Origin of the sequence: Paenibacillus nanchangensis (assembly GCF_046543445.1) — a bacterium.
GTDB lineage: Bacteria > Bacillota > Bacilli > Paenibacillales > Paenibacillaceae > Paenibacillus_AQ > Paenibacillus_AQ nanchangensis.
Genome location: NZ_JBHOFD010000029.1, coordinates 1 through 57,671, shown reverse-complemented (window position 1 = coordinate 57,671; position 57,671 = coordinate 1). Strand labels below are relative to the sequence as shown.

Below are 57,671 nucleotides of genomic sequence, written 5' to 3'. Positions count from 1 at the left end.
GGTAATCCGCGATGCGTAATCCTGGATTTCCCTGCTGCTGCCTGTTTCAAGCCCCTCCTGCACAAAGGGGATAAGCGCAATCGTGCGGGCGATGGTCAGCGCCTTGTTCTCCAAATTTTCCCGAGTCTGCGGGATGATCCGGCTGCTGAAGAACACATACAATCCAAGCAGCACCAGCCCAATGATGGCCGTAATCATAACCGTGACCGTAGTCCGTACTCCCCATTTGATCTTCCGCTTACGCAAACCTCCGCCTCCCGCGATTGCCCGATTATCCCCCCGTCTTCCCCGCCTGCGCGGGACGCCGGAACAGGCGGCGCATGAACAGCCAGCCGGCCAGCGGAGCCGCCCCCAGGGCCAGCATCAGCAGTGTGACCGTTCGCGGCGTGTGGCTGAGGGATAATACCCCGATATAGATGAGTATCCCTGTCAGCCGGCCAAGCGTAAGCCCAAGCTCCCGCACCACCACAAGCTCCACCCGTTTCTCGACGCTTTCTTCGGTCCGGCCCATCAGGTCGAAGCTGCCGGCGACCATCGGAAGCATATACAGCGGGATAAACAGTGAGGTTCCGATGCCCATGATCAGCAGCGGCACATACCCGTTAAACCACAATAACGGCACGATGACCAGAACGAGCAGGACCGCTCCTGCCAGCATCCCCGCAGACCGGTATTTCGCTTTAAACCACTTGCCCGCCGCCCAATAGCTCACCAGCGAAACCGCCGAGGTGATTAGCGTGTACTGGGCCAGACGGCTCTCTTCCTTGGCGTAGATGTACACCAGCAGACCGATCAGAAATGAAAAGACGCCTTCCCGCAACCCCTGAAAATAAAGGCCAAGGGAAACCTGGCGCCACAATCCGCCCGGAGTGCGCAGCCTTTTCCATGGCTCGGTCCAGCTGTAAGAGCCTTCCGTTTTCCGTTTTTTCAGAAAAAAACTAAGCACCGCTGCCGCGGCATACACGCCGAGCGACAGCATAAACACCATCCGGTAGCCCCGCTCCCCGTGCAGACGGGTAATCAGGAGTCCGGACAGCCACGGCCCCGCCATCCCGGTAAGAGAACCCAGCAGGCCGACCCAACCGTTGAAACGGTCGCGGTTCGCCGCATCCGTTATCTCGAAATACACGATGTTGAAAGCGATCCAGAACAATCCAAGCGCCGCGCCGAGCAGCAGCCCGAGCGGCCAGATGTAATAGACGGCCCGGTTGCCGGCCAGCAGAACAAGCGAATAAAACAGCCCCGATACCGCGATGCCCAGCCGGAGCACGTTCATTTTGTTGTGTTCCTTTACCCATTTGCCAGCCAACCAAAAGACAAGACCCAGCGTGATTTGCTGGGCCACCGTAAACCAGCCGATCATGGCGTAATCCTGCCGGCTTTTCCATAAATAGACGTTCAGAAACGTTCCGGATAACGCGCCGGACAATACAAACAGCCCGTTAACCGCCAGGAGCAAAATCGCCTGCCCCTTCAAGGGCGCTTTCATAAGGCCCACCTCCCGCATCAAGCATGTCTTCTGTTAACATGCCCGGCCGGAGGGAATCTCATGAACGATCAGCCTTTCCGCGTCCCGCCGCTCAAATTTCGCACAAAGGCCATCCGGGAGGTTTCGGAGAGGCTGTGCTGAACCTGGAAGCAGGAAGGACACACATACACATTCAGCATAAACGGCGCTTCCAGCACCGGCAGCTTGCCGTCTTCCGCCAGCCTTGGCTCAAACGAGGAGCCTTCCACCGCCCGGACGCCGGAGAGCAGCATATATTCGTGGCACTGCGGGCATTCCGGCGCTTCCGTCTGCTGGTCAAGCAGCTCGCTTGTCCGCTGTTCGTACTGCTTCAAATCATATTTTTCCCGGTATTCATCAAGCGTGCGGTAAACCGGCACCACATGCTCCCGGTCCTCATCGTCCCACAGTCCGCTGTCATCGTCCGGCTCCTCCTCCGGCTCGTCCTCCAGCTCCAGATCATCCGGACCGATGCTTACGGTGCGGTAGCCTTTTAATTCGTTGTCGCAGTGCGGGCAGGTGTCCTCCGGCCCGATTTCTTCATCCCATACGATTTCCGTATGGCACCATGGACAAACCGTTGTTTCCAAATCCATTCTCTCCTTATTACGCCTAATTCAGCGTCAAATAGATGATGCCTGCGGCCAAAAACAGGACCGAGCAGGCGAATAGCACACGCACAAGTATTTTCATGACACAGGTCCCCCGCTTAGATGATCGCCGAGCCGATGACATAGGACAGCGAGACCGACAGCAGCAGCGCAATCAGTCCCACCGCCCGGTTGTCGGCGGCAATCTCCTCATCGATCGAGAAGACGGGCGTCATAAATTCGAACAGGAAGTAAGCGCACAGCAGCAGGACAAAGCCGATCACCGCCCACAGCATCGTTTGATAAATGCTTTCACCCGAGCTGATGCTGAACCGGAGAATATTGCAGATGCCGAAGATTTTTCCGCCTGTCGCCATCGCGGCCGCCACATTGCCCCTGCGGATTTCGTCCCAGCAGTTGTATTTAGTCACGAGCTCGAATATCGACAGGAAGATGACGAGCCCCAACACCGCCACCGTGAAGTAACCGAGCAGCGAACCGATCGGATGGCTCAGCAGCGAATCGATAACCTCTTGCATTGTTCCCCCTCTTTCCGCGGGCAGCCGTTTATTTCAATTCGGCCACGGTTACCCCCGCTCCCCCTTCATTGTAATTCCCGAGCCGGTAGCTCTTTACATGGCGGTGCTTACGCAGGTAATCCTGGATGCCCGACCGCAGGACGCCGGTGCCTTTGCCGTGAATGATATAAATCTGGCCCAGGTTGCCCAAGAATGCCTCATCAATAAAACGGTCCGTCTCGATCAGCGCTTCCTCCAGGTTCGCGCCCCGCAGGTCCAGCTCGCTGCGCACGTTCTCGTCCCGGGTCCGCTTGACCGTCGTGGCCTGGCGGATCGGCTGCGCCGCAGCAGGTTTGGCTGCCGCAAGCAGTTCAAGATCGTCCAGCCGTACTTTCATCTTCATGATGCCAAGCTGAACGACGGCCTCTTTGGCGCCGGACAGCTCGACGACATGCCCCCGCTGGTTGAGGCTGAAGACGTTCACCTCGTCTCCCGGCTGAATGCTGCGCGGCGGCTTCGCCCCCGATTTGGCCGGCTTTTTGCTGCGGGCTTGCGGCTGGGCTTCGTCCAGCTTACGTCTGGCTTCGATCAGCTTATGCTCTTTGACCGACGCGCCTTCCTCCATGGCGAGCTTCCGCAGATCCGCAATAATCTGCTCCGCTTCCTTGCGCGCCTTGTCTACGATGCCAGCGGCATCCTGTTCCGCTTTGTCCAGCCATTTGTCCCGCTGGCTCTCCAGCTTCTCCAGCTCGCGGCGGTGTTTCGCGCGGAGCTCCTCCACTTCGCGCCGGAGATCTTCGGCCCGTTCGCGCTCGTTCTCCGCGGTCAGGCGGTTCTCCTCCAGCGAAGCGATCATATGCTCGACACGCATATCTTCTTCCGTTACTTCGCCGCGCGCGTGTTCCAGAATCGGAGCAGGCAGGCCGAGCCGTTCCGCGATCGCAAACGCGTTGCTTCGTCCCGGTACGCCGATCAGCAGCCGGTACGTCGGGCTGAGGCTCTGCACGTCAAACTCCATGCTGGCGTTGATGACGCCTTTGCGTTCGTAGGCATAAGCCTTCAGCTCGCTGTAGTGCGTCGTTGCCACCATCCGGCAGCCTTGGCGGTGAATATGCTCCAGGATGGCAATCGCCAGCGCCGAACCCTCGGCCGGGTCGGTTCCCGCGCCGACTTCATCCAGCAGAATCAGGCTTTTTGGAGTCATCCGCTTCAAAATGGAAATAATATTCGTCATATGGCTCGAAAAGGTACTGAGGCTCTGCTCAATGCTCTGTTCGTCGCCAATATCCGCGTAGATTGCATCGAATACGCACATCTGGCTGCCTTCCTCCGCCGGAATAAACAATCCCGACATTGCCATGAGACTGAGCAGGCCAACCGTCTTCAGCGTGACCGTCTTACCGCCCGTATTGGGACCGGTGACGATAATCGTGCTGTAATCGTTGCCGAGCTCCGCATCAAGCGGCACGACATGCTCCGCCGGAATCAGCGGATGGCGTCCTTTCCGCAGCTTCAGATAACCCCGGTCGTTCATGCGCGGCCGGACTGCCTTCAGTTCACGCGCCAAGCGGGCTTTTGCAAAAATAAAGTCGAGCTGGCCCAACACATCGACGTCATAAGTCATTTCTTCGGCTACCTCGCCGACTCTTGCGGTCAGCTTCTGGAGAATAACCTCTATCTCGCGTTCTTCCCGCAGCCGGGTCTCGCGCAGCTTGTTATTCATGGCTACAATCGATTCGGGCTCAATAAACAGCGTCGCTCCCGAACCGGACTGGTCATGCACAATCCCGCCGAAATGGGAACGGTATTCCGCCTTAACCGGAATTACGAACCGGTCGCCGCGGATCGTGACGAGCTGGTCCTGCAGCATTTTCGCAACCGAAGAGGAACGGATCATGCTGTCCAGCTTCTCCCGGATTCTGGCTTCGCCGCCCCGCAGCTCCCTGCGGATTGTTGCCAGCTCGGGGCTCGCGGAATCCAGCACCTCCGCGTCCTCGCCGATACAGGCACGGATGGCGTCTTCCAGCGGCTTCTGCTCCGACAAGAGATCGCTTAAGGCAAACAGCATCTCGATCGCTTCTTCTTCATGCAGCGCGGCAAGGAAACGTTTGATCCGGCGCGAGCCATGGATTGTATTGCCGACCGCAAGCAGGTCATGCGTCCCGAGCGTCCCGCCGATCCGGGCGCGTTTGAGCGCCGGTTCAATGTCGGTGATGCCTCCAAACGACGGAATGCCCTTAAGCCGGTCTACATTCGCCGCTTCCTCCGTCGCCTGCAGCAGGCGCTTCACCGTCTCGAAATCGCCCGAAGGCCGCAGCTCGTCTGCGGTCTCCCGTCCCATCGGGGTTTGCGTATATTTAATTAATTTATCTATAATCTTGCGGTATTCAAGCGTATGCAAAATCTTGTCGTCCAATTACAGTCACAGCTCCCTTCTAGTTCTTCTTATTATACCGAAAACAGGCGATTTCCGCCATTTGGCCCCGCCTGATCTCTCCAGCAGCCGTATAGGGCCGCAGCGGGGAAATCCGCTTCTTTTGGCTGCGCCGTTGTCTTGGCTAACCTTACCGACATAACGCCCGTCCGCCCGGCGCACAATAGAAGGTGCGCATCCCATTACCGCATTTCGAAGGAGGAAGGGCATGAGAATATTGGGTATCGTCGGCCGTTTTCTGGTTTCGGCGCTTATGCTCCTGGCGGTCGGCTGGGCTGTTCCAAATTTCAGCGTCGGCGGATTCGGCAGCGCGTTGCTGCTCGCTCTTGTCATTGCTTTAATCGGCTGGATCATCGAATCCATCGCCGGAACAAGGATCACCCCTTTCGGAAGGGGCATCGTCGGCTTTTTGACCAGCGCGACGGTGATCTGGGTGTCGCAGTTTGTAGTTGACGGCATCAAAGTCACCATCCTGGGCGCATTATTGGCCGCGCTGGTGATCGGCATTATCGATTTATTCCTGCCCGGCGCCGCCCCGTTTGATGCCGGCAAAACCGCAAGCTCCCGGTAACGGCAAACCCCCTAACCCCGAGTTATCCGGAGAAGGGGGTCTGCTTTCCGCCCGATCGGGCGGCTTCTTCGTGGAGCATCACTTTATTTTTGCCGGTCCGTTTAGCCTGATACAGGGCGTCATCCGCCTGGCGGAAAAGCGTCTCTTTCCCGGCACCCTGCTCATAACGGCATACACCTATGCTTGCAGTAATGCTCTGTCCTCCGGCATACGGGTGCTCCATACGGGCGATGCCCTGCCTTAATTCCTCCATCAGCACGTAAGATTCGCCAAGGGATTTGTCCGTAAATATAATTGCAAATTCCTCGCCCCCGTATCTTGCCGCAAAATCGTTTAGTCCGATCCGGGCGCTTAGCTCGGCAGCAACTTCTTTTAAGACGAGATCCCCCACCCAATGACCATAAGTATCGTTAACCTGCTTGAAGTTATCGATGTCCAGCAGCGCAAGCTGCAGTCTCAGCCCGTTGGTTTCGCACTGCTCCAGCAGCGTGTCGAGGTATTCGTGAAAGGTCTTATGGTTGTAGAGACCGGTAAGCGCATCAATTTTCAGCAGTTTGTCGGCGATTGCCCGCTCTACCAGCAGGCTCTGCTCGGACTGGGACAGCTGTTCCACGTAATCCCTAGCCTCCCGCGCCCGCACAATAATCCCGACGCCCATCACGCCAAAGACGGCAAAAATGAGCTCAACCAAAACAAATTCCGCCAGCGGCTTTTGCAGTACGGGACGTTCCAGTCCAAAATAAACAACAGCGTAAAACACTATACTGAACAGGCTTAGCCCAAACAGCAGCCGCCGGTCAAAATAAATGAGGGACAGCATAATCGGCATCATCAGCGCCAGCTGTGCTCCGTCCACAAACGGCTCAACGATAAAATAAACCAGATAGGACACGATAAAGCCGCAGCCGGCGACGGCTTGCTTGTGATAAACCCAGCTGGTGCGCAGCCACATTTCGGCGGCGGCCATGAAGATCAGGATCAGCAGATTGCAGGCGGCAAACAACTCATTTTTGCCTAACACCGCAGCGGAAGCATTCGGCTGAACCCCAAGCGATAAAAAAAGCAGCTGGCCGACAATCAAGATACATACGACCGCCCAGAACCCGTTAAGAATCCGGCGGTGCCAGATTTCGCTGTTCAAATCGTTCCCAATCAAGTTGACAATCCCCTACTTTTTGCCCGAATGTACTCCCTGCTGCAACCCCTCTATTATAATTCTATTTCGGCTTTTTGCACCAACTAATTAAGCATTGCGCGGATTTGTCAAGGAAACATTTTATATTCACCAAAATTTCAAAATTTAGCAAACCACAAACGGGCCAACTGGGGTATGCTTGGCATTGATCCCTGCGGGAGATTTTGCAAACGCTGACAAAGGAGAGTTGACGTATGCGCAAACTGATGATCGCAGCCGCCGGAAGCTTGATGCTGCTGCTTGCGGCCTGCGGTTCAAATGCCGGCCAGAACCAGGAAAACGCGGCTGAAGCGAATATTACGGCCGATGAGGAGCTGGTGATTAAGGCCAGCAACTATGAATTCGACCAGGAGGAATACCACCTGAAAAAGGGGGTGCCGGTCAAAATCGTGTTTGAGAACGAAAGCGGCAACCACGGCATCCTGGTCCCCGAGCTGAATCTGCAGCTGGATGCCAAAAAAAATACCAAAGTCATTGTTCCCGAAGAAGCGGGAACGTTCGAGGTGACCTGCTCCATTTTCTGCGGATCGGGACACGGCGCAATGAGCGCCAATATTGTGGTGGAGTAACATAATTCCGCCAATAAAAAGACGGGGCTGGTCTAAGTGACCCCGTCAAGTAGATAGCAAAGAAGAGGCTAATTTTATGCGGTGATTGCTTTCCGGTGCTCAGGCGATCGCTTACCGGCACTTAACCGGTGAGAGGTCGCCAGTTTTTTCTGGCCTAAACCGATTACTGGTCTTGTTTTGTACGATTTTTCACACAAACAACCTTACAGGCGTAAACTACTTTTGAGTTAGACGAATTTTTTATGAAAAGAGGCTGTCCCGTCATAATGACTTTCGGGACAGCCTCTCTGTTTATCATTCAAAAACTTCCAAGTTGGCCCAGCGGCCGACACCACGTTAGCTTCAGTACAGCGTTCTGGCTTCCAAAATGCGCTCTGACTTCCATAGTCGTTTCTGACTTCCATAGTCGTTCTGGCTTCCGAAGTGCATGCTGACTTTCGCTGCAACTGGCTACCCAATCCGGCTTCTGGGCACTATGCGTATTTCAACAGCCCCGCCTAGCTGTCCTGTTCAATCAGCTGAATCCACTCGTTGTATTCTACCTGCAGCTTGGCATATTCCGACTGCAGCTTCTGATGCTCTTCGTTCAGCCGGGCAAGCTCTTCCTGGCGCAGTCCGTATTCGGCCTGCAGCAGCCGCAGCTGCCCCTGCGCAAGCTCATAGCCCTCGCCGATTTCATCCAGCTGGCGGACCGCTTCGCCGCGCTCTTTCTCCAGCGTCTGTCGCAGCGCTTCGCCGGCTTCGGCTTCCTGCTGCCAGATCTCGATCTCCTCACGCAGCTGCGCTTCCGCCTCGCTCCACGCACGCTGCCGCTCCGCCAGCTCCTCGAACCGCTGCTGCCAATCCTCGGAGCTCCGGCGCGCTTCTTCCAGCTCGCTCCGGTGCGCTTCCGCCGCAGCCGCCGCTTCCCGGCCGGCCCGCTCCAGCTCGGCGAGCCGCGCTTCGGCCTCGCGGCCCGCCGCCGCAAGCGCCTCGGCCTGCCCGCGCAGCCGCTTCGCATCCGCATCCGACTCCTCCAGCAGCGCCTCCAGCGCGCCGTTCTCCTCGCGCAGGCTTTCGGCCAGCTCGCGCAGCTCGGCTTCGTGCCGCTCCAGCTCGGCAGCGCGCTGCTTGGCTTGCTCCGCGCGCTCCTCCGCCTCGCGGACCCGGCCGCGCAGCGACTCTGCCTGCTGCAGCGCTTCCTCATGCCGCGCCGCCAGACCGGCCTGCTCCTCACGCAGTGCAGCGAGCGCCTCTTCGGCCTGCGCCGCCTGCTGCAGCAGCGCCTCGTTCTCGCGCTCCGCCTCGCGGACCCGGCCGCGCAGCGACTCCGCCTGCTGCAGCGCTTCCTCATTCTGCGCCGTCAGACCAGCCTGCTCCTCGCGCAGTGCAGCGAGCGCCTCTTCGGCCTGTACAGTCTGCTGCAGCAGTACCTCGTTCTCGCGCTCCGCCTCGCGGACCCGTTCGCGCAGCGTCTCCGCCTGCTGCAGCGCTTCCTCATGCTGCGCCGTCAGACCAGCCTGCTCCTCGCGCAGTGCAGCGAGCGCCTCTTCGGCCTGCACCGTCTGCTGCAGCAGCGCCTCGTTCTCGCGCTCCGCCTCGCGGACCCGTTCGCGCAGCGTCTCCGCCTGCTGCAGCGCTTCCTCATGCTGCGCCGTCAGACCAGCCTGCTCCTCGCGCAGCCCGGCGAGCACTTCCTCGGCCTGCGCCGCCTGCTGCTGCAGCTGCTCGTTCTCGCGCTCCGCCTCGACCCGGAAGCCGTGCTCGCGCTCGAAGCGGCCTTCGGCGTCCTCCAGCTCGGCGCGCAGCGTCTGCAGCTCGTCCTCGAGCGCCCGCAGCCGCTCTTCGCCGTCAAGCAGCGATGTCTCGAGCTCTCCGAGCTCCTCGAGGCGCTGCTCGGCTAGCGTGCGCCAACGGGCCGCTTCTTCCGCCGCCCGAGCCTGCTCCCGCTGCAGGCGTTCGCGCTCGTCCTCCAGCGCGGCTACCCGCTTCGCGAGCTCGGCCGTGTCGCTCTCCGCCTGGCTGTGGAGCGACCGCAGCGTCTCCAGCTCGCCGGTCAGCAGCTCCGCGTGTGCAGAAGCGGACTCCAGCTCTTCGCGCAGTCCGGCTTCACGCGCCAGCGCTTCTTCGTACTGCGCCGCCAGCTGGACGCCGCTTTCGCGTTCGCTTTTGATGCCCGCTTCCATCGCGCGCAGCCGCGACTGCAGCTGGCCAGTGGTCCCGCGAAGCTCTGCAATCGTCTTCTCGAAGTCCTGGACCGCCTGCTTGTGGCGCTGCTCTTGGGCGCCGAGGGACTTGCGCAGCTCCTTGTTCTTCAGCTGCTCGCCAAGCGCCGCATCGCGCTCGCGGGCCAGCTCCGCGGTGAGCTGCTGCCGCACCGTCTCCAGTTCGCCGGTCAACGTGCTTCGCGCCGCTTCCAGCTCCTGCGTCAGCGCGGACCGCGTCTCTTCGGCCTCCTGGGTCAGCACCGACTTGGTGCTGTCCAGCTCGGCCAGCAGACGTTCCCGCTCCGCCCGGTGCTCCAGCTCCAGCTGTTCCCGCAAGTTCGCCGCTTCCTGCGCGTGGGCCGCCTGCAGCTCTCTGACGCGCTCCTGATGCACCGTCTCCAGCTGCTCCAGCTCCTGCCGGCTCTGCTCGCGCTGTTTCGAGAGCTCGCGGTCCCGCTCGGCCTGCAGCTCAAGCAGCTCCTGCTTCAGCCCCGCAAGCTCCTCTTCCAGCTGCCGCCGGAGCGCATCCGCCGCTTCCTGTTCCGTCCGAAGCCGCTCCAAATGCGTTTTGCCGGCAAGCTCGGCTTCTTCCGTCAGCCGCTTGCGCTCCGCCTCGACTTCTTCAAGCAGGCGCCGCCGTTCCTCATCCGCGGCGGCCTTGATGCTCTCGATCCGCTCCTCTGCTTCGCGGGCCCGGCGCTCCTCGTCTTCCTGCCATTCGCGCTGCGCGTCCAGCAGCCGCGCCACTTCGGAGCGCAGCTCGCTGCGCTCGCCAGTCAGCATATTCAGCTCGTTTTTCAAATCCTGAGCCTGGATCGCCTGCTCCGCCATATGAACGGCGGCAAGCACCGCAATGCGGGGTGTATCCAGTCTGGTGTGGGATTTCGAAATCGCTCGCATATGCTCGTCGACATAGCGGGCTACTTGTTTCATATATTCAGGGCTGCTTCCCATCAGCCGATAGGAAGTGCCATATATCTCCACGGCGACACGTGTCCGGTCCATAGCCACAGTTGTGCCCTCCTTTGTGTGTGTGCGGATTCTAAGCTGTGCCGGCTTGCCCGGGAAGCCGCGCTATTAAAGTCATGCTGCAGCTGAAAAGGCTGGCCGCTTCCGGAAGGTTCGGAAAAAAGCCACAGCGAATCGATCCATACAGAATGGATTCGCTGCGGCTTTACGTAATTCCTGCTACTTTCTCAATTCCGCGCCAAAAGTTTGTTCCAGCGCTGAAAGGACTTCCCCATGGGGAACTGCGACTTCCTCATCGGTTAGCGTATGCTCCGGATGGCGGTAAAGCAGGGCAATCGCCACGCTTTTTTTGCCTTCCGCCAGCTTGCCTCCCGTGAAGACGTCAAAAACGCGGGCGGATTGGAGCAGCTCGCCGCCGGCCTGGCGGATGGTCTCCAGCAGCTTGCCGGCCGGAACCGCGGAATCGACAACAAGCGCGATATCGCGTTCCATCCCGGGGAAACGCGGCAGCTCGCTGTACTGAATCCGGCTCTCCACACGGTCATAAAGCGGCTGAAGCGCAATTTCGGCGGCATACGTGTCAACAAGATCGTACTCACGCTGCAGCTCCGGATGGATTTGTCCCAGCGTGCCCAGTTTTACGCGTCCGTCCGTTCCGGTCAGATAGACGGATGCCGAACGTCCCGGGTGGAAGCCTGCCGGGCTGTCCGCTGCGTACTCCACAGACTCTTCCAGGCCGAAATGGCCAAACAGGGATTCAAGCGCCCCTTTCAGATCAAAGAAGTCGACCGGCTGAGCCGCCACATTCCACTGTTTGCTCCGGCTCGAACCGCTCAGCAGCAGGCCCAGCACAGGCTGTTCGTCTGGCTGGCGTGTCAGCGTGTCTTCCTCCGTGGAGAAGATGCCGCCGATCTCGAACAGGGCCAGATCGCTCTGCCGCCGGTTCGTGTTATAGCGCGCGATCTCTAGCAGCTGAGGCAGCAGACTCGTGCGCAGCACGCTGCGGTCTTCGCTCATCGGCATCGCCAGCTTGACCGCTTTGCCCGCTCCGGTCAGCGCCGGGAACAACGTGCTCTGTTCCGGCTGAATGAACGAATACCCCAACACCTCCTGGTAGCCTCCGTCCGCCAGCAGGCGGCGCAGCTCCCGGCGGATCCGCTGCGGCCGGGTCAAAGCCCCAGGTGTTGTCGGTCCTTCAATCAGCGTGGTCGGAATGTGGTCGTAGCCGTAAAGACGGGCCACCTCTTCAAACAGATCCACATCGTAAGTAATATCGCCGCGTCTGGACGGTACCCGGACTTCAATCATCCCTTCGCCGGCCGTCGCACAGTCGAAACGCAGGCGGGCAAACAAGGTTTTGACCTCCAGCATCGACAGCTCGGTGCCGAGATGCCGGTTCATTTTCTCCAAAGACAGCAGCAGCGTCTTCTCTTCCACTTCAGGGCTGCCCGCCTGCACAACGCCTTCACGTACAACACCTTCCGCATACCGTGCAATCAAAGCCGCGGCGCGGTCCAGCGCCGGCAGCACCCGGGCAGGATCAACTTCCTTCTCGAAACGCAGCGACGCTTCCGAACGCAGGCCCAGCTTGCGGGATGTTTTGCGGACGGTTCCTCCGTCAAACCGCGCCGATTCCAGCACCAGGTTCACCGTATCCGCTGTGACCTCAGAGTCCAGGCCGCCCATTACCCCGGCGAGCGCGACAGGTTTCACGGCATCGGCGATGACCAGCATACTGGTCTCCAGCTTCCGATCCTGCCCGTCAAGCGTCGTCAGCGATTCGCCTTCGCGGGCGAAACGGACTTTCAGCATACCGCCTTCCAGCTTGCCCGGATCAAACGCATGCAGCGGCTGGCCGTATTCCAGCATGACGTAATTGGTAATGTCCACGATGTTGTTGATCGGCCGCACGCCTGCGGCAATCAACCGGTTCTGCAGCCACAGCGGCGAAGGTCCTGGCTTCACGCCTTCGATAACCCGGGCCGCGTAGTGTCCGCAAGCCCCGGCTGACTCAATTTCCACGGCAAGCGTATCCGCCGCAGGCCCGCCCGACTCAAGAAGCTCCGGCTCCGGCAGCGTAAGATCTCGGGCGAGAATCGCACCAACCTCGTAGGCGGCGCCGATCATGCTGAGACAGTCGGAACGGTTGGGCGTCAAGTCAAACTCCAGCACCTCGTCGTTTAGTCCAAGCAGTTCGGTGATATCGCGTCCGATCCCGGTTCCTTCCGGAAGGACCAGAATGCCTTCCTGCTGCTCCTTCGGCAGCAGCTTGTCGTTGATTCCCAGTTCCTTGGCCGAACAGATCATGCCTTGGGAAACCACGCCGCGCAGCTTGGCTTTTTTAATAGTAATCCCTGGAAGCACCGCTCCAACCAGCGCGACCGGTACTATCTGCCCGGCATCCACGTTTTTGGCGCCGCAGACGATCTGCAGATCTTCACCTGTACCTGCGTCCACCGTACACACATTCAGCTTGTCGGCATCCGGGTGTTTTTCCTTTGCTTTGACGTAGCCGGTCACCACGCCTTTGACGCCTTTGTTCAGGCGTTCCACACCGTCGATCTCGATCCCGGCGGCCGTAATCTGCTCGGCCAGTGTTTCCGGGGAGACCCCTTCCAGCGAGATATAGTCGTTCAACCATCCGGTTGATACTTTCATTGTCCGCTCACTTCCCTTTTATCGTTCTATTCATTTGATCTGTCCCGCGCCCGAAAACATCTAAGTTTCCGGCTCGTTCAGCATGCCGCTGTCCTAACGCGGAAACCGCAGGCGGGCCTGCAGGGCAGACGATTAGATTCCTCTGAACTGCTTGACGAACGCCATATCGTTGCTGTAAAAAAGCCGGATGTCGTCAACGCCGTATTTCAGCATCGCGATCCGCTCCACGCCCACGCCAAACGCAAAGCCGCTGACCTGCTCGGGATCGTAGCCGCTCATTTCCAGCACTCTCGGATGCACCATGCCGGCCCCAAGAATTTCCAGCCAGCCCGATTGCTTGCACAGGCGGCAGCCTTGGCCGCCGCACTTGAAGCAGCTTACATCCACTTCGACGCTTGGTTCAGTGAACGGGAAAAAGCTCGGGCGAAGCCGGATTTTGGTGTCCGGTCCAAACATTTCTTTTACGAACTGCTCCAGCGTGCCCTTTAGGTCACTCATGCGGATGTTCCGGCCGATTACGAGGCCTTCGATCTGATGGAACTGGAACGAATGCGTCGCATCGTCGTCGTCACGCCGGAACACTTTGCCCGGACAGATAATTTTGACAGGGGTTTCCCCTTTCATCGCTTCCATGGTCCGCACCTGTACAGGCGAAGTCTGGGTGCGCATCAGCAAATCTTCAGTCAAATAAAACGAATCCTGCATATCGCGGGCCGGATGGTTTTTGGGCAGATTGAGCGCTTCAAAGTTGTAGTAGTCGGTTTCGACTTCCGGACCTTCGGCCACCCGGTACCCCATGCCGATAAAAATATCCTCCACTTCCTGGATGACCCGGCTCAGCGGATGAATTCCGCCTTGCGCCAGCCTGCGGCCGGGCAGCGTTACATCCACGCGCTCCGCGGCGAGCTTGCGTTCGGTCTCCTGCTGCTGGAACGCCTCCTGCTTGGATGTGATAATCTCTTCGATTGCTCCGCGCACCAGATTGGCCACCTGGCCGATCACCGGACGTTCTTCGGCGCTAAGGCCGCCCATTCCGCGCAGCACCTCTGTTAGCTCGCCTTTTTTACCCAGGTACTTGACCCGGAGGTCGTTCAGCGTCTGCGGATCGGTTACCTCCTGCAGCCTGGCGAGCGCTTCGACTTTTAATGCTTCCAACTTTTCCTTCATGGCCTTGTACAGCCCCCTTCAATCATTCCTTCTCGTTTTAGACACACAAAAAAAGCCTTCTCTCCCTCGTAAGGGACGAAAAGACCGCGGTACCACCCTTGTTAAACGGAGACCGGCGGCGGGATACTCCCTGCCTTCGGCAATCAACCGTTTCACTCGATGCAGGGATAACGGCCTGCGGCCGGTGTTCCCTACTCTCTTCCCGCTGGCTCGCAGCAAAAAGAATTCAGGAAACGGCTCCGGAGCGAACTTCGGCACTCCCGGCTTCCCAGAAACGCTCTCAATCTCCGGCGTCTCCTCCCTGTGGACCAGGCGGTGCGTACTCTTCTCCATCATAGCGGATCATTCAGTGAAGTTAAATTGTCCCGTGACGGGATATCTATTCATTATAAAGGCGGGATTGCCTTTTGACAAGCGGGCGGACCGTCTAACTGGCGGAGAAAGCGGAAGTTTGAAAAGCGGGTATCGTTCGGGAAAAAGGTGGGTATATAGTACTCAAGCATATCTTGTCGTCAAATTTGCGCAAAATTTGTCGAATAATGGAATTAATACATAAAACATAGGTTTATAGTCAGGTTTTAGAATAAAGAGTTTCCCGCCATGTTCCCGGCCCAACCGGGAAACACAGCAAAGCAGTACATAAAGTAGAACAGAAAGCATAGGCCGGGGTTACCGTATCGTTTCCGCCTTCGAGAGGCAGAAACCGCAGGCCGCGGTTTGCGGATGGCAGGGAGAGATGAGATTGCCGGAATGGAAAGAAATTCAAAAAGAGCGCCGGCTGGCCGCCTTGTTCGCCGGAGTTATGCTGCTCTTGATCGGTATGAGCGCCGCGTCGCTGATTTATCTGAATCATACGTTTGACCGTCTCTCCGATTCGCTTTATCATCAGGTGTACAAAAATACGGAGAACTTATTAAGCGCGGACAGAGATTTATATCAGGCTTCCCTGGCGCTGCTTCAGGCGGCAAACCCGGAATACCCGCCGGATGTACGGGCGGCGGCCAGCGGCGTGTTCCGCGATAACATTGCGCAGGCCCGCGAGCGGGTCGGGAGCGCAGCTCGCGGTCTTCCTTCCGCCACCGGGCAACCGGCAGGGCTTGGCGGGTCAGGGAAGCTGCCGGAAGAGCTTGCTGCGGAGCTGCAGGGATTCGGAGAAGACTTTCGTGTCTATGCGGCGATGGGTGAACAGGCTTTGGCTTCTTTTCCGGATGAGGAGTTTTTCACTCCAGACGGAGCTTCGGCGCTGCTGAATGCGCAGCTTGAACGCACAAGAGGGTACCTCGACCGCGGTGAACAGCTGCTGGACAGTTATGCGCAGCGGATTACCCAAATGTTCCACGACCGGAAAAGCGGAATGTTTGCGATCTATACGCTGCTGCTCTGCTTGCTGATGCTTGTGATCCTGTACTTGGGCCGCAGATTGATTCTTTTACACAAGGAGATGCGCGACAGTCAGTCGATGTACCAGCTGATTGGCAAGTCCATGTCCGACTTTATTCTGCTGACCGACGGGGAAGGACGGATCGGGTACGCCTCTCCCTCTCATGCTTCTGTACTTGGTTACATCCCCGATAAAGGCGATCTGCTAACCAACTATATCCGCGAGCCGGAGCTGTCCTGGGCAAAGCTGAAAGCCGCGGTTCAAAGCGCCTCCCGCCTCTCCGAGCTGCGCATGCGGGCCGAAACGGGACGATGGGTTTGGCTTGAAACCAAGGTGACGCCGATAACCGGCAGCCGGTCTTTTCCCGTGCGTTACATGTTTGTTTCCCGGGAAATAACCGAACGTAAGCAGCATGAGGAGCGGCTGCATAAGCTGGCTTTTTACGACCATCTGACATCTATACCGAACCGGGCCCATTTTAAAATGTATATGGAAAGTTTGACCTCCAATCCTGATAGCGGACGGACACCGCTTGCGCTGGCCCTGCTGGACTGCGACCGGTTCAAACAGCTGAACGATACGCTTGGCCATCTGGCCGGTGACGATTTTCTTCAGCAGCTGTCCAGGGAACTGCAGCAGGCGGTACAGGGCACCGGGCAAGCCTTCCGGCTCGGGGGAGACGAGTTTGCGGTGGTTCTCCACCGCAGATCGGCGCCGGAATCGCTTGAGCAGTCGCTGTCCAAGCTGCTCCGCTTATTTCATAAGACCTGGTCCGTGGACGGAGCCAGCTTTCATACTTCGGCCAGCATCGGCGTTGCGCTGTATCCCAAGCATGGCGTAACGATGAACGAACTGCTGAAGGCGGCGGATTTGGCGATGTACCGTTCCAAAAGCCGGGGCGGCAACGAAGCCTGCCTGTACGACGAATCGATGCGGGAGGCGGAGAATACGGACAAAAAAAGCGGCGGCTGACGAGCCTTCTCCCTCTACAGGCGCCGGTTCTGCAAGGTGTTTGAGCGCTAACTGCAGCTGACGCTTTGGGCAGCGGGAAAAACACTGAACAACGTACGGAGCTGCCAAGCCACCCGTCATCTCCTTATATAAAAACGTTCCGGCCCATCTAATGGACCGGAACGTTTTTTTGCAAGGCCTAAGCCTGTGTAAGAAATACAGAAACCAATCAGCTGGTAAGCGGCAGATGTTCGGCCTGTACCGAAGCACCGTCACTCAGGACATCCCGGATCAGCACCTTGACGGTCTGCCCGGTTCCGCCCAGCTCTACCAGCCGGTCCCCGCTTCCATCCTTGGCTTCCCAATCGTTGAGCCTCAGTACATAGCCGATCGAGTCGGACGCCGGGCTGACTTCAATCCGGGCCACCGCCCGGCCGTCCTCCACATACCGGAAATCCGCCTGTCCGTCCTGCACGCCGGTTCCCCACACCCACAAATTCCAGCCTTGATAACGGCCGTCTCTGCGTTCGTAATGAACTTCAACCACACGATTAGGCGGTCCCGGGTCTTCCTGAACATCGTACAGCACCATCATTGAAAGTCCTTCGACCCTGACCTCTCCCTGCTCGGTACGGAATGCTTCCGTTCCCGCCCGGGTATGATCGACAACGACGTTCCAGGGCTCCTCCGACTCCGGCAGCGTAAACATGACCGGGTGGGAATTTGCGTTAAAGATGACCAGTATGGTCCGCCATGGATCCCCGCCCGCATTCCGGTGCAGCCGGTAGGCGACCACGCCGCTGTCGCAGCGGAGAAAATCAAGCGAGCGTTCGATCTGCTCGCGTCCGCGCAGGCGAAATGCCGGATGCGTTGTGCGCAGATGAATCAGTCCCCGGTAATAATCGTAGACTGGCCGATACAGCGTCTTGTTCTCCCAGCGGATACTGTTCACCGCGTCGCCGCTGCGGTAGCTGTTGTGATCGCCGTATTTGCTGCGCAGCAGCTCGTCACCCGCGTGCAGGAACGGGGTCCCTTGGGAAGTGAGCACAAGCCCGTTCGCCAGCAGCGTCCGCCGGACCGTCTCGCCGGCAAGCGGGTCAGCGGCATCCACCGTCAAATAGGGGCGGCTGTTCAAAACCGCTTCCTCAGCCGTCCGGCCGTCCGTTGGAACCCCGTCGCGGAATTCGGCAAACCCTGCCTCCTCCCGCAGGCCCTGTGTAACCAGCACTTTATCCCATAGATTTAGATTGTCGTGAGCGGTGACGTAATTGACCGTTTCGGCAGGCGATTCGGCAAAATCATGAACCGAACCCATAATTCCCGCGGCGACTGCGCCTTCCCGGCCCGGTTCGCCCGTGGCGAACCCCCGGCCCCAGCCGTCGCTGTCCCCCTTGACGGCGCTGCGGAAATTATCGTTGAAGACGGCGTAGCCCTTGCCGCGCTGCGTCCCTTTCAGCGTCTTCTGCACAAGGGGGGAGTCGCCTCCGGTCCACGGCTCGCCGTAGAACAGCAGATTCGGATTTACTTCGAGCCGCAGCTCCTCCACCACCTCGCGCATCGTCACCGTATCAATCAGCCCCATCAAATCGAAGCGGAAGCCGTCGATATGATATTCCTTCGCCCAGTAGCGGAGGGAATCCTTGATATATTTGCGGACCATCGGCCGTTCGGTGGCCAGTTCATTGCCGACACCCGAACCGTTCGACAGTGCGCCCCCAGGATAACTCCGGTAAAAATAGCCCGGGACCAGCGGCTCAAACGGCCCCTTCTCGACCGAATATGTGTGGTTGTAGACAACGTCCATCACCACTGCCAGGCCTTTGCGGTGCAGTGCCTGGACCATTTCTTTGAATTCACGGATACGGAGCGCGGGATCCGCCGGATTCATGCTGTAGGAACCCTCGGGGACATTATAATGCTGGGGGTCATAACCCCAGTTATAGGAAGCGGTTCCATCAACGCCCAGCTCGTCAACCGTCTGAAAATCCGCGACAGGCATAAGATGCACGTGCGTTACGCCCAACTCGGCCAGATGATCGATACCAAGCGCGCAGCCGTCCGGACCGGTGACCCCGGTTTCCGTAAATGCTTTGTATTTCCCCTTATATTGAAGGCCCGACGACGGGTGGGCCGAAAAATCGCGGACATGCAGTTCATAAATGACCGCATCGGCCGGATGCGCAAGCGCTGGACCGCTATCCTGCTCCCAGCCTTCTGGATCTGTGGTCCGCAGATCGACAATGGCGGTACGGACTCCGTTAGCCGATACCGCGCGGGCGTAAGGATCGGCAGCCTCCCGTTCGCTGCCGTCGGCGAACGCCGCCCGGTACATATAATATTTACCATGCAAATCACCGGCAAATCTCAGCTGCCATACGCCGCCCTGGCGGCGCTGCATCGGAAACACCCGTCCGGCGTCCGCGTTCTCCGGCCCCTTCGTACCGGATCCGTCTGTATCATACAGCACCAGGGACACGGATAATGCCGTGGGCGCCCATAAACGAAACAAGCTGCCCACAGGCGAATACAACAAGCCAAGCCTGGCTTCCATACTTATCTCAGCTGCCGCTTCGGCACTTGCCATACGTTCGATCATTTCAATCACCATCCTAGTTGGAGCGGCGGCCGGGCCGCCTGATTCTCTTTATTTCCTCTTATCTCCAATTTCGTGCGGTTCATACGTACGGGACGATCAGGTGCCTTTGTGGAGGTCCCATAGTATTCTATGTCGTAGATGCGGCACGGGTTTGGGATATTGTTATTTCTTTGACGTTTCTTTGACTTTTTCTTTGAATAGGTTTGGCGTATTCTATTGCCTGGTTCACCGGGCTTGTTTACTCTATATATCGGCATAAACGGGCAGCCAATGAAGCGGTTTGGCCTCTTCAGTGTCATTCATTGTCAGCGTGTGTAATTTTCTGTCTAATCCTGCTATTTACCGCGTTCTTAAACTGGACAGACTGTCCGTAAGAAACACATAAAAGTAACGGTTTTATCCGGCCGAAGGTTGCAGCTAGGAGGAATTTGCTTAAATAAAGAGGACACCGGGCCATTATAGACACTGCATTTGCGCCGGGCTCAGTAAAATCCTAAAGTTTCTCCTTCTTCCTTGGGAATGCGCACAATCTAGTCTTATGGCAAAAAAAAGCCGGTCCCCCGAAGGGAACCGGCTTGAAGTAGTTGGAAAAGTCAAGGAAGACGGCCCGAAATCACCTTTCTTCCGAAATGAAAGAACAGAGAATAATCAAATGCTGCGGCGTTATTAGCGCGTCGCGCTCCGAACCAGCTCCGCGACTTCTTCAGCCGTACCGAGTCCAAGCGCTTGTTGCGCCAGATTCTTCATCTCGGCGGCGGACAGCTTCGAAATCTGGCTGCGCGCCGGCAGAATCGAAGTGGCGCTCATGCTGAATTCGTCAAGGCCAAGACCCAGCAGCAGCGGAATCGCCGTAGCGTCCCCGGCCATCTCGCCGCACATACCGGCCCATTTGCCCTCTGCATGCGCCGCGTCGATCACGTTTTTGATCAGGCGGAGAATGGCAGGGTTATAAGGCTGGTAGAGATAGGAAACCCGTTCGTTCATGCGGTCGGCAGCCATCGTATATTGAATCAGATCGTTGGTGCCAATGCTGAAGAAATCGACTTCCTTGGCGAACTGGTCGGCGAGTACAGCGGTAGAAGGAATTTCAACCATGATGCCGAGCTGAATGTTGTCCGATACCTGGATGCCTTCTGCCAGCAGTTTGCCTTTCTCTTCGAGCAGCAGCGCCCGCGCGGAACGGAATTCATCCAGCGTAGCAATCATCGGGAACATAATCCGCAGGTCGCCGTGTACGCTTGCCCGGAGCAGCGCGCGCAGCTGGGTGCGGAAAATATCCTGCCGGTCCAGACAAAGCCGGACGGCGCGGAAGCCCAGGAACGGGTTCATTTCCTTCGGCAGATCAAGATACGGCAGCTCCTTGTCGCCGCCGATATCCAGCGTGCGGACGACGACCGGCTTGCCAGCCATTTTTTCCAGAACGGTGCGGTAAGCGTTGTACTGGACATCCTCGGAAGGCAGCTTATCACGGCCCATATAGAGGAATTCAGTCCGGTACAATCCGACGCCTTCACCGCCGTTATCAAGCACGCCAGCCACATCGTTTGGTGTGCCGATATTGGCCGCAAGCTCCACATGCTTGCCGTCCGCCGATACCGTAGGCAGATCGCGCAGTTTTTTCCACTCCGCCACCTGCTTGCTGTACGCTTCCTGCTTCTGCGCATATTCCACAGTTACGGCTTCGTCCGGATTGATCAGCACTTCCCCGCTCAGACCGTCCACGATCACCAGATCGCCGGCTTTGACTTGGGACATGACGCTTTTTGTGCCGACAACAGCCGGAATTTCCAGCGAACGGGCCATAATCGCCGAGTGCGAGGTGCGGCCGCCGATGTTAGTTGTAAAGCCTTTGACATACTGGCGGTTCAGCTGAGCCGTATCCGATGGCGTCAAATCTTCAGCGATAACAATCACTTCTTCGCTGATCTCAGCCGGACTGATGTAATGAATGCCAAGCAGATGGTTCAGCACCCGCTTTGTTACGTCGCGCATATCCGCAGCCCGCTCCTGGAGATAGGCGCTCTTCATGTTCTCGAACATCTCCACGAACTGGGCGGACACTTCATTCAGCGCAAAGTCAGCGTTCACCGATTCCTGGCGGATTTTATCCGTGACCGGGCTGATCAGCTCAGGATCATCCAGAATCAGCAGATGTGATTCGAAAATCTCCGCTTTTTTTTCACCGAGTTCGGCAAGCGTCCGGGCTTTAATGGCCTGAAGTTCGCTTCTGGATTTGTCTAGCGCGTCGTTCAGCTTGGCAATTTCAGCTTCCGGATCGGCGATTTGCCGCTTGGAAATGGAATAGTCAGGATGTTCCAGGATGAAGGCCCGGGCGACTGCGATGCCAGCGGAGGCCGCGATTCCTGAAATCTTATTCATGAACTTCTCCCAGCCCTTCCGAAACCATAACCTCCTGAAGAGCGTTCAGCGCAGCTTCTTCTTCGTCGCCTTCCGTAATCAAAGTCAGCGTATCGCCAGCTTCAAGACCCAAAGACAGGACGCCCAGGATCGATTTCAGCGTTACCTTTTTGCCTTTTGCTTCCGCAAATGCTTCGGTTCCTTTAAATTTTGTAGCCGTATTTACCAGGGCAGTTGCCGGACGTGCGTGAATTCCATCCTCGTCGATGATTCTGAATGTTTTTTGCATTAGTATCCAACTCGCTTTCTGTATAAAGTTTATTATGATGAAAAGGAAACGGCGGTTCTATCTCCATTATACCGAAGCCGCCGCCCCTTTTACACTTGAGAGCAGGTCAGCGCAGCATAGGTCTTGCTGCGCCGGGATAAACAGGTTTACCGGGGCACTAACCTTACTGGATGGAGATGATGTCTTTGTCTCCGATCGACACCTTGCCCGGCTTCTTCAGCGTAACCGAAGAGCCTTCCGGCAGGTTCGAGAAGATCACCGGCGAAATCACCGAAGGCGCATTGGCCTTGACGTACTCCAGATCCACTTCCATAATCGGCTGTCCGGCGGCAACCAGGTCGCCTTCCTGTACCAGCACATTAAAGCCTTGGCCTTTCAGCTTCACCGTGTTGACGCCGATATGCACGAGCACTTCCTTGCCGCCGTCGGACATAATGCCGATGGCGTGCTTGCTCGGGAAGACATTGAACACCTTGCCGTAAACAGGCGATGCGATCTTGCCGTCGCTTGACAGGAACGCAAATCCGTCTCCGGTCATTTTTTGCGAAAAGACCTGGTCCGGAACTTCGGTGATGTCCATCAGCTCTCCATTAACCGGCGAGACGATATCCTCAGGAATAATCGCTTCCCCTTCCTGGCCCGCCTGCTGTTCGGCTTCAGGCACCGGCGCGGCTGCAGCTGTCGGTGTGCGGCCGCTCATTACGTCCTGGATTTGGGTTTTGATCGTATCCGAACGGGTACCGAAGATCGCCTGTACGTTGTTGCCGACCTCGAGCACGCCCGAAGCGCCGAGCTTTTTCAGCCGGTTTTTGTCGACGTTCGCTTTGTCCTTCACCTCAACCCGCAGGCGGGTGATACAAGCGTCGAGATGGACGATGTTTTCGCTGCCGCCCAGTGCGCCGAGAATATTGCGCGGCAGATCGTCGCCTGTCTTCGAGACGGCGGCGGTGTTCTTCGTCTCCTCCGCGTCGTCCGTCTCCTCCTCGCGTCCCGGCGTCTTCAGGTTGAACTTCCGGATGACGAACCGGAAACCGAAGTAGTAGATCACCGCGATGACCAGACCGACCGGGATCACCAGCCACCAGGCGGTGCGGTTCGGAATGATGCCGAACAGCACGTAGTCGATAAAGCCGCCGGAGAAGGTCATGCCGATTTTGACGTTCAAAATATGCATGGTCATAAACGACAGACCCGCAAATACCGCGTGGACCGCAAACAGCAGCGGCGCCACAAACAGGAACGAAAATTCGAGCGGCTCGGTAATCCCCGTCAGGAACGAGGTGAGCGCCGCGGAAATCATCAAGCTGCCGACCACTTTTTTATGCTGAGGCTTGGCTTCGTGGTAAATGGCCAAGGCTGCGGCCGGCAGGCCGAACATCATAAACGGATACTTACCGGTTGTAAACGTACCGGCAGTGAACTCCACGCCGTCGCGCAGCTGCTGCATGAAGATACGCTGATCGCCGCGGACCAGTTCGCCCGCCTGGCTGACATAGCTGCCGAACTCGTACCAGAACGGCGAGTAGAAAATATGGTGCAGCCCGAACGGAATCAGCGAGCGTTCGATCAGACCGAAGATAAACGCTGCCAGCGTTTTGTTCGTGTCGATCATGCTCTGCGAGACGTAGTTCAGTCCGTGCTGGATCGGCGGCCAGACCAAGGTGAGCAGCAGGCCGAGCAGCAGGGACGTAACGGCTGTCATAATCGGGACAAACCGCTTGCCCGCAAAAAAACCTAAGTACGACGGAAGCTCAATTTTGAAAAACCGGTTATACATGGACGCCGCGAGTACCCCGACAAGAATACCGCCGAACACGCCGGTCTGCAGGGTCGGAATCCCCAATATGCTGGCATAGGAATAATCTCCCCATGACAGCACATAGTCATTAACGCCAACCACAGTCCCCATCGTCACATTCATGACCAGGTAACCAATAATCGCCGCCAGACCCGCAACCCCTTCCCCGCCGGCAAGTCCGATGGCGACCCCGACCGCAAACAGGAGCGGCAGATTCGCAAACACGATATCCCCCGAGTTCATCAGAACGTTGGCGATCGCCTGAACGACCCCATTTTCAAGTGCGGGCACATATTGCAGAAAATCCTCGTTAACCAGCATGTTGCCTATGCCGAGCAGCAGCCCTGCCGCCGGCAAAATCGCCACCGGCAGCATCAGCGCCTTGCCTACCCGCTGCAGGACGCCGAACAGCTTTTTGAACATCGAATTCACTTCCTTTTAGTTAAAGGTATGGTGCCTACAGCTGCCAAACAGAAAGCAAAAAAGGCATGAGCAATACAGCACGCCGGTTCTCCCCTAACTCTAAAGTTAGATTACCCCAAGAGGGGGGAAGAAAACCAAAATACTGTAATTCACTCATGCCTGATCGAATCAGTTACACGTTTATATTCTGTTCGGTAAATAACGTAGCCTATTGTAGCATCGTTTGCGGAGAGCTGCAAGCCCTTTTTTCACACAAAATCGGCTGATTTAGACCTGAATTGGAGGCAGACAAGGGGAACGGAGCTGGCACTGCGGCCAATTTGGGACTTTCGGTTGCTGTTATTCCTGTCTATTAGCAAGAATGCCGCTTGCTCAAGCTTTAACCCGCTCCAATCGCGTGATCGTCTTCCTTCCGCTGGGCCAGCCGCTGCAGATGGACGGTCAAATAACTGATCTCCGCCGGATACACCGGAATCCGCAGCCGGTTCTCCATCACCTTCGTCAGCTTCCAAGCAAGCGAATACATCTCGGGGTATTCCCGTTTCATCAAGCCGTCCAGCGAGGAGGTCTCCTGTACCGTCTCCCCTCTGCGCAGCCGTTCAAGCAGGAACCTAAGATGCGTAACAAGCCGCGAATAATCCAGCGATTGCCGGGGAATGCGGTAGTCCAGGCTGTCCTCGACAAGGTTGACCAGGTCGCCGATCAGCTCCGAATTCTGCTTCACCTCAGTGATATGCCGGTTGCTGAGCGCGCTGTGAATGTGGAGGGCAACAAATCCGACTTCGTCTGGAGGAAGCTTCGTTCCCATCGTCTGATTGATCCGGCTAATCGCATTCTCCGCCATCCGGAACTCTTCGGGATACATTTCCTTGGTTTCGAATAAAAATGGATTGAGGATAGATAAGTCCTGTTCATACCTCCGGATGGCAAAAGCGATATGATCGGTCAGCGCAATATGAATATGTTCGTTGACGGTCTGCCGGCTGTCCTGAATAATCTGCAGTACGATCTCCTGAACGACCTCAATCAGCTTCTCATCCACCTGCGGGACAAGCTGCTTATACTGCTCCTGTTCTTCCTGGCTGCGCAAAATAAACATTTTTTCGACGGACGATAACTGGATCCGGTCGTTTGATTTACGGTTAAAGCCAATTCCCTTGCCGATCACAACTACTTCGGCGTACTGGGGGTGCTTGGCGATGATGACATTATTGTTCAGCACCTTCGATACGGTTATGCTGCTCACCTTGTGGACACCTCTTCTATATCAACGAATCCCAAGGCAACACCAGTCACCTGCGGGGCGGTATTACGTAATTATACTTGCGCGTTCTGCTGCCAGCAACCCTGTGAACACTGTTTTTTGATGTGATTGCTGACGCAGCATGTTCCGCCTACCAGGATTCTTCGTAAAAAAACGCTCTATACCGCTGCCCGGGACGGCAGCAGTATGGAGCGAATAGCTATAGAGCAAATAAACCAATCATTCCTTGATTATCAGTCCTGCGGTGCTTTTGGCGACGGTGATGAAGGCGATGGCGATGGCTTCGGCTGGATCGGCTCCGCCGTAACCGCCGCTTCCGTTCTCGCCGCTGCAGCCGGGGACTCGGCTACGCGGGCTGGCAGACCAACTCCCCCGGTTGATTTATGGGTCAGGTTCTTGATCAACCCTTCCACATCAATACCGGATACGCTCTTCAGCATTTCGGGTGCGGTGGCCATCAGCTGGGTAACGTAATTGCTGACGCGCGCCGCGCCTTCTCCGTTGCCCGTATCGACCACGGTGAGCTTGTCGATCGACGCAAGCGGGGCCGCAACCTTGCCGGCCAGCTCCGGCAGCATTTTTACGATGATATCGAGCACGGCCGCTTCGCCGAACTTCTGGAACGCTTCGGCCAGCTTCTCCTTCGCTTCGGCTTCGGCGAGACCGCGCAGCCGGATAACCTCGGCGTCGGCGGTACCTTTGGCCCGCTCCGCGTCGGCCAGCGCCTGGCCTTCCAGCCGCTTCTGCTCCGCCGTCGCCCGGGCCTGCGTCTCGATGCTGTACTGCAGCGCGTCCGCTTCGCGCATTCTGCGCGCCTTATCGGCTTCGGCCGCCTGTTCCACGGCGTATCGGTCCGCTTCCGCTTTTTTCTTCACTTCCGCATCATACTGCTTCTCGCGGACCTGGATTTCCTTCTCCTGAATGTCGATCTCTTTCATCTTGCGGACGAGTTCGACCTTCATCTGCTCCTCGACCACCGTCTGCTTCGCCCGGGCCTCCTGAATGTGGTACGCCTGGTCGGCTTCCGCTTTCGCCGTATCCTGGTCCCGTTTGAACGCGGCAACTTTCAGCTGGTTGTCTCTCGACGCCTCGGCGATATTCGTATCGCGCAGCAGCTCGGCCTTCTGGCCCTGCTCTTCGGCATTCGCCTTCTGGATCCGCGCATCCCGGACCGCTTCGGCTTCCGCGATCTCCGCGTCCCGCTTCACGGCTGCGATCCGCGGTTTGCCCAGCGCATCCAGATAACCGTGTTTATCGCGTACGTCCTTGATCGTAAACGAGACGATCTGCAGTCCCATCTTCTTCAGATCACGGGCCGCAACGCCTTGGACCTCCTGCGCGAAGCGGTCCCGGTTGCGGTACACTTCCTCTACGGTCATCGTCCCCAGGATCGCCCGCAGATGGCCTTCCAGCACTTCCTGCGCTTCGCTCTTCAGCGACTCGATCGGCTTGCCCATGAACTGCTCGGCGGCCGTCGCAACATCCTCAATAGAGCTGCCGACCTTGATGATCGCCACCCCGTCGGCGATAACCGGCACCCCTTGCTCGGTATACACCTCCGGAGTCGTTACATCGAGTTTATGGGAGAGTAACGACATATACTCCGCTTTTTGAAAAATCGGCAGGATGAACGCGCCCCCGCCGCGCACAATCTTGATCTTCCGTCCGGATCCGTCATCCGATATGTGACTGCTGCCGAGGAACGACCCCGTCACAATCATCGCTTCGTCGGGGCCAACCGTCTTGTACCTTGCCCAGAACGCCAGGCCCAGCACAAGCAGGACCGCCACCACAATGGCCGGGATTAGCAAATAGTCATAATCCAGTATTCCCTGCATTTATGCCTCATCTCCTTTTCTGTCGTCCAGCTCGGAAACCATGGCCACGCCTTCCTTTACTTCCACAACCACCACACGGACGCCCGCCGGAATGGGATTCCGGTCAAAGCTGGCCGCCGTGTGCAGGCTGTTGCCGGCGCCGAAGGAGATCATTACTTCCCCGTAACCTGCCGCAGGGAGCGGAACGGTTACGACGGCGATCCGGCCGGGCAGCTCCCGCATCGAGAACCCGGTGGACATTTCACTCCGGTCCATCGGCTTCACGAAACCCAAGTAGACAAGCATTGCCATAAAAGCCGCCGTTAGCAGCGACAACACCGTCACCGCTCCGTTCCCTATTTCCGTATAGCGGGTCAGCAAAAGCCCCGCTCCCCCAAACACGGTTACCCCGCCCGCGATCACAGTCGGATTAAACATATGTACGGAACTGAAATCGAACATTCCGTCGATCGCGTTCCCGATCACATCGCCGAGCAGCAGGCTGACGAGGGCGAAAATGACCCCGAGCACCAGACACCCCATGTACAGCGTCTCCATGCGCATTCCTCCGTTTCCGATGCTGACGTATTCAATTATATTTACGGATAACTCCGGTTATGGTTCCAAAATAAGGGGATTTCACGTAAATTTGCTCATAAATCGTTACTTTCGCTGTTTTTCCATCCGCACCTAACAAAAAGACTGCTTCTCTCAGCCGTTGATCCGGCCAAAAAAAGCAGTCTGTTCTGCGGCAGGAGCCAAGCTCCGCCTTACAGCGACATTTTATAAATTTCGACCACATCTTCGCGGTCAAGCTTGCGGAAATTGCCGAACGGTCCAAAGCGGACGGTTTTGTCGGCCATCACGCCGATCTGGCTGTCGTCTATGCCGTAGTCGGCCAGACGGGCAGGCGCTCCAATTGAATCCCAGAACGCGCGCAGCGCTTCGATGCCTTTCAGGCCGGCTTCCTCGTCGCTCAGTCCGGCCGCATCCACGCCAAACGCGTTGACGGCCAGCTTGCGGAACCGGGCCGGATTCGTGCCGAGGTTGTATTTCATCCACTGCGGGAACAGAATCGCCAGACCGCCGCCGTGAGGAATGTCGTATACAGCGGAGACGGCGTGCTCAATATTGTGCGTCGCCCAGTCGCCGGCGAAGCCCATGCTGACCATACCGTTCAACGCAAGTGTTCCGCAGTACATGATCGTTTCCCGGAGCTCGTAGTTCTCCAGGTCGTCGACCAGCTTCGGCGCGGTTTCCATCACGGTGCGCAACAGCGTTTCGCAAAAACCGTCCTGAACGGGCGTGTTGGTATCCTGGTGGAAATAATGCTCCAGCACGTGCGACATCATGTCCACAATGCCGTACACCGTTTGCTCGCGCGGCAGCGAGAAGGTGTGCACCGGATCAAGAATGGAAAATGCGGGAAACGCGTAGACGCTACCCCAGCCCATTTTCTCCATCGTTTTGCCGTTTGTAATTACGGAACCGCTGTTCATCTCGGAGCCGGTGGCGGCCATCGTCAGCACGGTGCCAAGCGGAATCGCGCCGGTCGGCTGTGCTTTGCGTTCCACGATATCCCACATGTCCCCGTCGTATTTGGCTCCAACCGCAATCGCTTTGGCGCAGTCAAGCACGCTGCCTCCGCCGACGGCCAGCACCAGTTCGATGCCGTGCTCACGGCACAGCTCCACCCCTTTGTGGACTGTGGACAGCCTTGGGTTCGGATCAACTCCGCCGAGTTCGGTCACCTCCGCCCCAATCGAGGACAGCAGCGATGTAACTTTATCGTACAGCCCGCTGCGCTTGATGCTTCCGCCGCCGTAGAGCAGCAGCACTTTTGTGCCGTATTTTGGAATTTCCGTCTTCAGCGCTTCCAGCGTATCTCTGCCAAAAATCAGTTTGGTCGGATTGTAAAACTCAAATGTACGCATCTATTCGGAATACCTCCCAAGTGTCATGGATATGTGCGGCTATCTTATTATAGTCCTCATGGACGCCGTCTTCAAACGGCACTGGGACAGCCGGCAAATCCCGCCTTTATCTGGCTCCGAAGGCCGCAACAAACCGGCGGAAAGCCTCCTGGCCTTCTGCCGTACGCTTATAAACGCCGGCGTGCTCCAGAATGACGGCAAATTTCAGCCCGACTTCATTCCGGACGGTCTGCACCGCAGACTCGTAGGACAGGTTCGTTCCGAAACGTGTGCACAGGTCCTGAATCCATGCAGCGTGCTGCGCCAGCGGATGAGCCGGGTCGTTTACCGACGCATCCAGATTCGTTTGATCGCCGGACAGAATCGCCGCGATTTGCTCCAGCTCCTCTTTCAGCCGGCCCGGAAGAATCGCCAGCCCCATCACTTCGATCAGGCCGATATTTTCTTTTTTGATATGGTGCATTTCGCGGTGCGGGTGGAAAATACCCTCCGGATATTCCTCGCTGGTCCGGTTGTTCCGGAGCACAAGGTCCATCTCATATCCGCCGTCCGCCGAGCGCCGGACAATCGGCGTTACCGTATTATGCGGCTGCCGCTCGCCGTTTTCTTCCGTGAAGGCCAAAATATCCGCACTCTCGTCGCTGTACGCCTTCCAGGCTTCATACAGCGCGTTGCTGCATTCCAGCAGTTCATCCGGTGATCCCGAGGTCAGGCGCAGCACCGACATCGGCCATTTGACGATCCCCAGCCGGACATTCGGATAGTCCGGATGGGCGAACGACGTCTCGATGGGCGCTTTTTGAATTGGAAACGTATGCCGTCCGCCCTGGAAGTGGTCATGCGTCAGGATGGAACCGCCAACGATCGGAAGATCCGCATTGGAGCCCAGGAAGTAATGGGGGAAACGCTCCACAAATCCAAGCAGCCGCTTCAGCGTGTCCTTCGTCAGCTTCATCGGCACATGGTCGTGATGGAAGACGATACAATGTTCGTTGTAATACACGTAAGGCGAATACTGGAACAGCCATTTCTCCCCGTTCAGCGTAAGCGGAACGGTCCGGAGATTCTGGCGGGGCGGATGGTTCAGCCGTCCGGCGTAACCCACGTTCTCACGGCAGAGCTGGCACTTCGGGTACACCGGAGGCGGGAGCAGCCGGGCCATGGCGATTTCTTTCGGATTTTTCTCCGGCTTGGAAAGATTGATCGTCATCTCAATGTCCCCGTACGAGGTCGGCTGCAGCCAGTAGACGTTTTTGGAGACACGGTCCATCCGGATATAATTCGAGTCAATGCTCAGCCGGTAAAACCGGTCCGTGGCGGCCGCGATTCCCTGCTCCGCTTCCAGCGCGGCGAACTCGGCGTTGATCTCCGAGGGGCGGGCCATCAGGTGACCCATAATTTTGGCGTTCAGCAGGTCGCGGTACGTATCCGTGTTCTCCGGAATCAGCCCGGTTTCAGATCCGTAATCGATCAAAGCATCCAGCGGCTCTTGGGGACTATCCGGTGTTTCCGCCGCAGGCTCTCCCGGTTCTCCCGCGTAAGGCTCGGTGAACCCGAATTGGTCCAGCAGCAGGTTGCGGCAGTAATCTTCGTCCGCCGGTTCGATTAACCGGCTGCGCAAAGCGAACGACACCAGCCGCTCTATGGCCAATAAAGCGCCGGTTCCGTCCGGCTGCGCTTGCTTCCCGTTCATCATGTCCATTCTCCTTCATCTGTGAAGGAGGCCCGGCCGACGAATGGCCGGGCCTCCCCGTATAATCGTACTATATTGACCGGATTATGCGCCGTAACCGTCAGGGTGGTTTACGTGCCAGTTCCAGGCGCTTTGAATGATGTCCTTCAAGTCAGCCCGGGACGGATTCCAGCCCAGTATGCTGCGGGCTCTGTCCGACGAAGCGACCAACACCGCCGGATCGCCGGCCCGGCGCTCCTGGATCGTTACCGGAATCTCACGGCCGGTCACTTCCTTGGCGGTTTCGATCACCTGCTTCACGGAGAAGCCTGTTCCGTTACCCAGATTAAAGACGCCGCTTGCGCTTCCGCTGCGCAGATAATGAACCGCGCGGACATGGGCGTCAGCCAGATCGCTGACATGGATGTAGTCGCGGATGCACGTGCCGTCTTCGGTCGGATAATCGTCGCCGAATACCGCAATCGACTCCCGCTGCTTCAAAGCGGTCTGCAGCACCAGCGGAATGAGATGGCTTTCCGGACGGTGGTCTTCGCCGATTTTGCCGCTGTCGTGGGCACCGGCGGCGTTGAAGTAGCGGAGCGCGACATAACGCATGCCAAGCACCTTGTCGAACCAGGCCATCATACGTTCCATCGTCAGCTTCGTTTCGCCGTACACATTGGCTGGCTCGGTCCGGTCGCCTTCCTCGATCGGCACTTTTTCAGGTTCTCCGTAAGTGGCCGCAGTCGAGGAGAAGACGATTTTGTCCACACCCGCTTTTTGCATCGCTTCCAGCAGGCAGAGGGTACCATAGACATTGTTGTCAAAATATTTCACAGGATCCTTCATGCTTTCGCCTACCAGGGAGCTGGCGGCAAAATGAATTACCGCGTCGATCTCATTCTCCGCAAACAGCCTGTCCAGCAGTCCCTTGTCGCGCAGGTCCCCTTCATAAAGCTTGCCGCCCAGCAGCGACTCGCGGTGCCCCGTAAGCAGATTGTCGATCACAACGACCTCTTCCCCGCGTTCAAGCAGCTCAGCTACCGTATGCGAGCCGATATAGCCCGCTCCGCCCGTTACCAAAATAGCCATGTTTACTCCACTCCTTCCCGTTCTTCAACGCCATTGCCGATAGTGCATACATAGAAGTCACCGGTCAGACCGGTCCGCCGGGTATACGCTTCGCCGACTTCTTTGATAAAACGTTCAACATCGTCTTCATGAACCAGCGACACTGTGCATCCGCCAAAACCTGCGCCGGTCATCCGGGACCCCAGAGTGCCCGGAATGCGCTGCGCCTCCTCCACCATCACGTCCAGTTCCGTACAGCTGACTTCATACAAGTCGCGCAGCGACACGTGCGAAGCGTTCATGTATTCGCCAAACCGCTTCAGGTCGCCTTGCTTCAGCACTTCCACCGAATCGAGCACCCGCTGATTTTCCTCCACCACATGCCGTGCGCGCCGGCGGACCGTCTCATCTTCGATCTTGTTCTGCAGATCGTCCAGCTGTTCCGGCTTCAGCTCCGCCAAATAGGACAGCGAAGGCAGCTCGCGTTTCAAAATAGCCAGCGCTTCGTCGCACTGCTGCCGCCGCTCGTTGTAGGCCGAATCCACCAGGCCGCGGCGTTTGTTCGTGTTGCCGATCACCAGCTTGTAGCTGCCGCCTACAAACGGGACCAGCTCATATTCCAGCGTATTGCACATCAGCAAAATCGCATGGTCTTTGCGTCCGTTCGCTACGGCAAACTGATCCATTATGCCCGAGTTGACGCCGACGTAGTGATTCTCCACCCGCTGGGACAAAAGGGCGATTTCCACCGTGTCGGTGTCTCCTCCTTCCAGCGTCAAAAATGCGTACGCCGTCACCACCTCGATGGAAGCGGAGGAGGATAAGCCCGCCCCGTTCGGGATGTCGCCATGGAACAGCAGCTCGTAGCCTTGCGTCAGGGGACGCCCCTTCTCGCGGAGCTCAGCCATGACCCCGATCGGGTAGTCCACCCATTCGCCCGTCTTGGCCTTGCCCAGATCCGCCAGGGCAACCGTTGTCTCGTAAGGCAGATTGGTCGAAGCAAACACGATTTTGTCGTCTTCTCTTGGTCTTACAATGAGCGTTGTGCCGAAATCGAGAGCAGCCGGCAGCACATAACCTCCGTTATAATCCAGGTGCTCGCCAATCAGATTGACGCGGCCCGGCGCATAGAACACGCGTGCCTTCCGCCCGCTCGTCCCGTACTTGCCGGAGAAGGTCCGGTAAACTTCCTGTATGCTCATAAATGCCACTCCATCCTTTCGCCTCCCCGCTGCCGGGGGTAGGGAACAGTTCCTTTACGCTTACATTATAATCAAATCAGACTTCGCCCGATAATGCAATCATGTGCGCAATGTATGGATAAATGTGACTTCGAACCCTATAATAATAGGGAGGGAGCCTCATGTGCGCCTTGGAAAGGAGTCCCGCATGGAACCGACCTATTCCGTTTCATCCAATCCCGTCTACTACGGGCAGCAGGAGCTGCACGTCCTGTTTGCCGGCGAAAGCCAGACCCGGCCGCTGCATCAGGCCGGTCCCAAAATCTACGATTATTATCTGCTGCACTGCGTCGAATCGGGCGCAGGCACCTTCCGGACGGAATACCAGACCTATGAGCTTGGGGAAGGCGACTGTTTTTTGATCCACCCCGGCCAGCTGGTCAGCTACCGTTCGGACGGCGAACGCCCTTGGCGCTACCGCTGGGCGGCGTTCACCGGCAGCCGGGCGGACGCTGTTGTTGCAGCCTCCGGGCTGCTGCCGGAACGGGCCGTGCTGTCCGCCGGGGAGGGAACCGGCATCCCCGGGGCGCTGGCCCGGATGAAAGAGGCGTTCGCTACAGGCAGCGATAGCGCCCATTTTACCTCCCTCGGCTGTTTGTATCTGATTCTGGGCGAAGCCGCCGACCGGCTGGGTGAACCGGAGCGGCCGAGCGGAGCCGATTCCCAGGTGAAGCGCACCGTTAAGCAGATGATCCATTACATGTCTTCCCAGCTGGCCCATCCGGTCTCCATTGAGCAAATGTGCGGAAGCCTCGGCTACAACCGCGCTTATCTCTCGCGGATTTTCAAGCAGGAGACCGGCGTGGCGCCGGTGACCTACCTGCTCAAGCTGCGGATCGACCGGTCAAGAAGGCTGCTGCGCGAACGGCCGGAGTTATCCGTCGAGCAGGTTGCCGCTTCGGTTGGACTCACGGACGCGTTATATTTTTCGCGCCAGTTCAAGCGTTTCTGCGGCCAGTCGCCCACGGCATACCGGCAGGCGACCGCCCGCTCGCAGCGGAACGCGCCGCAGCAGCCATGAGGCCGCGGTAACCGTTTGGCTGCATGCGGCAAGAGACTGCGCTAAACGGGCAGCAGGCCCAGGGCCTCCGGCAGTGACGTTGATGTCCGACCGGCATGTGATCCGGCTGACGAACGCTTCGGCTGCACATAGCGGCGAGGCATGCCGTAAGCGCTCCCTATCTGCTTGACTGCATGCGGAGATCCTGTACCTAGCGCATTAAACCCGCAGCAGGCCCTCCGTATGCCGTATGCGCTCCCTATCTGCTTGACTGCATGCGGCTGATTCTGTGCCTAGCGCATTAACTCGCAGCAGGCCCTCCGTCATGCCGTATGCGCTTCTTATCAGCGCTTCCTGATAACAACCAGGGCTGCCCAACCGCTTCAATGCCGGCAGTGGACAGCCCTGACTGTGCTTATATGATTGGGTAAGGTGTGATCTAATTTCCGGCGGGCGGCTGCAAAATCGTATCGATCCGTTCCAGCTCTTCCTGCGTAAAGTCGAGATTGGACAACGCAGCCACGTTCTCCTCAATCTGGCTGAACCGGCTGGCGCCGATCAGCGCGGACGTAACCCGTCCGCCGCGCAGCACCCAGGCCAACGCGAACTGGGCGAGACTCTGGCCGCGTGCAGCCGCCATCTGGTTGAGCGCCCGGATCTGCCGCAGCACCTCAGGTGTAATCCGGCTTTCGTTCAGCGCCGTGGAAGGTTTCGCCGCCCGTGAATCTTCCGGAACGCCGTTCAGATAGCGGCCCGTCAGCAGCCCCTGCGCCAGCGGAGTAAACGCGATGCTGCCGGCCCCGTATTCCGCAAGCACATCCTGCAGCCCCTGCTCGATCCAGCGGTCCAGCATCGAATAGCGGGGCTGATGGATCAGCAGCGGCGTTCCCAGCGATTTCAAAATGGCTGCCGCCTCCCGCGTCTGTTCCGCCGTGTAATTGGAAAGCCCGATGTAAAGCGCTTTGCCTGAGCGCACGGCATGATCCAGCGCCATCATCGTTTCTTCCAGCGGGGTATCCGGATCAGGCCGGTGCGAATAAAAAATATCGACATAATCGACCTTCAGCCGCTTTAAGCTTTGGTCCAGACTGGACAGCAGGTATTTTCTTGAACCCCAGTCGCCGTATGGACCCGGCCACATATAATAGCCGGCTTTGGTCGAGATCACCAGCTCGTCCCGGTAGGGGCGGAGGTCCCGCTCCAGCACGCGGCCAAACAGTTCTTCCGCAGAGCCGGCGGGCGGGCCGTAGTTGTTGGCGAGGTCAAAATGAGTAATGCCAAGGTCAAACGAGCGGGTAATCATGTCCCGGCCGTTTTCGTAAGTATCGATTCCGCCGAAGTTATGCCACAGTCCCAGAGAAATCGCCGGTAGCTTCAGACCTGAACGCCCGCAGCGGTTATACTTCATTGCTTCGTATCGCGCATCGCTTGCCACATACACCATGCTTGATCCCAGCCTCTCGGTTCTAGTGTGCGTATCTACCAGGGGCGGTAAAGTTATAATCATTCATTCCGTCCCCGCTATATACGCCGTAATCTCTTCCATAGAATACGCCCTCATTCCGTTCATACCAACCGGCCGGCTGCCGTTGTTAATCCAGCAGCGCCCCCACCTGGTCCATACATTCGCCAATCCGGCCTTTGATGATCAAATCGGCTTGATCGTCGTACGGCGTTGCATCTCCGTTCATCAGCACGGTCCGCTTGCCCCGGAAATACGTCACCAGATGCGCGGCCGGCTGTACGGTGAGCGAGGTGCCGCCGATCAGCAGCAGGTCTGCCGATGCGATATGCTGCACCGCATCCAGCATCACCCGCTGGTCCAGCTCCTCTTCATACAGCACCACCTCAGGCTTGATGATGCCGCCGCAGGACGTGCAGCGCGGCACTGTCTCCTCGCTCCCGATTACCGCCTCAAGCTCATAATGCCGGCCGCAGTCCATACAGCGGTTCCGGTGTACAGAGCCGTGCAGCTCCAGCACGCGCCTGCTCCCAGCACGCTGATGCAGACCGTCGATATTTTGTGTGATGACGGCCTTCAGCTTGCCTTCGGCCTCAAGCCGGGCAAGCAGGCGGTGGCAGCCGTTTGGCTCCGCTGCGGGATGCAGCATTTTGCTCCGGTAGAAATCGAAGAACACCTCAGGCGAACGGAGAAAAAAGCTCCGGCTGAGCATAACCTCCGGCGGATAAGGAAACGCATGCTCCGCGCTGTACAGCCCGGCCGCCGAACGAAAATCGGGAATGCCGCTTTCCGTCGAAGTGCCTGCTCCTCCAAAAAATACAACCGACTCGCTGTCCTTGATCCAGGAAGCCAGTGTCTGCAATGAATCCATAATGCCGCTCATCCTTTCTTACTCCGGATTAAGGAATTAGAATCAGATCGTTATAGTCGGGAACAACGATATCCGCATCGGCCAGATGTCCCGTATCCCCCGCGGCGGCCGACAATCCTACAGCCAGGCGCACGCCCGCGCCCTTGCCCATCTGCATATCGCCGTTGCTGTCGCCGATGACTACCGTCTCCTCCGGCCGAAGGCCAAGCAGGCGGCAGGCCGTCTCCGCCATCTCCGGGGCCGGTTTACCCTTGGTTACCATATCGCGCGTAACAACGGCGTGAAAACGGTCCGTAATCCCCAGCCATTCCAAATGCTCCGCTGTGGTCTCCGCGATGTCGGAGGTGACCACGGCCAGCTTCAGCCCCGCGTCCCGGCACCTGTCCAGAAAAGGCAGCAGCCCGGCAATCGGCCGCGCCTCACGTCTTCGGCGCACCTCATTCATCGCTTCTTTGCCCAGATGCATAACGTGGGCGACGGCTTCATTCCACGGCATTCCCGCCGCATACAGCTGCCAGGCGAGAATGCCGTGGGTTTCTTCCACCGTTGCCATCGGCAGCGGCCCGTTTGGGTCATATCCGGTGACCGCGCCGGATGCGTCATGCCTGGTGCCAAGCAGCTTGGGGGAAATCCCGCCAAGTCCCGCGCCGATCAGCTGCAACTGATCCTCCATGCCCCGGAGTACGATCTCCGCCCAGACCCCCCACATGGACATGAGATCCATGAGTGTCCCGTCCTTGTCGAACAGAATTCCGCTGCAGGGAACGGTTATCTGTCCGGCCCGCAGTACAGCCATCCCGGCCACCTCCGATCCATATAAACGTTATGTATCCTTTATCCGTCCTTGATATTCAGCTCCGGCGGTTGAGTGTCTGCTCCATCTTGCCTGTTCCGTCTCGCCCTACTGCAAATTCCCCATCCAGTCCAGCAGCGTCCGGACGGTAATGTCCCGCTGGCGCGTTTCGGGAATCCGGGCTTCCCCGTCCCCTTTTTGCGGGCCATAGCTGCCGAATTGGGCGTGATTTCCTCCCTCAATCGTGTAATACACCGTATTATCCGGCAAATAATTCCGCCCTTCCCGGTAAGCTTCTCTATCGATAACGGAATCCTCCGTTCCGAGCACCGACAATACCGACAGTGTCGTCTTTCTCAGACTGCCTTTGGCATCCGGATAAGAAGCGAGAAAAAAAACACCCTTCAAGCGGTCCGCATGCTCCGAAGCATAACGGGAAGCCATCACACCGCCCAGCGAATGCCCGCCGATCACAAACGACTGGTTTGGATGCACGCGCAAAATGTCTTCCGCAGCGGACGGGTCAATCACCGCCAGATTCAGCGGCATTCGCGCAATGTAGACCGGGTATCCCGCGTCAGCCAGCTGTCTGGCGAGCGGCGCATAAGCTTCGCTCTCCACCAGCGCGCCGGGATACAAAATCATTCCCGGTCCGGCAGCCGCGGCGGGTTCAAACGAAATCCAGTTATCGTTTGTCTCTACGGATATGCCGCCGGAAGAGACCAGGGCGGACTCAGCAGCCCCTTCCGGCGGGTAAGGCTTTAAATAATTCCAGAGGAACAGCGCCCCTCCTGTCAATAGTGCTGCAAGGACGACAGCCGCTATTCGTTTTACCCGCTTGTTTCTCAACTCTGTCACTCCCACCATGCGGTTTCCGGGTTCTTTTGTTCCAGCGGAAACCGCCCGGCAAAATCCGGCAGAACCACTAACAAAATTATAGAGGAATCATGGTTTGAAGTCTAATCAAAACGATGACAGGTTCTTCCGGCCTCTCTTCATTACATTGCCACAATTCCGGGCTTTGGGAACGCGCAAAAGTGACTTTTTTCACAATATATCTGCCGCAAACTTAGTATTTTAAAATTAAAATAAACGACGATGCCGGAGGAGAACCATGCCGATCGACAACCCGATTGAGAAACGTGGAGAGACGTTTTTTTTGAACCTTCGCTTCCTCTTGATTTTGACCGTCTTTGTCAGCAATGCTATGGAACCCTTAATTCGCGAAATGGCCGTCCTTCAACATTTGTATGTCTGGATTTTCAGCTTCCATATGCCTTTGTTCGTGCTGGTCACCGGTTATTTCGCCCGTTCCAATCTTGCGGGGGCGGCCGGACGGAAAGTGCTGATGCAGATCGGACTGCAGTATGTTATTTTTCAGAGCTTGTATTCGGCCCTCGATTCGCTGCTTTTTCATGTAGAAGACATCCACCGCTCTTTTTTTGCCCCTTATTTACTGCTTTGGTTTCTGGCCAGCCATCTCTTTTGGCGGCTTCTGATGCTTGCCATGCGGCATTGGTCCCCGGCCCGGCAGATCGCTGTGTCCGTTCTGGCCGGTGTCCTGGTCGGCTATCTGCAGCTTGACGGCGTCTGGTTCAGCATCAGCCGAACCTTTGTTTATCTTCCCTACTTCGTTATCGGTTATCATTTATCGTTTGGCACACTGGCCCGCTTTTATTCCCTTCGCATCAAACGGGCGGCGCTCGCTGTCTCGGCTGCATTGTTTGCGGCGCTGGCCGCCTTTGGGGGCGCCATCCCGTTCGGCTGGCTGCTGGGCAGCATGACCTACGCCGAACTTGGAGCCGGGCAGTGGTACGCCGGTTTGTACCGTCTTGGGATGTATGCCCTCCAGATCGCGGCATCGGCCGCTTTTCTGGGCTGGGTCCCGTTTGCGGAAACCCGGCTGACCGATTGGGGACGGCGCACGCTGTACGTGTTCCTGCTGCACGGATTAATCGTCCGGTTTGCGGTATTCTCCGGCGTGTATGAACAGATTACTGGACCGGCCGGGGCCGGGCTGGTTATCCTGTGCGCGGTTCTGCTGACGATAGCGCTGGCCCAGCCTGCCGTCAAGCGTTGGCTTCATCCGATTGTGGAGCCGTCCGTGTCCTGGATGATTACGCTGCAGCGTGCAGCCCTCCGCCGTACACTCTGACGAATGAGTCCGAATAAAAGAAGGAGCTGCCCCAGAAGTGATTTACGTAAAAAAGACAGCTTCCAAGTTACACGAGTAGCCAATAAAGAAAGCCGCACCGTAGAGGGGAAAGTGGAGCTTCCTCGTACAGTCCGGCTACTTTATTGGCGTTACCATCGGATTGTAACATTTAAAGAGTGATGATTCAGCAGAGCGGTCTCAAGCGCATAAAAGACAATCACTCCGATCGCTGCAACACGGAGCTGATTTGTACAAAAAATCGTACCAAACCCTGCGATTGAGTCTCGCGTTTAGGCCGCTGCTGACCCACCGTGTCAATTATTCACACTAGGCTGGTCTAGATCTCACCTTACGGCCTGTTTAGATACGTAAGTGCAGACTCCCCATGAAATGAGCCAAGGTATTACGGAGCAAGGGCTGTCCCCCGTCACACTGCAACTTTATGGGACAGCCCTGTTTGCGCTCCGTCCTGTGCTTCAATTTTCGTCCTGCTCCAGCGTGTACTTCACCCGCATAATTATATGCTGGTCATAATCACCAAAGTGGCGGCCAAACAGGTTAAGCCCGCCCTGATGAACCGCATCAGGCTTAATGCCGATCCGCATCCGCAATTTGGGGCTTAGCTCCAGCTGCAGATCCTTCAGGGTGACACCCGACACCTTTTCCATATCAAGCGTTGTCTTTTCATGATCCACACGCCACGTCTTCAGGAACCCGTATTGCGTTGAGCCGTCCCACCACCAGTTTGGATTCAGCTTGCCGCGCCGGTCACCAAAATCCCCTGGGCTGGTCCACATGCCGATTTCTGTATTATTGACCCAGACGGAAATATTCGACGGCCAGTCCTGATCATAATTTGGCGCTTCGGAACAGATCTCCATTGACAGCTCCAGTGATTCAATCTTCGCCCCGGCAGGCAGATCCAAAGGCAGCAGATATTCGAGATATCCCTTGCGCAGCCAGATCAGCTGGGCATTGATATGCTTCGGGTGATAAAAGCTCGCCGGCTCATCTTCCTTAATAATCAGCCCTTCGCTGTTGGCCATTCCGCAGGTTGGGGATACTTCGCAATCGCTATAATGCCCTATCGGTATCTCAACTTCATAGACATGCGCTTCTCCGGTGGGCACAGTTTTTCTCAGATTGAGTTCAATATGGATATCATCATAATTCCTGCTGCAGACTTTCATCGCCCCGCGGGAGGCGGGGAGCAGCTCGGTATGGATCAGCTCTGCCGCTTCCAGCACTTTGACATTGCTGGCTACAGTCGAAACCGGAAGCTTCAGCTTCTCGGCGATCTCAATAATATTCAGGTTCCTGGAGTTTAAGAGCCGTAGAATATCCACCCTGGAACGGGTAGATAAGGCATGGGTCACTGTGACCAGTTTGTCCGGGTCGTTAAAGCTTAGTTCCAGCACGGGTTCAGTTCTCCTTATTCCTGTTATATTACACTAATACTACTTCGTAATGAATGGAAAAACAATTACATCCCAGGCTTGATATCGATGAAATCAATCTCCCCAAAGCCGTCGCCTTTGACAAACCGGATCGTGTTTGCTCCCGCCTTCAATTGAATCCGGGCAGTGGACAGCCCCCAATTCTCCCAGCCCTTATGGGTAATATAAAAAGGCTTGGCTGCTCCGGAATTGATGCTGAGCTGAAAATTGCTCCATTCCCCGCCGGCCGTTCCGTTCGCCGTCCGGGCAAGCAGAACATATTCTCCTTCCTCCGGAGCCTGGACCGTAAATTCGGCATAGCTGTCCGGAGTATCGATATGCCCCGCCTTGCGTCCTCCCGAACCGTTTGGGCTGGATAAGGCGGCAGCTTCGCCGCCGAACACAGCATGTTCGCCTTCATACCGGAAACGGGGAGCTTCACCCGAAGGAAGCGGGATCGGCAGGTCAGGACTGACCGGCACACCGAGTTTCGGAGTTCTGTCACTGTTCCAGGTGAACGGCTGTGCCCGCACCTCGCGGTTCCACCCGGCCCCTTGGTATTTGGCGGTATGGTAGATCATCCAGTCCTCTGTCCCGTCAGGCGACTGGGTAAATGAATGGTGTCCCGGTCCAAACATTCCATTCCCCGAACTGAATATAGGCTGGCTGCGTTTCGTCCATGAAGCGGGATCCATCAGATTGCTCCCCGTCTCCGCTGTAATCAGACCTAAACAATAATCGTCGGTCCAGCTGCCGCTCGCGGAATAAACCAGGTTGATGAGGCCGTCCCGGATCATGACCTGCGGGCCTTCATTCACATGCGGGGAATGATTGGTTTCCCAGCTGTGAACCGGTCTCGCAATTTCCACACGTCCGGAGTCGATACTCCATGGATTGCTCATATGGGCGATGTATAGATTTTGCCGGACATTCATGTCGCCTTCCCAGCCTGACCAGATAAAATACAGCTCGCCATTCACCTGCAGCACAGTGCCGTCTATCGCCCATTTGTCCGTAGGATCGGTAATCTGTCCTTTGAACTGCCAGGTTCCCTCCGTCGGGTCCGCTGCGGTATTCTCCATCACATACATCCGGTGGTTCACATTGTCCCCGTCATCCATTGCGTAATAGAGATACCAAGCTTCGTTAATATAATGCAGTTCGGGTGCCCATATCCCGCTGCCGCCTGTTTGAATGACTTTCGGCCGGGCCGCATCAATCGTTGTCAGCTGGGGCGACTTCCAGATGGTCACGTTAACTCCGGTTGTTTTGATAAAATAGTAGAAGCCGTCTGTATGCTTATAAACCCACGGGTCGGCTCCATCCTGCGTGATGATGTTGTAAAAATTATTATGGCTGGAACCAGCATAGGTCTCATTACATGCCGGGAACACCGCGAGTGCACACAAAGCGATCAGCCAGCTTCGCCGGAAATTCCTCATACCTCTCACCTTCCCCCGGTGATGTTAACAGCAGCGCTACTCCTCAATGGCCGCCTTCCGCGAATTGATCCGGCGGATGACTTCCGGGTCGAACTTAGGCTGCCGGTCATAGGTATACAGCCCGTTTACTTCCTGCTCCACGTCGTACAGCTGGGTATAGCAGAAGCCAAACATCATCGGATGATCCAGAAGCACATTAGTGAGCCCCTCATAACGTTCAATAAAAGCTTGTTCGGAAACCGGCCTGTCCCCGTAACCCCATGACTTCTCATCCTGCTGCTGCGGATTCCACCAGATTCCGCCATACTCACTGATGAAATAAGGCTGACCTCCATACGTCTGCCGTTCAGGAAAAGTATTAAACACCTCGCCGCCGTCCTTCATCGGTTCATATCTGTTCCGGAAGGTCTCCGGGTTCTGGTCGTAATCATGCAGGTCAAAAATATCCGTCGCCACGTGGAAGTTGCCGCTGGTATCAATTACGGGCCGCGTAGGGTCTATCCGTTTGGTTACATCATATATAAGCTGCAGCACGGCGTTGTCCTGCTTCACACCATCCCGGTCCCAGGTCTCGTTGAACGGACACCAGCCGATCAGCGCGGGATGATTATAATCCCGCTCCATGCCTTCCAGCCATTCAGGAAGGAACCGGGCAACCGCTTCGGTAGTGGTTATATCCAGCCCCCAGTTGGCATGCTCTCCCCATACAAGATAACCTAACTGGTCCGCCCAATACAGAAACCGCGGCTCAAACATTTTCTCGTGAAGTCTCGCCCCGTTAAAGCCGAGGCCCATAGAAATTTCGATATCCCGGCGCAGCGCCTCGTCGCTTGGAGCGGTGTAGATGCCATCCGGATAAAAACCCTGATCCAGCACCAGCCGCTGAAAAACAGATTTGCCGTTGATCCGGAACGCCATACCGTCCAGCCGGACCGTCCGAAGTCCAAAATATGAACGGACACTGTCGGTCTGAACGCCCTGTCTGCTCAGGGTTAACTTCAAATCATACAACCTTGCGTTGCCAACTTCCCACAGATGAACTTCACTTAGCGGAAGGGTCAATTTAACATTGGGTCCCTCAACAAGCACGCTAACCTCTCCGGCATCAGCGCCGGCGTACAGCGCAGAAGCAGTGAGCGTGCTCCCGGCCGCATCTCCGCGCACTTTGATTTCGAGATGCACACAGGCGTTGTCTGGATCGGCTACGGCCTTCATGTTTGACAGATAAGTGTCCGCTACCTGCTCAAGCCATACCGTCTGCCAAATCCCGGTGGTGCGTGTGTAGTCACAGCCGTGGGAATAAAACCGTTCACTCTGCTTGCCGCGCGGCTGGCGTCCTGACCGGACATCATCCTCTGCATATACGGTGATCACATTAGGTCCGCTTACAAGCTGGGCAGTAATATCAAAACAAAACGGGGCGTATCCACCGCGGTGCGAGCCTATGGATACTCCGTTGACCCATACCTCTGCCATGTAATCAACCGCCCCGAAGTGCAGCAGCGTTTTGCCTGCCGTCCAGTTCTTCGGAAGAACAAATTCCCGTTTATACCAGACGGCTGCCATAAAGTCTGTATATCCTACGCCGGACAGTCTGCTTTCCGGGCAAAAGGGTACGGTAATTGTTCCCGAGAGCTCATGAGCGCTGCCCCAGTATCCGCGGTCTTTTCCGCTTTTGCCATGATCAATTTCAAATTTCCACTCGCCGTTGAGATTCATCCACTCCGGCCGGACCCAGTCGGGACGGGGATATTCAGGACGGGGAATGCTTGAAGGTTGTGCCATGGTACAGCTCCTTTTTTTTATAAAATGGAACCTGATATGATTTCATTTTCATTTCTTATTCATCATAATGCTGCGGATCGCTTCAAGCGGTGCTTTGGGTGTCCGGTCGTAAGTCAGCAGCCCGTTGATCTCCTGCTCCACATCGGTCAGCTGGGTGTAGCAGTAGCCCTGGATCACCGGTGAAGTGAACATCGGGCCAACTACAGCTTTGAGTTTGGCCAGAAAATCCTCTTCGTTCTCCGCCCCCGAATACCCCCAGCCTTCCCACTCGCTTTTCTTGAACGCAATCCCGCCAAACTCCGAGATAAGAATCGGCTGGCCCTGATAGGAAGCTCCGCCGACAAAAAGGCTGCGGTTCGCCGGCATTGCGCTGACAGTCGATTGCGCCGAGGCGTATCGGGTTTCCAGCACTTCCTGACGGCTCTCATAATCATGAATGGTTACCAGATCTGTGGTCATATGCTCCCAGCCGTCGTTATACACAACCGGCCTCATTTCATCCAGCGATCTCGTTAAATGATACATCGCCAAGCCATGCTGCTGCTGCCGTGTATCGATCTGCACATTAGGCACGCCCCAGCTCTCATTCAGCGGCACCCAGGTAATGATGCTGGGATGGTTATAGTCGCGTTCTATAATCTCCAGCCACTCTTGCGTAAACCGGCGGACGTAAACCTCGGAATAATCATAAGCATTGGCCGCTTCGCTCCATACCGCCAGGCCAAGCTTGTCGCACCAGTACAGGAACCGCGGGTCTTCCGTCTTCTGATGCTTTCGTACGCCGTTAAAGCCCATTTCCTTGGTCAGCTCTATATCATGTCTCAGGGCTTCATCCGATGGCGCAGTCAAAATCCCGTCAGGAAAGTACCCCTGATCCAGCACCAGCCTTTGGTAATACGGTCGGTTATTCAGGCACAGCCTGCCATCCTTTATCGAGACCTTGCGCATGCCGAAGTAACCGGCGGCTTCATCCAGCAGGTGCTCCTCGCGGAACAGCCGGAACCGGATATCATACAAATTGGGATGTTCAGGGCTCCACAGACGCCCAAGTCCATGATCCGTAAAATCGCCCAGTCCGATGGTCCGGTGCTGCTCCGCGCTTTTTACCGTATATTGATCTTCTGCAACCACTTCACCGCTGTAAGTCACAGTCACACGTAAAACAAGAGGATCTTCTGCCTTAAATCCGCTAACTAATGTCCGGAGCCGGATTTCATTCCGGTCAATGTCCGGTGTCATCCTCACCTTCTTCAGATGTACAGCGGACAGCGGCTCCAGCCACACACTTTGCCAGATTCCGGTCGTACGGGTATAAAAAATAGCTTCAGACTGCTCAAGCCAATACTGCTTGCCCCTCGGCAGCGTGACATCCCGGCTGAAATCCTCGGCCCGCAGCATAATCACATTGCTTCCCTCGACCAGCGAAGGCGTGATATCCGCCTGGAACGGCGTATGCCCGCCGGTATGCACCGCCACAAGCTGCCCGTTCACCCAAACCTTCGCTTCGTAATCCACAGCGCCGAAATGAAGTATAATCCGCTGCCCGCTCCAATGCTCCGGAACCTCAAAGCTTCTTCTATACCACACCACATCGTGAAAAGAAGGATCTTCAATCCCGCTCAGCCTGCTTTGGAACGCAAAGGGCACCTGGATCGTCCGGTTTAATGCAGCAGGGTGATCCGCAAGAAACCATTGTTCGTCTTCACCGGCGTCTTCATCATCAAAACCAAATTCCCACGCTCCATTTAAGCTGAGCCACTCCTTGCGGACAAAATCGGGCCTAGGGTATTCCGGACGCGGAACGGGTGTGCTGCCTGCTTCTTTCAACATGATTCCTTCACTCCTATGAGTTGATTTCTAGTCTGTCAGCCTTTAATTGAACCTACATAGACACCTTTGACGAAGTATTTTTGCAGGAACGGATACACCATTAATATAGGAAGCGTCGAAACAACGATCGCACAGTATTTGACCAATTCCCGGAAAGCCGTCTGGCTCTGGGCGCTGTCAATGACCACCCCGCCGGCACTGCCGATGGAGGTGGCTGTAGCGTCATTGGCGACTAAGATTTCCTTCATTAACAGCTGCAGCGGGAACAGCTCTCTGTCCTTCAGCAGCACCATCGCATTAAACCAGGAGTTCCAGTTGCCGACGAGGTAATACAGGAAAATCACAGCCAGTGTAGCTTTGGAGAGAGGTAAAATCACCTTCGTCAAAATCTGAGCCTGGCTTGCACCGTCAATGGTAGCCGCTTCTTCCAGTTCCTGCGGGATCGCCTGAAAGCTGGTCCGGAGGATAATAATGTTCCAGGTGCTCAGCGCCGTCGGCAGGATCATGGCCCACAGATTGTTGTACAGCCCGATGTCCTTCATTAATAAGAACCACGGGATCAGTCCCCCGCCAAAAAACATCGTGACCGTAATCAGAATCATAATGAAATTTTTAAAATACAGATCCCTTCTGGATAACACATAAGCTCCCAGTACAGTCATAATCATATTGACCAATGTGCCGAGCCCTACATATATAATGGTATTTTTGTATCCGTTCAGCAGGCTGTTATCCTTGAATACCAGCTTGTATCCATCAAGTGTAAATCCAAGCGGCTTCAGCATAATGCCTTTATGGGCCATTAAGGAGCTGGGGTCGCTGACGGAAGCAAACAGGATATGCAGGATCGGATAAAAGCAGACCAGGGTTAACGCGGTCAGCAGCGTATACAGCATGAAATCGAATACTCTGTCGTAGACGGATTTACGCTTGCGGATCCGTTTGACTGCAGGCTGCAGGGTTTCTGTCATGGCTGTCCCTCTTTTCTTACCATAAGCTGGCCTCGGATTTGCGTTTGGCAATCTGGTTCGTCATCCAAAGCAGACCAAAGTTTACGACGGAGCTGACCAATCCGACAGCCGTGGAATAACTGAGGCTGGCTTCCCGCAAACCGCGGCGGTAGACATAAGAAGCGATAACGTCGGCCGTATCGTAGATCAGCGGATTGTAGAGCAAAATGATTTTTTCGTAACCGGAGGACATCAGCCCGCCAATCGCAAAAATAAACAAAATAATAATCACCGGACTGATTTGAGGCAGGGTAATATGCCACATCTTTTTAATCCGCCCTACCCCGTCGATATCGGCAGCTTCATATAAAGAAGTATCAATGGAGCTCATTGCCGCCAGATAGATAATGCTGTCCCAGCCAATGCTCTGCCAGATGCCGGAGAACGTATAGATCGGTCTGAACAAATCCGGGTATCCGAGCAGGGATGAATACTCTTTTCCGGTAATGAACTGAACCAGCTGTGTAACGACACCTTCATCGGCGACAAAAATATGAATGATTCCGCATACAACCACCAGTGAGATAAAGTGAGGCATGTAGGTGATGGTCTGTACGGTCTTTTTGAACTTAGTGCTGCGAATTTCATTCAGCATCAAAGCAAGGATGATAGGTGCCGTGAAGCCAAAAACGATCCCCCAGACATTCAGAAGCAGCGTGTTCTTCACAACTCTCCAGAAATACGGCCCCTGGAAAAAATCAACGAAATGCTTAAACCCCACCCACTCGCTTTCGCCAAACCCCAGCAGGGGCTTGAAATCCTTAAAAGCGATCATTACGCCCCACATCGGCCCGTAGCAAAAGATCAGGAACCATGCCACTACAGGAACGGCCAGCAGGTAGACGAACCAGTTCTTTTTTACATCCTTTTTAATCATGATCCGGGTATGTTTTGTTTTAACGCGCTTGCGTATAGGCGCTGCGTGTCCGTTTTTTTGCAACGTTCCCATAGAACAACCACCTATCGTTTGTTATATCGATCCAAGGCTGCCTGATGGATACTTAAAAACTCCTCCAGTCCCATACTCTGCGCTTCCTTCAAAAACTTGTCGTAGGCATCAACCGGGAGCTCTCCCTTGATGATTTTGGCAAAATATTCTCCGCGCAGCGTCGACAGCTGGTTCCCGAGTTCGGCTTCACGCGAGGCTTCTTCTTTGGTGAAAGTAATCGGCGGCATCGCTGCGCTTGTATCCATGTTTTCGGTCCAATACTGGCGGATATCGCCGGAATAGCTGCCTTTGGCTGCAATCAGCGGGTTGGCATGATGCTCGTCGCGGATGTTCGGCCAGCTGTGGTAGCGGTATTTCCATAACGTAGTCGATACCGGCTGTCCGTCTGGATCGTTGTAAATGTAGCTGTTTTCAGGATAATAAGGCATTCCTTTGTCATCGATCAGATGCACGGTTCCGTATTCGCCAAAGTTAAGCAGCTCCCAGCCTTTTTTGCTGTAGCTGAAATCCAGCCAGGCCATCGCTGCTTCCACATTGTCGCATTGGGTCGTGATCGCCGCTTCCGTTCCTGTCCGTTTGAAGTTTTTGTAGGTGGTTGCCGATTTCTCCCCTTTGTTCAGCACCGGATTCAACGCGCCGACAAAATCGATATTGCTTTGCTCTTTCCAGTAGCTCCACATCGTATCCGGGGAGTCCATCATAATCGCCGTATCGCCGAAAATGGCGCTGGCCATTCTCTGGTTAAAGTCGGCGGTCGCCCAGTCGGGGTTAAGCAAACCTTCCTTGTTCCACTGCTGCATCGTTGCGAGGTACTCCTTGGCTTTCGGCTGCGCCGGTCCCCAGCCCACTTTGCCGTCCTTATTCAGGAAGGTCCAATCCCATACGCCATAAGCGCCGTTAATAATGCCGGTAAAAATCTGCCCGTAGGAAGATCCGTAGTTAAGCGGCGCTTTGTAGCCGGCTTCCTTGGCTTTCGTCAGGAACGTATGCCATTCATCCACCGTTTCGGGGATTTCCAGCCCGGTTTTGTCCAGCGCTTCCTGTTTGATCAGCGTGCCAAACCAAATCCATTCTGAATAAGGAGCGATTCCGTAAAAACCGAGCAGCCTGCCGTCATCCGTTACGGTGGTTTTTCTTCGGGTCTCATCCGAATTCCGCCACTGCGTGTAGTTCGGGGCGTTTTTTTCCATCAGATCCGTGAGGTCGATATAAGCACCGTCATTTACACCCGCTTCAAGGCCGCCCGGATATCGTCCCGGCTCAATAATAATGTCCGGCAGATCCCCGGAGGAGATCATCAGGGTAAACGCGTCCGCTTCCTGGCCGACCGGCGGAGTAATAAAATTCACCTTGATTCCGGTTAATTTCTCTACCTGTTTTTGTATCAGATGATTGTTCATGTCGGGGATATTGGAGTTGGCGGGCATCCAGACATCCAGCGTAACGTCGCCTTTGACCGGGTAAGCGGAATAATCGCCTGGAATAGCTTGATCGTATACATCTCCGAGGTAGGTATCGTTGAGGGTGGAATTGACTTCGTCCATTAACTCCTGCGACGGTGCGGTATTCCCGCGGATATCGGCGCTCATATCTGTAAAAGCAATATCGTTGTTCTCTTTAGGCGCGTTTCCATCGTTCGATTCGTTAGATACTTTATTGTCGGCACCATTGCCAGCATTATTGCCGCTGCATGCAGTTACAGTTGAAATGATCAGTATGGCCACAAACAAAAGACTAAGGAGCCGCATTGTTTTGTTTTTCATACTTAACCTCCCGCTATAAAATGTTGTGTACAAAAACCGAAACCAACCCAAGCTGGCGGAACCGCACTCCCCCTTTGCATGCTGCTGAATACTCCCCTTATGCCGTTAACTGGTTACATCCAAAAAACACATTTGATACACACTTTTTGTATTACAAACCGAATTATAGAGATCCCCACCCTAATTGTCAACGCTTTCAAACAAAATATTTGTATCAATTCGGGTGTTATTTAAACCGGATTTATGTAAACGAAATTATATTCCGGTAGAAAACCAGGTTATCCCGGCTGAGTTTCGGTCGAAAAAACACCGTCATTATGCGGTTTTTTTCACATTGCTGATAATAGGCGTCCGGTAAAATATAAAAGTCGTTTATTACAAATAAATTGTAACAAACGACTTTATTATCCTGCATTCTGTTTCTAAACTGGCGATGTCCTGCAGCTTTTCTTACTCCCCTGAAGGTACGGCTAGCGGCTCGCTATCGCTGTGAGGGACCCCGAAGTCCGGTGTTCCATCCGGATTCCATCCGAATTTCTGAATGCGTGTCGCCCGCAGGGAGACATCTGCCCCGGCAGCGGGAAGCGCATGATACACGATCCAGTCCTCCCTGTCATCAGGCGAACGGGTAAAGCTGTTGTGCCCGGTAGCGTAAATCCCGTTTTCTGCACTTTTGCGGAAAACAGGCTGCATGGATTTTTCCCATGATAGCGGTTTCAACGGGTCGGACGTTTCACTCATGGTGAGCATGCCCAGCGCATAGTCCTCAGACCAGGTTGTACTTGCCGAATACACGAGATACACGCGGCCATTACGCTGCAGAATGACCGGCCCTTCGTTAATGGCCATGCCGCCCTGCTTTTCCCAGGGCAATGTCGGCGCGGTGAGCAGCTGATGTTCTCCTTCCAGCGTCCACGGGTTACTCATGGCCATAATATATATGGCAGATCCATAATCGGGAAAATGTCCATATCCGGCATACAGGAAATACAGTTCACCGCGCAGGCACAGCACCGTGCCATCCAATCCGGGAACAGGGGTCTGCAGGGATCCTTTCCATGCCCACTGCCCTTCCAGCGGATCCTCCTCCTCATTTTCCAGCACACAAATCCGCCGCGTTTCATCGCCCCCGCCGTCGTTAGCGGTGTAGTAAATGTACCACTTGCCATTCAAGCGGTGAATTTCCGGTGCCCACAGGTTATAGCTGTACCTGCCTCCGGGTTCAGGCGACCAGACGGTTTTTTTGCGCCCGGAAGCAAGGCCGGTTAAGGTTGCGGATTCCGTAAGCTCCAAATAGCTGCCTTTGGTTGACATGAAATAATAGCAGCCGTTGGTGTGCCTGAGCACCCAAGGATCAGCCGCTTTTTCAACAATCGGATTCAAAAAGGTTGCAGGCTCTAACATCTTTTGTCCTCCCTGTTCTTTTATTCCTTTGCACTCCGTACCGGTTCCATAAGCATGTAGTATACAACCCCGGCCTTTCAGCACCTCCCGGAAAAAAGTTAAGTCTCATCATACTCAGGCCGGGCAGCATTGTCTATAGGGGCAGGAAGATATAGGACAAAGGCGCTTCATCCCGGGTCTCCTTCCAGATAAAGCACTTTCCTGTCTGCAAAAAGATTTTTAGGCCGCCCGGAGCCTCTGCATAAGCCGACAAACTTCACATTGTCCGGTAGAAAAAACAGGTCTTTTGTGATAGACTCTCTAATAACAATGGCTGGCCGCTTAGATCAAGCAGGCTCTACTAATGTTAACGAGACATTGTTTTATAGAAACGGCTCCGCCCTCCTTCTGCTGCAAGAAGCTGGACCCCGTTTTTTCTATAAACCGCAGACATGTGCTGTTTGGGATTGCAGTGCGTTAATGCGACACTATATTTGCTCGTCATTTCAGGTTATGTTCCATGCGGGGATGTACGAAGCACATTCACCCGGGCGCATGCCAACAACTTTTAGGGGGGACCACCAATATGCCAGCTAAGAAAATGCGTTCAGACATGATCAAAAAAGGGTTCGACCGTGCTCCGCACCGCAGCTTGCTGCGCGCCGCGGGCGTTAAGGAAGAGGACTTCGGCAAACCGTTTATCGCGGTGTGCAACTCTTATATCGATATCGTACCGGGACACGTCCACCTGCAGGAATTCGGCAAAATCGTCAAAGAAGCCATCCGCGAAGCCGGCGGCGTCCCGTTTGAATTTAATACGATCGGCGTAGATGACGGGATCGCCATGGGCCACATCGGCATGCGTTATTCCCTGCCAAGCCGCGAAATCATTGCCGACTCTTTGGAGACGGTTGTATCCGCGCACTGGTTCGACGGCATGGTCTGCATTCCTAACTGCGACAAAATTACCCCGGGTATGATGATGGGCGCACTGCGCGTCAACATTCCGACTGTATTCGTCAGCGGCGGACCGATGAAGGCCGGCGTGGACAGCAAAGGACGCAAGCTGTCGCTTACTTCCGTATTTGAAGGCGTAGGCGCGCATCAGGTTGGCAAAATCGACGATGCCGAGCTGCTTGAGCTGGAACAATACGGCTGTCCAACCTGCGGTTCCTGTTCCGGCATGTTTACGGCGAACTCCATGAACTGTCTGGCCGAAGCGCTTGGCCTGGCTCTGCCGGGTAACGGTACGATCCTGGCCGTTGCTGAAGAGCGTAGAGAATTTGTACGCAAATCTGCCACCCAATTGATGGAGCTGATCAAGCTTGATCTGAAACCGCGCGATATCGTGACGGAAAAGTCGATCGACAATGCTTTTGCGCTGGATATGGCTATGGGCGGCTCCACGAATACGGTGCTGCATACTTTGGCGCTTGCCAAGGAAGCCGGCGTCGACTACCCGCTGGAACGTATCAACGAAGTGGCTAACCGCGTCCCTTACCTGTCCAAGCTGGCTCCTGCCTCCGACATTTTCATCGAGGACGTGGACCGGGCCGGCGGCGTCAGCGCCGTGCTGAACGAGCTGCTGAAGAAACCGGGCGCCCTCTTCGGCGACTGCATGACCGTTACCGGCAAGACGCTGGCCGAAAATGTACGCGGCCACGAGATCCTGGATACCTCCGTTATTCATACACTGGATAACCCGTATTCTGAAAAAGGCGGCTTGGCCGTGCTTTACGGAAACCTGGCTCCGGAAGGATCGATTATCAAGGTGGGAGCGGTTGATGCTTCCGTCGGCGGCTACCACAAAGGCCCTGCAATCTGCTTTGATTCGCAAGAGCAGGCCTTGGAAGGCATTGCAAACGGCAAAGTCAAAGAAGGCCATGTGGTGGTTATCCGCTACGAAGGTCCTAAAGGCGGACCGGGTATGCCGGAAATGCTCGCTCCAACCTCCCAGATCGTCGGCATGGGTCTCGGCGCGAAGGTTGGCCTGATCACGGACGGCCGATTCTCCGGCGCATCCCGCGGCATCAGCATCGGGCATATCTCGCCGGAAGCGGCTGAAGGCGGACCCATCGCTTTTGTTGAAGACGGGGATATCATCGAGCTGGACCTGAACAACCGCAAGATCGAACTGCTGGTTGACGAAGAAACGCTGGCCGCCCGCCGTAGCCAATGGAAAGGCTTTGAGCCGAAGGTCAAAACCGGCTACCTGGCCCGTTATTCCAAACTGGTCACCAACGCCAGCAACGGCGCGATCCTGAAAATTTAATCTGTCGTTGTACGTAACTCATAAAGAAGAAGGAGCTGTCCGGCTTAATCTGACTCTGTGTCAAGGACACATTAAAAAAGAGGATTCCGATTTAGACAGCAGACAAAAGATGATTCCTGTATTACACAGGGATCATCTTTTTTTATCCCCATTGATATCTGCAGTTATTGTACGGTTATATCGATCTATCTCTTGCTGTTTAGAATTCACCTACTCCCTTAACACAAAAAACCCGCGATGGGCGCGGGTTAAAGTGGGACTTACAAAATTGCTACTGTTTCGAGGAGACGGTATAAAAGTATAGAGAGGATAGTCAAAAGGAAGTGCCACGCAGATTTGTGCTGTATTTCAACGTAAGTTCGTATTGCATTAAGTTGAAAAAACCCTTTGCAGCCACAATAAGTTGCTCGCCTAGTTCTTGTGATGTTTTATAAGGAAAAGTTCCTCCATCTATTGTTTTCCCTGAATCCGGATCATACAGGCTGGAATTAATCATCTCGTCATATCTTTTCATGTAAATATCAACATTAGGGAAATTCTTCTGATGCTGAAATAAAATACGCCATTTTTGATCTGGAGTCTGATAAATAAACTCTTTTTTATCGATGTCAGAGCCAGCGCTTTTTCCTTCCTCCCTTAAATAAAAGCCATGCTCATTCATATAAGGGCTAAGAATGCTGTAATAGACCTCTTCCACATTGATCGGGTCGATCCGCTGAGACTCCAGCCATGGAATCCCCTTGGTAATGATGTGTTGCAGTATATCTTGTAGAGAGGCTCTTAATTCACTTTCATTGCCATATTTATAGATTGGCTCATACCCATTCTCATACATCCAGACATGTGTATCGTGTGTATAGTAAGGTGGAATGTAATATAACTGGATTCGTTTAGATAATATATCTTCACTTCTGCTGAGATTAATCAAATATCGATAGGAGTCTATCATTTTATAAAAAATAACTCCAGTTTCACTATAACCTCCTTCTACAGCCGGCAAGAGGATATATCCGAACTGTTCCAAAGGTTCTCTTATCACATCCAATATAACTTCGTTGACTCTTAATTTCTTGGTGTTCCCCTGTACCGCAAAAATTCCTTTTTCCTCCAGTAAGCTATCATCCAGCATAGAGAGATTATCGAAAGACAAAAAAGTTAGGGACTCCAGCGCGAACGCCTGTGTTAAATAATCGACTCCCTCCGGGTTCAATGGAGTGGATTGAAGTAAAGCGTTTAAATGATCTAGGGGTTCTCGGTTTGCCGCAAAAGGAATCCAAGCCTCCGTATGCAATGGTTCGAGCTTTATTTTCTTAGGTTTATGAAAGGGAATATCGATATGAATTTTAAGGACTCCATCTTCCCAAAAGTCGGCTCTCCACCCCCACTCGTCATAATTCCCGAAAAATAGAACTTCCGTTTTCAGCTCAACTGCTGCTTTTCCAGCCCATTTATCTGCACTCCGCAGGTCATTTTCTATAAACAAAGCAACCCAGTTTGGGTTGATTTGAGTCAGATAGGCGTCCTTTTTCTTCTTACAAATCCATCGGTTGAGGACGGACAGTTCAAGATTGTGCACTAAAATAGCCGTTGTTAATTCACTCATCGAACACCTCTCCCTATAAAAATAGCAGAAAACCCGGTTGAACCGGGCTTTCTATAATAATAATTCTTACCATGCTCTAATGGCTGCATTAAGTAATCGTCCTGCAGTAGCGTAAGCAACTGGGTCATCAGCTACACCTACGCCCGTCGTGTTATCTACGTTTGTTAGTATCAATACTATAATTGCTGCACCTACTTTAGCAACTGCAGCAATTTTACCACTTTTTTTATCTTTAACTACAGAGGTGACCGTTAGTTTCTTTCCTTCAACCTCTACCTCATATTGTCTTCGCTCTTTGCCTTTTAATTTTTGAATTAATGGCTCGACATCTCTGGGATTCTGTGTGTCTTTGATTAATTTATAATACACCATCCCATCATCGGGCAGTACATGAAATAGCACAGCTTTGAATGGTGTTCCAGGTATGGTGCCGATATCCGGTACAACCTTTCCGTCAGGAATCCAATTTGGTTGAACTATACTTCCATTAACCATCGTAATTCCTGTTCTTCCTTTTTTCACCGTCTTCTTTTTAAAAGCATTTTGATAAAATAAAACGTACCGATTCAACTGTCTTTGCGCTTTTAAATAGTACGGCCGATTAGCTGGTGTATTATTGTGAGTCTTTAATTCAAAAAGATATGCATCCCCTGCACTATCTGGACTATTATCATTTATTCTTTTAGTATCCTCCACTAGATCTGGCCTAAGAACCTGAACTGTCCGGGGTATTGCTGTATTAGAGTAATCAGCAGCCTTTCCTTTCTCTCTTTTAAATCTATCAGTAACCGCAGAATGAACCAAGGTCCCCACTCTCATCCAATATTTATAATCATAACTCTGAGAGGAGATTGACATCTTAGTGTTAGCTCCGCCTGTTTTATCAGGATCCTCCAACTCGTAGGCAAGAAACTCAATATTATTAGTATTCTCTAGCAACCATAGTTTGTCTGAATCTGTTCCGTTTTCTCTAATATACATAATCATGTCTTCAATCAAAGAATTATGATTAATAATTGCATTTCCGACTTCTTCAGATAAATATGACAATTCTGTTTTTGTGACGTCGCCCAATACTTCTGAAGTGGAGTATTGCTCAACTTTGTTGTAATAGACTGCAAGTTTCTTTTTCCATTCTTCTGCAGCAAGTACGTTTGTTCGAATCTCTAAAAGGTCCGTTGTATCCCAGTTATACCCAGGGGGGAGATCGAAAGATGTACCTTCGGTGCTTCCAAACCCAGGTGCTGAAGGGTCATCTATTACTTGATAGTACCCTTCTTCCGTTCTAAACCTTCCTTCTAACATTTCTGTCCCATCAGAAATACCGTCCTGATCGGAATCGCTTGTTAAAGGATTTGTTTTCACAAGCTTAACTTGACCATTGGATAAAATTCTAAATCCAGTTTGCTCTTGACTATCCGACAGTCCATCGCCATCACTATCTTTGTACCCTAAATATAGAAATGTCTTCAGATAGTACGTTCCTGCTTGCAACAAGAAACCATCTTTATTACCTGGCAGCATTTCCTTTAGGTCATTTCCGTTTGTACCTTTGATCACAACCGTAGTATCCGGAATACTGTAATACACCACAGTGGGTTCGGTTAATTCAAATTTGTAATAATCAACATCAAACCTCGAAGATAACTCTGAGGTGTTTAGGTCCCAATCCTCTAGAATATTGGCCCGATCCAAAGAAACGTCAGCATCCTGCTCTACCGAAACTCTCACATAAGGAAAGTCAGAACTTAGGTCACTTGGTGTTACTCTGACATAATAAGTCGTTCCTTTAGTCAGAACATAATCGACTTTTGGAGTACCCCCAGTTGTGTCATTTGACGCCAACTGATTTTGCAGATTTCTATCGCTGAAAACTTGAATATGTGTGGTGGGTTGCTCCTCTTCCGACTTTGCATCAACATATGAAGTATAGAATCGGTACAAGCTAGTCGAAGGAGCGGTAAACGAATAATAGGAAACTAGGTCACCCGGTAATTCGTACTTAGAGTTTGTATTTAAATCTAATTGATTGAAGTTACTAGGATCAGGATTTTCAACGCCGGTACCACTACTTTCAGGTGAAGTCTTAATATCAACACGTTTTATTTGACTCCCCAAACTGAATGTGACACTCATCTCTTTAGTCGCTTTGCTTGATATTGTAGCATTAGCGGCTTTTACTTCAACGGGTTGATTATTGCTATCGTACCCAGTAAATGTAGCGGTTACATTCGTAGAAGAACTTGTCCCGTTTTCAAGTATTGCGGTTGCTGAAATCGTAGTATTTATATTTCTATAAGCCAAAGATAAGAGTCTTAAATCTTTGGCAGTCCCAATAGTTCTGAATACCACTCTGGAAATTTGTGATCCAGAGTTTAATTCAACCTTAAAGGATTGACTACTGCCTCCCGCGGTATACATGGTTGCATATCCGGTTTCCACAGGCCTGTTATTATGATCGTAGCCCGTGGCGACAATCCCTACTGTACGACTTACCTCACCATTTTCCACTGAACCGGTAGCGATAACTTTTCCAGCATCTATTCGATAACCCTTAGATAATAGGACTACTTCCGAGGCGTTTCCAACTGCCTTTATTTCCACCCTGGTAATTTGGGGTCCTGCATCCAGGACAACATTGAAATATGCGCTATTGCCCCCCCCAACATATGCACTTGTTGCTTTAGTTTCAATCGCTTTATTATTTGCATCATACCCTGTTGCAACAATTCCAATATATTTACTTATTCCAGTTCCG

General features: G+C 54.9%; 40 protein-coding genes (1 of these 40 running past the window's edge). 6 read left to right on the top strand and 34 right to left on the bottom strand.

The window, feature by feature from the left end:
* The 5 genes from dcuS to ACE6ED_RS21405 form a co-directional block, all read right to left on the bottom strand.
* On the bottom strand, positions 1 to 246 hold the beginning of the coding sequence (dcuS, locus tag ACE6ED_RS21425) for a DcuS/MalK family sensor histidine kinase (protein ID WP_410829456.1). The gene continues 1,365 nt to the left of window position 1, outside the view; 246 of the gene's 1,611 nt are visible here — the first part of the coding sequence; the start codon lies at positions 244 to 246; its stop codon lies off the left edge, out of view.
* A gap of 25 nt (positions 247 to 271) precedes the next feature.
* On the bottom strand, positions 272 to 1,489 hold the full coding sequence (locus ACE6ED_RS21420; protein WP_410829455.1) for an MFS transporter: 1,218 nt from the start codon (positions 1,487 to 1,489) through the stop codon (positions 272 to 274).
* A 68-nt stretch (positions 1,490 to 1,557) separates the two neighbouring features.
* Positions 1,558 to 2,103 carry a hypothetical protein gene (locus tag ACE6ED_RS21415; protein ID WP_410829454.1) on the bottom strand — a complete coding sequence of 182 codons (546 nt, stop codon included), beginning with the start codon at positions 2,101 to 2,103 and terminating at the stop codon, positions 1,558 to 1,560.
* Positions 2,104 to 2,216: 113 nt separating this feature from the next.
* Complete coding sequence (locus ACE6ED_RS21410; RefSeq protein ID WP_410829453.1) at positions 2,217 to 2,636, bottom strand: DUF350 domain-containing protein; 420 nt, start codon at positions 2,634 to 2,636, stop codon at positions 2,217 to 2,219.
* Between the two features lie 28 nt (positions 2,637 to 2,664).
* Positions 2,665 to 5,031: an endonuclease MutS2 gene (locus ACE6ED_RS21405; RefSeq protein WP_410829452.1), complete on the bottom strand. Its 2,367-nt coding sequence runs from the start codon at positions 5,029 to 5,031 to the stop codon at positions 2,665 to 2,667.
* Positions 5,032 to 5,257: 226 nt separating this feature from the next.
* Here ACE6ED_RS21405 and ACE6ED_RS21400 point away from each other — a divergent pair, with 226 nt between their 5' ends.
* Entirely contained in the window at positions 5,258 to 5,620 is a 363-nt protein-coding gene (locus ACE6ED_RS21400) for a phage holin family protein (RefSeq protein WP_410829451.1), read from the top strand.
* 22 nt (positions 5,621 to 5,642) lie between these two features.
* Here ACE6ED_RS21400 and ACE6ED_RS21395 read toward each other — a convergent pair whose 3' ends face one another.
* Positions 5,643 to 6,776: a GGDEF domain-containing protein gene (locus ACE6ED_RS21395; RefSeq protein ID WP_410829450.1), complete on the bottom strand. Its 1,134-nt coding sequence runs from the start codon at positions 6,774 to 6,776 to the stop codon at positions 5,643 to 5,645.
* Positions 6,777 to 7,009: 233 nt separating this feature from the next.
* Between ACE6ED_RS21395 and ACE6ED_RS21390 the strand changes: the two genes are divergently transcribed.
* Positions 7,010 to 7,384, top strand: coding sequence for a cupredoxin domain-containing protein (locus tag ACE6ED_RS21390; protein ID WP_410829449.1), 375 nt, complete (start codon positions 7,010 to 7,012; stop codon positions 7,382 to 7,384).
* Between the two features lie 497 nt (positions 7,385 to 7,881).
* Here the strand turns inward: ACE6ED_RS21390 and ACE6ED_RS21385 are convergent, their stop codons facing one another.
* The 3 genes from ACE6ED_RS21385 to pheS form a co-directional block, all read right to left on the bottom strand.
* The gene (locus ACE6ED_RS21385; RefSeq protein ID WP_410829448.1) at positions 7,882 to 10,581 is read right to left on the bottom strand and encodes a hypothetical protein; all 2,700 of its coding nucleotides are present in this window, start codon (positions 10,579 to 10,581) and stop codon (positions 7,882 to 7,884) included.
* A gap of 177 nt (positions 10,582 to 10,758) precedes the next feature.
* Positions 10,759 to 13,197 carry a phenylalanine--tRNA ligase subunit beta gene (gene pheT, locus ACE6ED_RS21380; RefSeq protein ID WP_410829447.1) on the bottom strand — a complete coding sequence of 813 codons (2,439 nt, stop codon included), beginning with the start codon at positions 13,195 to 13,197 and terminating at the stop codon, positions 10,759 to 10,761.
* Between the two features lie 132 nt (positions 13,198 to 13,329).
* Positions 13,330 to 14,364, bottom strand: a complete 1,035-nt coding sequence (pheS, locus tag ACE6ED_RS21375; protein WP_410829446.1) for a phenylalanine--tRNA ligase subunit alpha — start codon at positions 14,362 to 14,364, stop codon at positions 13,330 to 13,332.
* Positions 14,365 to 15,106: 742 nt separating this feature from the next.
* Between pheS and ACE6ED_RS21370 the strand changes: the two genes are divergently transcribed.
* Positions 15,107 to 16,717, top strand: a complete 1,611-nt coding sequence (locus ACE6ED_RS21370) for a diguanylate cyclase domain-containing protein (RefSeq protein WP_410829445.1) — start codon at positions 15,107 to 15,109, stop codon at positions 16,715 to 16,717.
* 208 nt (positions 16,718 to 16,925) lie between these two features.
* Here the strand turns inward: ACE6ED_RS21370 and pulA are convergent, their stop codons facing one another.
* The 11 genes from pulA to ACE6ED_RS21315 form a co-directional block, all read right to left on the bottom strand.
* Complete coding sequence (gene pulA, locus ACE6ED_RS21365) at positions 16,926 to 19,292, bottom strand: type I pullulanase (protein ID WP_410829444.1); 2,367 nt, start codon at positions 19,290 to 19,292, stop codon at positions 16,926 to 16,928.
* 666 nt (positions 19,293 to 19,958) lie between these two features.
* Positions 19,959 to 21,671, bottom strand: coding sequence for a phosphoenolpyruvate--protein phosphotransferase (gene ptsP, locus ACE6ED_RS21360; RefSeq protein ID WP_410829443.1), 1,713 nt, complete (start codon positions 21,669 to 21,671; stop codon positions 19,959 to 19,961).
* Positions 21,664 to 21,939: an HPr family phosphocarrier protein gene (locus ACE6ED_RS21355; RefSeq protein ID WP_410829442.1), complete on the bottom strand. Its 276-nt coding sequence runs from the start codon at positions 21,937 to 21,939 to the stop codon at positions 21,664 to 21,666. Before ACE6ED_RS21355 ends, ptsP begins: the two co-directional genes overlap by 8 nt.
* A gap of 163 nt (positions 21,940 to 22,102) precedes the next feature.
* Entirely contained in the window at positions 22,103 to 24,160 is a 2,058-nt protein-coding gene (gene ptsG, locus ACE6ED_RS21350) for a glucose-specific PTS transporter subunit IIBC (protein WP_410829441.1), read from the bottom strand.
* 379 nt (positions 24,161 to 24,539) lie between these two features.
* The gene (glcT, locus tag ACE6ED_RS21345; protein WP_410829440.1) at positions 24,540 to 25,406 is read right to left on the bottom strand and encodes a glucose PTS transporter transcription antiterminator GlcT; all 867 of its coding nucleotides are present in this window, start codon (positions 25,404 to 25,406) and stop codon (positions 24,540 to 24,542) included.
* 251 nt (positions 25,407 to 25,657) lie between these two features.
* Positions 25,658 to 27,262 carry a flotillin family protein gene (locus tag ACE6ED_RS21340; RefSeq protein ID WP_410829439.1) on the bottom strand — a complete coding sequence of 535 codons (1,605 nt, stop codon included), beginning with the start codon at positions 27,260 to 27,262 and terminating at the stop codon, positions 25,658 to 25,660.
* Positions 27,263 to 27,799 (bottom strand): protease, encoded by a 537-nt coding sequence (locus tag ACE6ED_RS21335; RefSeq protein ID WP_410829438.1) that lies wholly within the window; start codon positions 27,797 to 27,799, stop codon positions 27,263 to 27,265. It abuts the gene before it with no gap.
* Positions 27,800 to 28,011: 212 nt separating this feature from the next.
* On the bottom strand, positions 28,012 to 29,175 hold the full coding sequence (locus ACE6ED_RS21330; RefSeq protein ID WP_410829437.1) for an iron-containing alcohol dehydrogenase: 1,164 nt from the start codon (positions 29,173 to 29,175) through the stop codon (positions 28,012 to 28,014).
* Positions 29,176 to 29,281: 106 nt separating this feature from the next.
* Positions 29,282 to 30,871, bottom strand: a complete 1,590-nt coding sequence (locus ACE6ED_RS21325; RefSeq protein ID WP_410829436.1) for a UDP-glucose--hexose-1-phosphate uridylyltransferase — start codon at positions 30,869 to 30,871, stop codon at positions 29,282 to 29,284.
* Positions 30,872 to 30,952: 81 nt separating this feature from the next.
* On the bottom strand, positions 30,953 to 31,939 hold the full coding sequence (galE, locus tag ACE6ED_RS21320) for a UDP-glucose 4-epimerase GalE (RefSeq protein WP_410829435.1): 987 nt from the start codon (positions 31,937 to 31,939) through the stop codon (positions 30,953 to 30,955).
* 2 nt (positions 31,940 to 31,941) lie between these two features.
* Entirely contained in the window at positions 31,942 to 33,120 is a 1,179-nt protein-coding gene (locus tag ACE6ED_RS21315; RefSeq protein WP_410829434.1) for a galactokinase, read from the bottom strand.
* Positions 33,121 to 33,307: 187 nt separating this feature from the next.
* On the opposite strand from ACE6ED_RS21315, the gene ACE6ED_RS21310 reads away from it, so the two are divergent.
* The gene (locus tag ACE6ED_RS21310) at positions 33,308 to 34,180 is read left to right on the top strand and encodes an AraC family transcriptional regulator (protein ID WP_410829433.1); all 873 of its coding nucleotides are present in this window, start codon (positions 33,308 to 33,310) and stop codon (positions 34,178 to 34,180) included.
* 418 nt (positions 34,181 to 34,598) lie between these two features.
* Here the strand turns inward: ACE6ED_RS21310 and mgrA are convergent, their stop codons facing one another.
* The 4 genes from mgrA to ACE6ED_RS21290 form a co-directional block, all read right to left on the bottom strand.
* Positions 34,599 to 35,603, bottom strand: coding sequence for an L-glyceraldehyde 3-phosphate reductase (mgrA, locus tag ACE6ED_RS21305; RefSeq protein ID WP_410829432.1), 1,005 nt, complete (start codon positions 35,601 to 35,603; stop codon positions 34,599 to 34,601).
* A 148-nt stretch (positions 35,604 to 35,751) separates the two neighbouring features.
* On the bottom strand, positions 35,752 to 36,492 hold the full coding sequence (locus ACE6ED_RS21300; RefSeq protein ID WP_410829431.1) for an NAD-dependent protein deacylase: 741 nt from the start codon (positions 36,490 to 36,492) through the stop codon (positions 35,752 to 35,754).
* 28 nt (positions 36,493 to 36,520) lie between these two features.
* Positions 36,521 to 37,288, bottom strand: coding sequence for an HAD family hydrolase (locus ACE6ED_RS21295; protein ID WP_410829430.1), 768 nt, complete (start codon positions 37,286 to 37,288; stop codon positions 36,521 to 36,523).
* A 105-nt stretch (positions 37,289 to 37,393) separates the two neighbouring features.
* Positions 37,394 to 38,143, bottom strand: a complete 750-nt coding sequence (locus ACE6ED_RS21290; RefSeq protein ID WP_410829429.1) for an alpha/beta fold hydrolase — start codon at positions 38,141 to 38,143, stop codon at positions 37,394 to 37,396.
* Between the two features lie 256 nt (positions 38,144 to 38,399).
* Here ACE6ED_RS21290 and ACE6ED_RS21285 point away from each other — a divergent pair, with 256 nt between their 5' ends.
* On the top strand, positions 38,400 to 39,440 hold the full coding sequence (locus ACE6ED_RS21285) for an acyltransferase family protein (RefSeq protein ID WP_410829428.1): 1,041 nt from the start codon (positions 38,400 to 38,402) through the stop codon (positions 39,438 to 39,440).
* A gap of 476 nt (positions 39,441 to 39,916) precedes the next feature.
* Here the strand turns inward: ACE6ED_RS21285 and ACE6ED_RS21280 are convergent, their stop codons facing one another.
* From ACE6ED_RS21280 to ACE6ED_RS21245, 8 genes are all read right to left on the bottom strand, one after another.
* On the bottom strand, positions 39,917 to 40,858 hold the full coding sequence (locus tag ACE6ED_RS21280) for an ArsR/SmtB family transcription factor (protein WP_410829427.1): 942 nt from the start codon (positions 40,856 to 40,858) through the stop codon (positions 39,917 to 39,919).
* Between the two features lie 65 nt (positions 40,859 to 40,923).
* Positions 40,924 to 42,318 (bottom strand): family 43 glycosylhydrolase, encoded by a 1,395-nt coding sequence (locus ACE6ED_RS21275; RefSeq protein WP_410829426.1) that lies wholly within the window; start codon positions 42,316 to 42,318, stop codon positions 40,924 to 40,926.
* A gap of 36 nt (positions 42,319 to 42,354) precedes the next feature.
* Positions 42,355 to 44,103, bottom strand: a complete 1,749-nt coding sequence (locus ACE6ED_RS21270) for a glycoside hydrolase family 2 protein (protein ID WP_410829425.1) — start codon at positions 44,101 to 44,103, stop codon at positions 42,355 to 42,357.
* Positions 44,104 to 44,151: 48 nt separating this feature from the next.
* Entirely contained in the window at positions 44,152 to 45,933 is a 1,782-nt protein-coding gene (locus ACE6ED_RS21265; protein ID WP_410829424.1) for a glycoside hydrolase family 2 protein, read from the bottom strand.
* 35 nt (positions 45,934 to 45,968) lie between these two features.
* Complete coding sequence (locus ACE6ED_RS21260) at positions 45,969 to 46,904, bottom strand: carbohydrate ABC transporter permease (RefSeq protein ID WP_410829423.1); 936 nt, start codon at positions 46,902 to 46,904, stop codon at positions 45,969 to 45,971.
* A gap of 16 nt (positions 46,905 to 46,920) precedes the next feature.
* Complete coding sequence (locus tag ACE6ED_RS21255) at positions 46,921 to 47,892, bottom strand: ABC transporter permease (protein WP_410829422.1); 972 nt, start codon at positions 47,890 to 47,892, stop codon at positions 46,921 to 46,923.
* A gap of 11 nt (positions 47,893 to 47,903) precedes the next feature.
* Positions 47,904 to 49,655, bottom strand: coding sequence for an extracellular solute-binding protein (locus ACE6ED_RS21250; RefSeq protein ID WP_410829421.1), 1,752 nt, complete (start codon positions 49,653 to 49,655; stop codon positions 47,904 to 47,906).
* Between the two features lie 450 nt (positions 49,656 to 50,105).
* On the bottom strand, positions 50,106 to 51,059 hold the full coding sequence (locus ACE6ED_RS21245) for a glycoside hydrolase family 43 protein (protein ID WP_410829420.1): 954 nt from the start codon (positions 51,057 to 51,059) through the stop codon (positions 50,106 to 50,108).
* Between the two features lie 565 nt (positions 51,060 to 51,624).
* Between ACE6ED_RS21245 and ilvD the strand changes: the two genes are divergently transcribed.
* The gene (gene ilvD, locus ACE6ED_RS21240; protein ID WP_410829419.1) at positions 51,625 to 53,310 is read left to right on the top strand and encodes a dihydroxy-acid dehydratase; all 1,686 of its coding nucleotides are present in this window, start codon (positions 51,625 to 51,627) and stop codon (positions 53,308 to 53,310) included.
* A gap of 313 nt (positions 53,311 to 53,623) precedes the next feature.
* Here the strand turns inward: ilvD and ACE6ED_RS21235 are convergent, their stop codons facing one another.
* Together ACE6ED_RS21235 and ACE6ED_RS21230 are read right to left on the bottom strand one after the other, a co-directional pair.
* On the bottom strand, positions 53,624 to 54,913 hold the full coding sequence (locus ACE6ED_RS21235) for a hypothetical protein (RefSeq protein ID WP_410829418.1): 1,290 nt from the start codon (positions 54,911 to 54,913) through the stop codon (positions 53,624 to 53,626).
* 66 nt (positions 54,914 to 54,979) lie between these two features.
* Positions 54,980 to 57,671 (bottom strand): hypothetical protein (locus ACE6ED_RS21230; protein ID WP_410829417.1); only part of this gene is annotated, 2,692 nt, incomplete at its 5' end.

What these genes read in the sequence shown, in the direction of transcription:
- ACE6ED_RS21420 (WP_410829455.1), bottom strand. Translation starts at nt 1,489, where the DNA reads ATGAAAGCGCCCTTGAAGGGGCAGGCGATTTTGCTCCTGGCGGTTAAC.
- ACE6ED_RS21415 (WP_410829454.1), bottom strand. Translation starts at nt 2,103, where the DNA reads ATGGATTTGGAAACAACGGTTTGTCCATGGTGCCATACGGAAATCGTA.
- ACE6ED_RS21410 (WP_410829453.1), bottom strand. Translation starts at nt 2,636, where the DNA reads ATGCAAGAGGTTATCGATTCGCTGCTGAGCCATCCGATCGGTTCGCTG.
- ACE6ED_RS21400 (WP_410829451.1), top strand. Translation starts at nt 5,258, where the DNA reads ATGAGAATATTGGGTATCGTCGGCCGTTTTCTGGTTTCGGCGCTTATG.
- ACE6ED_RS21390 (WP_410829449.1), top strand. Translation starts at nt 7,010, where the DNA reads ATGCGCAAACTGATGATCGCAGCCGCCGGAAGCTTGATGCTGCTGCTT.
- pheT (WP_410829447.1), bottom strand. Translation starts at nt 13,197, where the DNA reads ATGAAAGTATCAACCGGATGGTTGAACGACTATATCTCGCTGGAAGGG.
- pheS (WP_410829446.1), bottom strand. Translation starts at nt 14,364, where the DNA reads ATGAAGGAAAAGTTGGAAGCATTAAAAGTCGAAGCGCTCGCCAGGCTG.
- pulA (WP_410829444.1), bottom strand. Translation starts at nt 19,292, where the DNA reads ATGATCGAACGTATGGCAAGTGCCGAAGCGGCAGCTGAGATAAGTATG.
- ptsP (WP_410829443.1), bottom strand. Translation starts at nt 21,671, where the DNA reads ATGAATAAGATTTCAGGAATCGCGGCCTCCGCTGGCATCGCAGTCGCC.
- ACE6ED_RS21355 (WP_410829442.1), bottom strand. Translation starts at nt 21,939, where the DNA reads ATGCAAAAAACATTCAGAATCATCGACGAGGATGGAATTCACGCACGT.
- ptsG (WP_410829441.1), bottom strand. Translation starts at nt 24,160, where the DNA reads ATGTTCAAAAAGCTGTTCGGCGTCCTGCAGCGGGTAGGCAAGGCGCTG.
- ACE6ED_RS21340 (WP_410829439.1), bottom strand. Translation starts at nt 27,262, where the DNA reads ATGCAGGGAATACTGGATTATGACTATTTGCTAATCCCGGCCATTGTG.
- ACE6ED_RS21335 (WP_410829438.1), bottom strand. Translation starts at nt 27,799, where the DNA reads ATGGAGACGCTGTACATGGGGTGTCTGGTGCTCGGGGTCATTTTCGCC.
- ACE6ED_RS21330 (WP_410829437.1), bottom strand. Translation starts at nt 29,175, where the DNA reads ATGCGTACATTTGAGTTTTACAATCCGACCAAACTGATTTTTGGCAGA.
- ACE6ED_RS21325 (WP_410829436.1), bottom strand. Translation starts at nt 30,871, where the DNA reads ATGATGAACGGGAAGCAAGCGCAGCCGGACGGAACCGGCGCTTTATTG.
- galE (WP_410829435.1), bottom strand. Translation starts at nt 31,939, where the DNA reads ATGGCTATTTTGGTAACGGGCGGAGCGGGCTATATCGGCTCGCATACG.
- ACE6ED_RS21315 (WP_410829434.1), bottom strand. Translation starts at nt 33,120, where the DNA reads ATGAGCATACAGGAAGTTTACCGGACCTTCTCCGGCAAGTACGGGACG.
- ACE6ED_RS21310 (WP_410829433.1), top strand. Translation starts at nt 33,308, where the DNA reads ATGGAACCGACCTATTCCGTTTCATCCAATCCCGTCTACTACGGGCAG.
- mgrA (WP_410829432.1), bottom strand. Translation starts at nt 35,603, where the DNA reads ATGGTGTATGTGGCAAGCGATGCGCGATACGAAGCAATGAAGTATAAC.
- ACE6ED_RS21300 (WP_410829431.1), bottom strand. Translation starts at nt 36,492, where the DNA reads ATGGATTCATTGCAGACACTGGCTTCCTGGATCAAGGACAGCGAGTCG.
- ACE6ED_RS21295 (WP_410829430.1), bottom strand. Translation starts at nt 37,288, where the DNA reads ATGGCTGTACTGCGGGCCGGACAGATAACCGTTCCCTGCAGCGGAATT.
- ACE6ED_RS21285 (WP_410829428.1), top strand. Translation starts at nt 38,400, where the DNA reads ATGCCGATCGACAACCCGATTGAGAAACGTGGAGAGACGTTTTTTTTG.
- ACE6ED_RS21275 (WP_410829426.1), bottom strand. Translation starts at nt 42,318, where the DNA reads ATGAGGAATTTCCGGCGAAGCTGGCTGATCGCTTTGTGTGCACTCGCG.
- ACE6ED_RS21270 (WP_410829425.1), bottom strand. Translation starts at nt 44,103, where the DNA reads ATGGCACAACCTTCAAGCATTCCCCGTCCTGAATATCCCCGTCCCGAC.
- ACE6ED_RS21265 (WP_410829424.1), bottom strand. Translation starts at nt 45,933, where the DNA reads ATGTTGAAAGAAGCAGGCAGCACACCCGTTCCGCGTCCGGAATACCCT.
- ACE6ED_RS21260 (WP_410829423.1), bottom strand. Translation starts at nt 46,904, where the DNA reads ATGACAGAAACCCTGCAGCCTGCAGTCAAACGGATCCGCAAGCGTAAA.
- ACE6ED_RS21255 (WP_410829422.1), bottom strand. Translation starts at nt 47,892, where the DNA reads ATGGGAACGTTGCAAAAAAACGGACACGCAGCGCCTATACGCAAGCGC.
- ACE6ED_RS21250 (WP_410829421.1), bottom strand. Translation starts at nt 49,655, where the DNA reads ATGAAAAACAAAACAATGCGGCTCCTTAGTCTTTTGTTTGTGGCCATA.
- ACE6ED_RS21245 (WP_410829420.1), bottom strand. Translation starts at nt 51,059, where the DNA reads ATGTTAGAGCCTGCAACCTTTTTGAATCCGATTGTTGAAAAAGCGGCT.
- ilvD (WP_410829419.1), top strand. Translation starts at nt 51,625, where the DNA reads ATGCCAGCTAAGAAAATGCGTTCAGACATGATCAAAAAAGGGTTCGAC.
- ACE6ED_RS21235 (WP_410829418.1), bottom strand. Translation starts at nt 54,913, where the DNA reads ATGAGTGAATTAACAACGGCTATTTTAGTGCACAATCTTGAACTGTCC.